The sequence below is a fragment of the Asticcacaulis sp. EMRT-3 genome, assembly GCF_030027245.1.
Taxonomy (GTDB): Bacteria; Pseudomonadota; Alphaproteobacteria; order Caulobacterales; family Caulobacteraceae; genus Asticcacaulis.
In genome coordinates, this window is the sequence record NZ_JASERT010000002.1 from 115,344 (window position 1) to 173,014 (window position 57,671).

The following is a 57,671-nucleotide window of genomic DNA, read 5'->3' on the forward strand; positions in this document are numbered from 1 at the left end:
ACGCGGCCGGGCATAGACCACGGCCTTTGAGGCACCGGTCTGGAAGGCCGACAGATTGCCCGTATAGAGGTCTTTTTCCGCGAAGGTCTCCATATTGATCAGGCTGATGCCGTCGGCGCGGTTCATCACCATCCATTTTTCATCGGGCGTATAGGCCGGGAAGTTAAAATAGAGCGATTCCGAATGGTCCTTGTGCGACAGGCGCACGATGCGGTGGCCGGTGTCAGGATCGATCCAGTCCTTCGGGATAGGCCCCTTTGGCGCGGCGGCAGGCCCGGCGGGCAGGGTTTGGGCGGTCGCGGCTGCCGCCATCGGCGCTGCGGCGGCCAGGGCGACGGCACCGGTGAGAAAATTACGTTTGCTGATGGTCATGGCGGCGGTTCCTCTATGTCATTTTCTGCACCATAGCCGCTTTATCTGCGCTCGAAAATGAAATTATTTGATTGAATATGATCTTATTGCGGGGCAAATTTTGTCGGACAAAAGATAAATGCCGCTCAGGGAAGGCCCGAAACCATGCCAGATACAGCGCAATTCCGCTTCATGCGACCTCTCGGGATCGCCATGCAAACCGCTCTGGTCGATCACGGTTCTGACCCTGCACAGCCAGTAAGGTCAGGCGGATTTGCTGTGGGTCACGGCCTCGAAAACGCTGAAAGCCCCGTCCTGATAGCGCAGCAGATCAATCCGCACCGCCTCAGGGCTGAAGGTCAGCCGGTTGAAGCCATTGGGCTGGCGGCGCAGGCGCGTCGAGGTGGCGGTTGAGGCATTGACGAACAGGGTGGTGTGGCCGCCCATCTCGCGCGTTTCGATATAGGCATGGTGCTGATGGCCGGCCAGCACCAGATCAACCTTCTGTTGGGCCAGCGTGTCGAGTAGCGCCCGGCCATTGAACACCGTCACCGCCAGGGGAAAATCGGGCGAGGCGATCAGCGGATGATGCGCCACCACCATGCGCCACGGCGCGGTCGTGGCGGCGAAGGTGGCTTCGACGGCGCGGCATTGCCGGTCGCTGATGGCGCCATTAGCCCAGTTCCAGTGCGGCAAAATCATGCGCGCGCTGTTGAGGCCCTTGATAGCCACCAGCGGCGACGACCACTGCGGGTTCATCTCTTCAGCGATATAGCGCCGATAGCGCCGCCACGGATGGAGGAAGCGGGTTATATCCATGCCCGGCAGGTCGTGATTGCCGGGAATCGACAGGACGCGGGCTGGCAGTTCGGCCAGAAAGTCGCGGGCGGCCTCAAATTCGCCGTCCGTCGCCGACTGGGTGAGGTCGCCGCTGGCGATGATCAGATCGGGCACATCGTCATGCAGATGGCGCAGCAGGGCGGTCTTGACCTCATCATTGAGACAGCCGAAATGCAGGTCGGAAATCTGGGCGATCTTCATGGCTGGCCCTCATCGGCGGGCAGCAGCACATGCAGGAAACGCGGTTTGAGGCTTATCTCCAAAGGCGTTTTCAGCTTCATGATCTCGCCATCGATCGACACCAGATCGCGGCGGTGATGATTGTCGATGCGTACTGTCTGGCCGGTGTGCTCGATCAGGGCGGGGTCTTGCAGCCAGCGTCCGAACAGAAGCCGCCACATGAAGCGCAAATGGGTGGCGTGCGAGGTGGTGGTGAAGACATAGACGGCCAGCTCGCCGCCACTCAGCGCGTGGCGTTTGAAATTGCTCTCGGTCAGTGTCTGGCTGTCGGCGAAACGGTTGGCCGACACCACGACCGCCGGGGTGCGGAAGGTTTCCGCCTTGCCGTCGATGGCGATGCGGATTCGCTCACGCTTGTGCATGTCGAGATTGCGCAGGATGAACAAAAACAGTTGCGGCATCAGCAAAAACGTATGGGTCAGGCGCTTTCTTTCGCGAAAACGCGAAGCCTGCGGCATGGTGCCGATACTGGCGCAGCACAGGAAGATTTCCCCATTCACAAAGCCCGCGTCGATCCGGCTTTCCTCAGCCCCCGCCGCATAGCCTGCCAGCGCGCCCTCCAGCGTGTCGATACCCAGATCGTGCGCCAGCAGGTTCATCGTGCCGAAGGGCAGTACGCCGAAGGGTTTGTTGCGTTCGGCCAGATATTTGGCCGCCTCGCGGATGCTGCCATCGCCGCCGCCGATCAGCAGGTGATGCGCCTGACCGGCCAGCCGCGCCAGGTTGGCCGACATCTCCTCCGGTTCGGAAAAGCATAGCTCATTCAGCGGCAGACCGCTTTGTGTCACGGCGGTATCGATGGCGGGCTGGCCCATTGACAGCACCGTGCCGGACTTGGCGTTGATGAGGATATTGAAGGTGGTTTTGGCCATGCTCCCCGTATGAAAAACCGTGTGCAAGGATTCAATGTGTTACCGCATGGATCACGGCCCCCAGTTTAATTTCGCAATGCAAGTGATCGATAAGAGGTGGATTTATCGATCACGCTTGCGCCGCCGCCATTACTTGCCGATGACAGGTCATATGCGGCGTTTAGCCCAGTTTCCAGACCTCGAAATCGCTATAGGCAGCGACCAGCGGTGCCATCTGGCGAAAGCCGATACTGCCGCTCGCAGGCCAGCCGACGCCACCACCTTTCCACGCCATGACCAGCAGATCATTGATAAAGAAATCGACGCCATCGCTGCGTTTTTGCAGGCGCATCTTGTACGGCAGGGCGGCGTCGGCGACATCGGGGATCGGATCGGCCCCCTGCGCCAGCATTTCAAACCCCGGCGCACGGCGCAGGTTACACAGATGAAAGGCGCGTTCTGAGGGCCAGCGGCGGCGGAAATAGGCCATTGTCAGGGCCGAAACGTCGGAATTGGTATATTGCGCATAGATACCGGCGCGCGGCTTCAGCCGTTTGTCGAGTACCGGCACAGGATCGCCCCCCGGCAACAGGCCTTGCGCGGCGAACAGGAGAATGGCCAGACCCGGTTCTTCGAGCGGCCAGAAGTTCCAGCGAAATTCAACATTATCGGGAAAGGTTTCCGGGCACCAGTACACGAAGTTCGACGCCTGACCGTCGGCGGCGGAACGGGCGTTTTTCAGCCGCATCCGTCCGGTGTCGAAATCGACCAGCGCCTCGCCCTCCATGACGAAGCCCTTGACATCATCGGCGGTGCGCAAAGGATTGGCATAGATGCGCTCTGTGGCCTTTGCAGCTTGCGCGCCCGCCTTGCCCGCTGCCAGAGGCAGGACGGCCAGCGCGCCCGCCCCGGCCAGCATGTTTCGCCGTGACAGCCTCATACGATGCCCCCGTCGCGGCCTTCGCGGCGCTTGCGCGTTGCGGCCTTGTGCGCCCGGTAACCGGCGGCGCGGTAACAGGCGATGGGATCGAGCGCCCCGCCCGCGCGCCTGCGCGCCTCGGCCAGGGCCGGACGCACATCGGTTTCAAACGGCAGGCGCAGGGCGTTATGCGCCATGATGACATCGTTTTCGGCCTGATAGGCTTTCAACGCCGGACGATCGACGATCAGCGCCTTGGCATAGGCCCCGGCAATGGCGCGCGCCGAATTGAGCAGGCTCTCAATCGGGTCGGTGACGTTGTGCGACTGGTCCATCATATAGGCGGGCCGGAAGCCTTCGGGGTCGCGCCCCTCGGCCAGCACCAGTTCGTTGAAGACCAGAAAGAGCTGGAACGGATTGATCGAACCGGCGTCGAGATCGTCATCGCCATATTTGGAATCGTTGAAATGGAAGCCGCCCAGCTTACCGAAACGCGCCAGCCGCGCCACGATCATTTCAATATTGACGCCCTGCGCGTGGTGGCCAAGATCGACGAGGCATTGCGCCTTGTCGCCCAAGGCTTGCGCGCACAGGATGCTGGTGCCCCAGTCCTGCACCACAGTCGAGTAAAAGGCCGGTTCATAAAGCTTGTGCTCGATGAACATCCGCCAGTCGCCGGGCAGACCGGCATAGACGGCGCGCATCGAAGAGAGATAGCGGTCGAGCGCATCGCTGAAATCGCTCTGGCCGGGAAAGTTGGAACCATCGCCGACCCACACGGTCAGGGCCTTGGATCCGAGCTTTTTACCGGCCTCGATACAGTCGAGATTATGCGCCACCGCCTGTTCGCGCATCGCAAGCTGCACATGGCTGAGCGAACCATATTTATAGGAGCGCTTCTGGCCGGGCTGATCCTGACCAGGCTGATCCTGAAACGTGTTGGAGTTGACGGCGTCGAAGCCCAGTCCGTGCGCCTCGGTGAACTGACGAAGCGCCGCATAGTCGTCGGTCATGTCCCACGGAAAATGCAGCGACACATTGGGTGTCATGCCGGTAAGCTGATGCACGACGGCGCAATCTTCGATCTTTTCATAGATGTCGGTGGGCTCTCCGGGCAGGGGAAAGCGCGCAAAGCGCGTGCCGCCGGTGGCCAGCCCCCAGCTCGGCAGGCCGACGGCCAGCTTCATCAGTTTTGCGACCACGGTTTCTATGTCGATGTCGGTGCGCGCCAGCCGGGCGGCCAGGGCGTCGAAATCGGCCTGATGGTCGGCCATCTGGCGGGCATTCTGGGCGGCGATCACGTCGGGCGAAATACCGCGCATCAGCCTGTCTCTGCTCACATAACCCATCTTCGTCTCCCGGCGTCTTTTTGCTTTTATCCGTTTATTTCACGGACTTTCGGTGCATCCAAGTCAAATCGCCTGTGAATCGCGTTCTTCCCTCTCCCCACATGTGGGGAGAGGGCGAACGCAGCGAAAGTATAGCTTTCGCAAGAGAGGGAGCCAAGCCTTCAGGCGAAGGCGACCGGGTGAGGGGCAGTCTTTGGTGTACCCACCAAGCCCCTCATCCGGCCTTCGTTTCACTCAGGCCACCTTCTCCCCGCTTGGCAGGGAGAAGGGAAGATAAGCGACATCCTGCTCTGTCAGCGCGTAAAGGCCGCCGCGTGACCCGCATCGACATTGAGAATATTGCCGGTTGATTTCGCCGCCGCATCGCTGGCCAGAAACACCACGGCGCGCGCCACATCCTGCGGCAGGACTTCGCGCTTCAGAAGGCTGCGCTGGCGGTAGAAATCCTCCAGCTCATCGGGTTTCAGATCATAGGCCGCCGCGCGCTGGCTGCGCCATTCGCCGTTCCAGATATGCGAACCCTGCAAGACCGCATCGGGATTGACGACATTGACGCGGATACCGTGTGGCGCGCCTTCCAGCGCCAGACAACGCGCCAGATGCAGCTCGGCCGCCTTGGCCGAAGCATAGGCCGACGCCCCGCCAGACGCCGCCACGGCATTTTTCGACACCACAAAGACGATGGAGCCGCCGCCGCCCGCCTTCATGGCGCGGAAAGCCTCACGCGCCGGCAGGAAATAGCCATCGGCCAGGACGCGGAAATTCTGCTGCCACAGGTCGAGCGTGGTGTCTTCGATGGAGGCCGCCGTGGCGATTCCGGCATTGGCGACCAGAATATCAATGGCGCCGAACGCATCAAACGTAGCCTCAAACGCTGACATGACCTGCGCCTCATCGCCAATATCGGCCACGAAGGTGCGGATCAGATCGGGCCGGAAGCGCGTGGCCAGTTCAAGGCGCGCCGCCTCCAGCCGGGGCGCGTCGATGTCGGTCAGCAGCACGCAGCCGCCTTTCGCCAAGATGTCTTCGGCCACGGCGCGGCCAATCCCGCCTGCCGCCCCGGTAATGCAGGCCACACGCCCGGCCAGCTCACCCGGCTTTGGCTGGCGCTTCAGCTTGGCCTCTTCGAGCGCCCAGTATTCAATGGCAAAGGCTTCGCGCTCATCGAGCGGCTTATAATGGCCCAGCGCCCGCGCACCGGTAATGACATTCATGGTATTGAGCGCATATTCACCGGCGATGCGCGCCTGGGTGGCGTCGGGCGCGAAGGCCAGGGCACCGGTATCGCGGATCAGCACGATCACCGGATCAGCGTCGCGCATGGCGGGGCTTCCGGGCGTGCAAAAGCGCTCATAATAGGCCTGGTAACGACGACGAAAACCCGCCACGGCCTCAGCCACATAGGCGGCTGCGTCTTCGGCCAGCAGGCGCTGCGGATCGAGGATCAGCGGCCACGGCTTGGTGCGCAGGAAATGATCGGGACAGGGCGCGCCTAAGCTCACATCCTGTAACAGATGCGGCGACGACACGAAATCGCGCACATCCGGCGTATCGAGGCGGCAGGCGATTTTCGCACCGGTCAGCAAAGGCCGCAGCAGCCGGGTGGCGCGGCGCAACAGGTCATCAGCAGCGGGCACGGCGGGCGCAGGGCGCGGTTTGATCCGGGCGTTTATCGCCGTGGCGGCGCGCGCAATCAGGTCGATGCTCGTCTCATAACAATCCCGCGCCGTTTCGCCCCAGCAGAACAGGCCGTGGCCTTCCAGCACCATGCCGCGCCAGTGCGGGTGAGCGGCCAGCAGTTCTCCCATGCGCAAGCCGAGATCGAAACCGGGCCTCTGCCAGCCGATCCAGCCGACCGCATCGCCATAGACGGCTTCGGTGAGGCTGCGCGATTCGTGGATGGCGGCGATGGCCACCACGGCGTCGGGATGGAGATGATCGACATGGCGGTGCGGAATAAAGGCGTGCAAAGGCGTGTCGATGCTGGCGGCGCGCGGATTGAGGCCGAAGGTGCAATGGGGCAGAAGCCCCACCATCTCATCTTCAAAATCAAGGCCGCGATAGAGGCGCTCAAGCCCCCGCACCCGGTCGAGATAGAGGGTGGCAAAACCATCGCGCTGCATCGAGCCGAGATCGCCGCCCGACCCCTTGACCCATAAAACCTCGACCGCTTCACCGCTCAAAGGATCGCGGTCAGTCAGCTTGGCCGAGGTATTGCCGCCGCCGAAATTGGTGACCGATAGGTCGGAACCAAGCAGGTTGGAGCGATAGAGCAGTCGGTCGATTTCGCTGAATCCGGCGCAGGCCGCTTCATCCCACAGGCTTTGCGGCACGCGCAAAGGGCCTTTGTCCGGCGTCGCAGACGGTTGCGGATATGCGGCCATACGCGCCTCGGTCAAACGCGACCGGCTGGGCTGCGACAAGTTCATTGAACTCTCCAGACTTGTGTATTATAACTTAATAAATATGATAAAAGCGACATGCTGAATGCCGTGATCGAAAACGACGATACAGACGATTTCGATAGACTTCAATCATTATCGCTCAAAAAACGACAGATAATCGCCAGCGATCAGGGATACGCACGGTGAAAAGGGAACGCAAAAGCCAGGAAGGCGCCAACTGCATTGTTTTCGATGCCGGGCGCACCTATGCCAAGATCAGTGTGGTCACGCCCTCAGGCGTCGTGCTGGCGACGCGGCGCATCCTCACCCCCACCTACGCCACGCTGCTTTATACCGCCATCGACACCGACGCCCTGTTCAACTGGCTTTTGTTGCAGCTCAAAGCCTTCAGCGCCTATGCCATTGATCGCATCATCCCGGTGGCGCATGGCGCGGCCTGCGCCTTCCTCGATGAAAACCTGCATCTCGTCCAGCCGGTGCAGGATTACGAAACAGCCATTCCGCCGGTCTTTGCCAGCGCCTATGCGCGCCTGCGCCCGGCCTTTTCTGAAACCCTGTCGCCGCCCCTGCCCAAGGGCCTCAATCTCGGCGCGCAGATCTACTGGCACGCAAAGCGCGACCCCGATATGTTCGCAAAAGTGCGCTGGATTCTGCCCTATCCGCAATACTGGTCATGGCGGTTGAGCGGCGCGCTCCATTCGGAGATCAGCTCTCTGGGCTGCCATACCGACCTGTGGTCGCCGGTCACAGGTGATTTCTCGTCGCTCACCCATGATCAGGGCTGGGCGCATCGCTTCGCGCCCCTGCGCAAGGCCTGGGAAGGGGCCGGGCGGCTGAAGCCTGAGATCGTGCGCGCCACCGGCCTGTCGCCCGCCACCCGCGTTTGCGTCGGCCTGCACGATTCGGGCGCGGCGCTGGCTTCGCTGCTCGGCGGCTGGCAGCAGGATACCGACCTGCCTGCGCTTCTTTCGACCGGCACCTGGTTTATCGCTATGGCCCCCGGCGGTTCGCTCGACGGGCTGCAAGCCGAACGCGACTGCATGGGCGCGGTCGATGTGTTCGGCAAGGCCCTGCCCTGCGCCCGCTTCATGGGCGGGCGGGCGTTTGAAATGATCACCCATGATGGCGTCCGGGGCGGCTGCACCTCCAGCCTCGATGTCGATGCCGACACACTGGCTGAGGTGATGCACGAGGCGGCCCTGGCCCTGCCCAGCTTCCTCGATGCGGGCGGCCCCTATCCCGGTATGCACGGCGAAATCAGAGGCCTGCGCCACGATACGCCGCGCACGCGCGCAGCACTCGGTATGCTCTATCAGGCGCTGTTATCGACCACCTGCCTCGATATGATCCAGTGCGGCCGCACGCTGCTGATCGAAGGCATGGCGGCCGGTAATTCGGTGCTGGCCGGACTGATCGCCGCCCTGCATGACGGGCCGGTTCTGCGCAATGACGGCCCCAGCGGCGTCACGCTCGGCGCCTCGGCCCTGGCCTATCTGGGTGAGCGCCCGATGCCGCGCCTTCAGCATAATCAGGTGACGCCCCTGCTGCCCGATGAGATGCGCGCCTATCAGCGCATCTGGCGTGACGCCATCAATGCCGAGGTGGCGGCGTAAAGCAACCGCCCTGACATAGGCCGTCTCGACAAGGCCATGATTTGCCCCTATAGATTCAATCAGAATCAATCACCGAGTCGCGCCCCGCGCGCATTTCGGTGCAGATTTACAACCTCTTCTTCATATGTTAGCGCTATAATTGGCTTTCCGCGCGCCCCCCGCAACCGAAACAAGGCCCGCCACAGGATTTTACCATGCACCTGCAAGACCGCTGGAAGCGCATTATTGACGAACTGAACACCGACCGCGTCACCTCGGTGGATGAACTGACCGAACGGCTGGGCGTTTCGCCCGCCACCATCCGCCGCGATCTCAATGAGCTGCATGAACTGGGTCATCTGCTGCGCGTGCGCGGCGGGGCGATGCGCGCCGAAGGCACCGTCTATAGCGGGCGCGGCGATGAGCGCCGTTCGGGCCTGACCGGGCAATCGGCCTTTGCCGACAGCGTGATCACCAATGCCGGCGCCAAGCGCGCCATCGCCAAAATGGCCCTCTCCTATATCACGCCCGGCCTGTCGATGATCATCGACGGCGGCACCACCACCTTCATGATGGCCTCGATGATGGCCGATGAAGCCTATCACGTGCTCACCACATCCGTGCCGATCCTGCAATGCCTGTTCGAGCGCCCGCGCATCAAGGTGACCGTGCCCGGCGGCGAGCTGTTCCGCGATCAGGGCATCATCCTCAATCCGTATGAGGACGGCATTTTGCAGCATTTCGCCGCCCAGCGCATGTTCATCGGCTGTCAGGCCCTGACCAAAAACGGCCTGATGCAGACCGATACCCTGCTGGTGCAGTCGGAACGCCGCCTGATGGAACGCGCCGGTGAGGTGATCGTGCTGGCCGATTCGAGCAAGATCGACGCCCAGGCCTCGCTGTCGGTGTGTCCGCTGAAAGACATCGATGTGCTGATCACCGATGAGAATATCGATCCGTCGGCTGTGCGCTGGCTCAATGCCCACGACATCGAAGTGCGCATCGCCCGTATCCATGAGGACGCAGCGGCGGCTTAACAGAATACCCTAATCCATATGAAACACCGGCTTAAGCTGGGTCTGCACCGGCGAATTGTCGGGGTTGGTGTCCATAATGTCGGCCATATAGGCCCACCACTTTTTCATGATCGGGTGATCGGGCAGGCTGTCCATCGTGTGACCGGGCGTGCGCTTTAATACGCCAAACAGCACAAGCGTTTTTTCGTCGAGAAAGATCGAGTAGTCCGACACGCCGCTGGCCTGCAACAGCCCGCCCAGTTCCGGCCAGATCTCATCATGACGGCGCTGATACTCGGCCTCAAAACCGGGCTTTAACTGCATGGTGAAAGCGATTGTTTCCATTTATTTTTCTCCGATTTTCCAACACATTTCCAATGTGTTGGCAAGGGCAAGCGCCCGCCCGAGCTTATGCGAGGAGCCCCCGCGGCGTCTGAGCGGTTACTTTAAAGGCGTGGGTTCGGCGGCCTGATCGACATGCTTGCGCATGATCGGCCAGTCGGCGGGGGTGATAACAAACTGATGTGGATCGCCGGGATGGCCTGGATCGCAGGCAGGCAGGTCGGGCGCAGGCTGGATGTGCAGGTCAGGCATGGCGGCCAGATCATGGGCCACGAAACAGGCGATCATATAGGCGCCGTACGCATCGTGGTGCGTCTTTTCGTGGTGGTTATCAGCAAAGGCCAGAGGCGCAAGCTCAGGGCCCAAGGCCTCATAGAATTGCGTCGTCTGCGCCGTCAGATCAACCAGCGGCACATTAAGCCGTTTGGCCACATCACGCACCGCCTCATCATAACCGGCATGGCTGTCCTCAACCACCTGGCCCTTGAAGGTGCGGCGCGCCACCGGCGTCACCAGCACCGGCAGACCGCCATGCTGACGCACATCGGCCACGAACGCCGCCAGATAGGCCGGATAGGCTTCATCCGGTGCAGCATAGGTGCGCGGCCATTGTTTTTTCTCATCATTATGGGCGAACTGGATCAGCACCACATCATCGGGGCGCACCTCACTCAGCAGCTTGTCCCAGCGCAGCGAGGTCAGGAACGACTTCATGGTTTCGCCGGAACGGGCATGATTGGCCACCGACAGATCGGGGCCCAGCATACGCGGCAGCATCTGGCCCCAACTGGCGTAATCGCCGCTGGCCTGATCGGTGACCGTGGAATCTCCGGCCAGCAGGACGCGGCGCGCCTGAACCGGCGTAACCGACAGCGCATCGAGCGCCGGTGACGGGCCGCTGACGCTGATGGTCAGGCGGCCATCCCATGTCCGGCCCGTGGCGTCGTCACCGCGCAACCGCACCTTTGGCGGGGCCGGATCGGTTTCCTGCTGGACGAGCGCGGTGTCACGCACATTGACGATAAAGCTGACCTGTTTCGTCTCACCAGCCTTCAGATCGACCGGCGCAGCCATCAGACGGCGATCCTCGGCCCAGATCGTGGTGCGACTGGCGGTCTTGTCGCCCAGCGTCACGGTGACGCGATAATCGCCCGGGGCGGCGCGCAGCGAAAAGGCCTGCTCATTGCCGCCGGGCAGGGAGGTAAAGCCGTAGCCCTTCGCCTCATCCCACGGCGCAGCGGGCCGGATGGTGGCCTGAGCGCCCTGAAAAACGAAGGTTTGAGTCGCGTTCTGAGCCGTGGCAGGCAGGACAGTCATGGAGATTCCGATGGCGAGCGCCAGAGCGCTCAGGCCTCGATGATCAATTTTGATCAAAACTTGTCATCCTTTGCGTGTATTTGGCATAAATTTGATTGATTTTGATATTTTCCATTGATATGCCACCCTGTCAATGGCAAATTCGGCTTGGAAAAAGCGGAAAAAACAGGCGAGGATCAAGGTGGCCATCAAGGGCGGACAAAAGAGCGCGCGCATCAGCCTGATGGCCCTTGGCGCCATGCTGGGGACGGCCTGCGCCCTGCCCGCCTCGGCCCAGACCGCGCCCCAAACGGCACCCCAGACCGGTGATGCCTTTATGGACACGATGGGCCTGACCAGCCAGAAGGCCGCCGCCACAACCCACACCGACAGCGCGCCCGTGGTCAGTTTGCGCGGCGACACCACCTGGCTGATGTCAGCCTTCAACGCCACGTCGGAAAACGAACTGAGCCTGTTCAGCTCCTATGATGGCAAGACCTTCACCTCGCTGGCTTCGGAAGCCTACAGGCCCGACAGCGGCCTGCTGCGCGATCCGTCGATCCTGCGCGCCAAGAATGGTGATTACTATGTCGTCTATACCACCGGCTGGAATGGCCAGAGCTTTGGCATCGCCAAAAGCCACGACCTGCGCCACTGGCAGCACGTCACAGATGTAAAGCTTGATCTGCCGGGCCTCACCAACACCTGGGCCCCCGAATGGTTTCAGGATACCGACGGCAGCGTGTCCGTGGTGGTGTCTCTGTCCACCGGCGGCACCAAAGGCCCGTTTGCCGCCTATGTGCTGAAGGCCAATGCCGATCTGAGCGGCTTTTCCGCTCCCGTCGCCATGCAGGGACTGGGGAATAACCATATCGACACCTTCCCGATCAAGATCGGCGAGCGCTATATCGTCATCACCAAGAATGAGACGACCAAGACGCTGGAACGCGCCTGGGCCACCAGCCTGACCGGGCCGTGGACCATCGACCGCACCGGCGACTGGGCGGGCTGGGGCGACTGGATCGAAGGCCCGGCCCTCGTGCCTATCAAAAGCGCCACGGGTCAGGACGGCTGGCGCATCTATTTCGATGATTACCGCGATAAGACCTACTGGTATTCCGACAGTTTTGATGGCCTCGACACCTGGACGAAGAAGCAGGAACTGGGCGGGGTTTCGGGCGCAGTGCGTCATTTCACCGTCATCCGCCAGCCGACCGCCACGGTCGAGGCCGCGTTAAAGCCCGCCAATCCGCCCGCCGTCGAGACGTGGGACAAGCACTCCCTGATGATCGACGGCAAGCGGGTGATGATCTGGTCGGGCGAGTTCCAGCCCTTCCGCCTGCCCTCGCCGTCGATGTGGCGCGATGTGCTGCAAAAGATGAAGGCCACCGGCTATAATGCCGTCACCCTCTATATCGACTGGGGCTATCACACCTCCGAACCGGGCCAGTATGATTTCTCCGGCGTGCGCAATGTCGAACGCGCCATCCAGATGGCCGAGGATGAGGGGCTTTATGTCATCATCCGCCCCGGCCCCTACGTCAATGCCGAGCTGACAATGGGCGGCTTCCCCGGCTGGCTGGTACGGCAAAAGGCGATGGCGCGCACCGATGATCCTGAATATCTGAAGGCGGTTGACGAGTGGCAGACCCAGATCGACGCCATTATCGCCCGCCATCAGATCACGACGGGCGGCGGCAGGATCATCGCCTATCAGATCGAAAACGAGCTGGCCGACACCTCGCCCAACCGCAAGCTCTATATGCAGCATCTGGCCGACAAGGTTCATGCCGACGGCATTACCGTGCCCCTGTTCCACAATTCCGCCAGCCGCCTGCCCAACTGGACGCCGCCCAAATCGACCGCGCCGTGGGCCGTTTCGGGGCCGACCGATCTCTATGCTTTCGATGGTTATCCGGGCGGCGGCTGCAACGGCACGCGCGACATAGGCAAGCCGAACACCGTGCCCAACTGGGGCATGTATGGCGACACCAAACCGGGCAAGGATGGCATTGTCAAGGCGGGTGCCCTGTCCTCGCCCAACACGCCGGGCTTCGCCGCCGAAATCGGTGGCGGCTGGTTCGATTACTGGGGCAGTCAGGGCACTTATGACTGCACGTCAAAGCGCGTGGGGTCGGCCTATGTGCGCACCGATTTTGGCTCCAGCCTGATCAATGGCCTGACGATTCACAGCGTCTATATGGCCTATGGCGGCACCTCATGGGGCTGGCTGCCCGCCAGCGTCGTCTATTCGTCGTATGATTATGGCGCAGGCATTGACGAGGCGCGCAATATCCGCCCCAAACAACTGACCTTCAAGCAACTGGGCCAGTTCGTTGAGGCCGCCACGCCGCTTCTGACCGATCTCGACAAGGGGCCCGTGCTGATCACCGACAATCCGCGTGTGAAGCTTTATCACGACATCGGCGCAAACGGCGAAGGCGACCTGATCTTCGCCATCCATGACCCGTCTAACGCGACGACTGACGATAGGTTCAGCTTCAACCTGACAACCAGAGACGGCACCTTCCCTATCCAGACCCAGTTGAAGGGTCAGGATGGCAAGCTGCTGCTGGCCGATTATCCGCTGGCCCGTCAGCATCTCGTCTATACCACCTCGGACACCCAGACCTTTTTCGCCCAAGGCCCGCGTGACATAGCGCTTTTATATGGCCGCGCCGGAGAGGCGGGCGAGATGATGCTTCACTATAACAAAAAGCCAAAACTTGATATTTTACAAGGCTATATTAAATCTTCTTATGATACCACATCCGGTAATCTGAAGCTCGACTACGTCCATCAGGGCCTCAATATCGCACGCATCGAAATGCTCGGTCAGCCGCCGCTCATCCTCCTGCTGGCCGATGATGCCACGGCGCAAGCCTTCTGGCGGCAGGACACGCCGCAGGGGCCGGTGCTGGAGCGCACGGTGGAAAAGGGCTCTGGTGCCCTGATCCGCGAAGCCAGCCTCAAGGGCGCGACACTGACCCTGACCGGCGACACGGCTGAAGATACGACGCTCGACATCTGGGCACCTGCGGGCGTCACGGCCGTCACCTTCAATGGCCAGCCAGTGGCCGCCAGCCTGCACGCCGATGGCAGCCTCAAGACCGCCGCCATCTCAGGCCCTGCGCCCGTCACCCTGCCCGACCTGATGACGTCGGGCTGGCAGCGCCGGATGGGATCGCCCGAAGCCGATCCGGCCTTTGACGACAGCGCCTGGCGCAAGACCGATGCGAGCTGGTCTTCGGCCACGGAGGCCACCCAGCCGCCCGCCGGTCAGCCTGTGCTGGATATGAGCCAGTATGGTTTCCATCACGGCGATGTCTGGTATCGCGGCCACTTCACGGTCAGCGCCAAATCAACGATTGATCAGGCGAATTTCTTCTATGGCGGCGGCGGGGCCGGCATGATGCAGGTCTGGGTCGATGGGCGCTTTATCGGCCAGAATGAAATCCCGACCGGCAAGGCGCGGCCCGACACGACGGCGCACGCCCATTTCCAACTGCCGCAACTCAGCCCCGGCGATCATGAGATTTCGGTCATGGTGCGCAACCAGTCGCACAATTGGGACTTAGGTGCTAATGACGAGCATAAAGAAGCGCGCGGGCTGATCAGCGCCTCTTTGTCGCGCACCGGCGGGCCGGACTTCGCCGTGCCGATTGCCTGGAAAATTCAGGGCAATAAGGGCGGCGAACATATCGCCGATCTGGTGCGCGGCCCGATGAATAATGGCGGCCTCTATGGCGAGCGCATGGGCTGGTATCTGCCTTTCCAGGCTTCTGGCAAAACCTCCGATAACGGCTGGACGCCTGCGGGCGTGACCGACGCCCCGCCCGCCCCAGGCACCTACTGGCTGCGGGCGCAGGTGCCGCTCGATCTGCCGAAAGACCAAGACGTGCAGTTGGGCTTACAGATCGGCGACCCTGATGTGCCGCAATCAAGCCACGCCAACCGCGCCCTGATCTTCGTCAATGGCTGGCAGATCGGCCATTTCGCCGCTAATATCGGCCCGCAGCATGTCTTCGTCATCCCGATGGGCCTGCTGAAACCCGATGGCGACAACACCATCACCCTTGCCGTCACCTCGGATGGCCAGCCGCAAAACGCGCTCGATCCGGTCAAGCTGGTGATCCTGCGCCATGTGCGCGGCGGTGTACCGCTTGAAACCGTCCCCTCTCCCTCCAGTACGCAACGTTGATGATGACCAACCAGATCCTGACCCCTTCCCATTCCGACCGCCTGCCGCTCTTGCTGCGCCACCAGACAGCGGGCCTTGAGGCCAACCGCGCCGATTATCAGGACGCGATTGCCCGCCTGATCGATAATCTGGTCCATATCAAGGACGAGACGGGCGAATTCCTGCTGCGCCTCGCCGATGGCCGCGTGATCGACACCAAGGGCTGGCACGGCTTTGAATGGACGCAAGGTGTCGGCCTCTATGGCATCTATAAGCATTGGGAACTGACCGGTGATCCCAAGGCGTGGGAGATCATGACCCAGTGGTTCGAGGATCGCTTTGCCGAAGGTATGCCGTCGCGCAATATCAATACAGTGGCCCCTTTTCTGACGCTGGCCTATCTGTTTGAGCGCACGGGCGACCGCCGCTACCTGCCCTATCTCGATGTCTGGGGTGAGTGGGTCTATAATGACCTGCCGCGCACCGAAGAGGGCGGCTTCCAGCACATCGTCTATAATTCGGTCAATAACCAGCAGATGTGGGACGACACGCTGATGATGTCGGTTCTGCCTCTGGCCAAGATCGGCCTGCTGCTGAACCGTCCGCACTATGTCGAGGAGGCCAAGCGGCAATTCCTGATCCATATCAAGTACCTGACCGACCGCAAGACCGGGCTGTGGCATCATGGCTGGACGTTCGACGGGCGGCACAATTTCGCCGGTGCCCTGTGGGGACGCGGCAATTCATGGGTCACCATCGTCATCCCCGAATTTATCGAACTGCTCGATCTGCCGAAGGGCGACGCCGTGCGCACCTTCCTGATCGACGCACTGGAAGCGCAGGTTTCGGCTCTGGCCAAGGTGCAGGCACCGAGCGGCCTGTGGCGCACCATTCTCGACGACGAAACCTCCTACGAAGAAGCCGCCGCCTCGGCGGGTTTTGCCTATGGCATCCTGAAAGCCGTGCGCAAGGGCTATATCTCCAAGGACTATGAGGCCGTCGGCATCAAGGGCGCGAAAGCCGTCCGCCAGCATATCAATGCGGCGGGCGAGCTGACGCAGGTGTCGTTCGGCACGCCGGTGTTCAACTCGATTCAGGAATATAAGGACATTCCGCTGACCTCCATGCCGTTTGGGCAGGCGATGGCGCTGCTGGCGATGGGCGAGTTTATGTATCGGTTTATCTGATTTAACTATATTATTGATTTATAATATAAAGTGTTGGGAGTATGAATGTGGCGGAACGCAAGACGGGATGGATGAACTACTGGGCCTGGGGTTCGGGCGATGTGGTGGGCGCAGGCCTGCCCGCCGTCACCTCCGGCTGGCTGATCTATTTCTACACCACCTTCTGCCATATCGGTGCGGCGGAGGCCGGCGGCCTGCTGGCCATTCCGCGCGTCTTCGACGCCATCACCTGCCCGCTGATCGGCTATATTTCCGATAATCTGCGTCATACCTGGGTGGGCCGCCATATTGGACGGCGCAAGATCTTCCTGCTGATCGCCATTCCGCTTTTGCCGTCCTTTGCCCTGATGTGGGTGCAGGGCCAGACCTTCCTCTATTATCTGTCGGCCTATATTTTCTTCGAGCTGGTCTATAATTGCGTGCTGATCCCGTGGGAAACCCTGCCCGCCGAAATGACCAAGGACTATAAGGAAAAGGCCAAGTTCGCCGGAGCGCGCATATTGCAGGCGCAAGCCTTCGCCGTGGTGGCCTCCTATCTGCCGACCCTGATCATCAATCATCTCGGCAAGGATTCGGCGGTCACCTTCCTGATCAATGGTGCCATTTTTGGCGTCATGGGCAGCGTGCTGATCACGCTGGCGGTCATCTTCACCTGGGAACGGCCCTATACCGAAGCCGAAAAACTGATCCGCCCTGCCCCGCTCAATCTGGCGCGCGGCCTGATGATTCCGTTTCTGATGTTCCGCGACCTGTTTTCGACCTTACGCATCCGTGCTTTCCGCCAGCATTTGAGCATCTATCTCGGCGGCTATATTTCGCAGGATATTTTCAACGCCGCCTTCCCGATCTTCGTCACCACGGTCATGCTGGGGGCCACCCTGATCATCTCGCAGATGATGACGGCCATGTATATCGTGCAGTTCGTTTCGGTGATGATCGCCATTCGCGTGGTGATGAAGGCGGGGCCGACGCGCGCCTATGCCTTTGCTATCGCTTCGGTCATTATCGCCTGCGCGCTCTATTACGCCTATTATCTGATCCGCCCCGCAGGTTTTTCGCCCGCCGTGCATGGCATCGAGCACAATATCTTCGGCGGCGTGCTGACCGGCCATGTCAGCCCGATGATCGCCTTCTGGCTGCTGGTGCCGGTGATGTTCGCAGGCCTTGGCCGCGGCACACTCAACTTCGTGCCGTGGAGCGTCTATAACTACCTGCCCGACATCGACGAGGCTGTCACCGGCCAGCGCCGCGAAGGCATTTTCGCCGGCGTGATGACGCTGGTGCGCAAGTTTACCCAAGCCTTTGCCCTGGCCGGCACCGGCTGGGCGATGGAGGCGGGCGGCTTTGTGTCGGGCGCGAAGGTACAGACGCCGGGCGCGATGCATACCATCACCCTGCTTCTGTGCGTGGGGCCGGTGGTCGTCATGTTGCTCGGCCTGATCGTGGCCATGAAATTCCGCCTCAATGCCAAAACGCATGAAATCCTCACCTACGAGGTCGAGCGCCTGCGTCGGGGGGCCACCTCAGCCGAAACCCCGGAAAACCAGCAGGTGGTCGAAGACCTGACCGGCTGGAAATACGCCACACTGTGGGGCCGGGGGCGGTAAAGGATTTCTCAAAACCGCGCGCTTAGGGTGTACACATCACAACACATTTCAGGAGCCTGTCATGGCCGCCAGCACCACGATGACGATCCGCGTATCCCCCGCGGTAAAGGAAAAGCTTGGCAGGCTGGCCGAAAGTACAAGGCGCACACAGTCCTATCTCGCGGGTGAAGCGGTCAGCGCCTATGTTGACCACGAGCTTGAAATCATCGAAGCCATTCAGCGCGGACGCGCGGACGTGCGCGCCGGATGGCTTGTGCCCCACGATGAGGCGATGGATGAGGTGGAGGCCGTTATAGCGGCGGCTGTGAGCCGCAAGGCGTGAAGCGGCCTGTTCAATGGTCGCGTTCGGCCCTTGATGAACCGAAACACCAGATCGCGGTCATCGCTGAAGATAATCCGTTCGCAGCGGGGCGTGTGCATGATCGCATCCGCAAAACAGCGGCGGCCCTGGGCGACATGGCCACCGGCAGGCCGGGGCGCGTCACAGGCACCTATGAGAAATCCGTCGCGCGCCTGCCCTATATTCTCGCCTATGAAATCACCCGGCTGGCCACTTCGGAAAACGTGGCGATTCTGCATGTGATTCACACGGCCCGCGACTGGCCTGATGAGCAGTGGCCGGAGTAATACCACCATTCTTTATCTATATCAGTCTGATAAACTCAATTGGCGCTCTCATCATCGGCACGAAACGCCTTTTCAACATCTTGTCCGCCGTAAAAGACACCGATGATCACGAGGGTTGCTCCATCCATCTTGGTGACGATGGCAAAGCGACGGCGATAACCGAGAATGCGAACCTCACGGCCAAGGTCTTCGCGCAGAGTGCCTCGCTGCGGAAATGTCATCAGGGAATCGCAAAACGCGGTGATGCTGGAAACAAATTTTTCAGCCGTCTGCGCCGAAGCTTCGCCAGCAATATAATCTTCGATTTCGCTTAACTGGCGCAGGGCGCGCGGCGCATAGACGACCCGATACATCACGCCTGCCGCGCCCGCGCCTCACGACGTTCCGCCAGATGGGCACGCACCTCATCCGGCGTATAAACCTTGTCAGGATTGGCTTCATAGGCATCGAGCGCCGGAATCACCTCGTCCTGTATCCATTTTTCCATCGCCCGGTCGCGCGCCAGCAGACTGCGCAGACCATCGCGGACGACCTCGCTTTCGCTGGCATATTCACCCGAACGCACCTTGGCGCGGATCATGTCGGCCATCTCATTGGGCACGGTGATGCTGAATTGCTGGGTACTGCGCATGGAAAACTCCAAAGGTGTTCAATCCTATTCTACACCTTTTTCCGCCGAAATCTATTCCGCCAGCGTTACATCCTCAAACACGGTTTGCGGGCGGGCATCAGGCGTGACGGCGCTCATTTCCACCGCATCGAGTTTTAAGCCCCTGACATGGCGCGCGCACAGGCCATAGGCTGGCGTGCGGCCAAACATCGAGGGTTCGGGATAGGCGTCCGCCAGTTCAGACGGGGTTCGCGCCGCATCCTCTGTCGTGCCGCCGCCGCGATAGCTGAGCCTCACCCGCTCCAGCGTCACATCTTCAATCGGATGGTCGGGAAGGCCCATGATCAGGGCGCTGTAATCGGGCAAGATGTCGGTGGCCGCCACATCGCGGATCACCACGCGGCGGATCGCCCCAGGTGTCGCGCCTTCCGGGGCGCGCAGGCGAGCGCCCAGCCGCAGGAAGATCGGCGCGGTCGTCACATCATGCAGGGTAAGGTGGCTCGCCTCAACATCCTCGATCACACCGCCATCGACCGTTTCCAGCGCCAGACCGCGTGAGCGCTCAAACGTGCAATGATTGATTTTGATGCGGCGGAAATCGCCGCTCGATTCGGTGCCGATCTTGATGCGGCCCGTCACCCGGTCGCGGTCGGGCGAAAAGGCCTGCGTGCGGCCCTTTGTGCCGTCGAGCAAGGTGCCCGGATCGAAGCCGCTGACGGCGCAATGCGCGATCAGCACGTCCTCGCACGGCAGGCGCTCACCCAGCGCAAAGCTCGATTTCAGCACAATGGCGTCGTCATTGGGCGTATTGACGCGGCAGCCGCGCACGGTCACCCTGCGGCAGCCATCAATGTCGATGCCGTCGCGGTTGGTGTCGATCAGCAGGTTCTCCAGGCGCAGATCGTCGACGCCGGTAGCCAGAAGGGCGAAATGTCCACCATTGACGATGGTGAAGTCACGCAGCGTCACGCAGCGCGACCGGCACAGCGCAATCGCCTTATTGCCAAGGCCCTCCATCGCCGACATATCGGGCGACAGGACAGCCAGTTCCGCCGCCGACATGCCGCGCATACTTTCGGGAAATTCGCCGGCCTGTTTGCGCCAGCGCGATCCCGGCCCTTCGCGGGTCAGGCCGCGCCCGTCGATCATGCCCGCGCCCGAAATGGTGACGTTCTCAACGTCGATGGCGTGGATCAGGCTGTTGCGCCAGTGGCTGTGGCCGAAATCCTGCCAGAGATCGAAGGGATTGGCTTCGGCGGCCTCATAGGTGCCGCCGTGGCGCGCCGGATCGGCGGCTTCCAGCACGCAGCCATCCTGAAGTTCAAGATGAAGATGGCTTTTTAAGCCTATGGTAAAGCTGAGATAATGGCCTTTCGAGAGCGAGACAATATCGCCCGCTTCGGCAACCGCAATTGCGCCGCGGATGGCCTCGGTATCCACCGTCCGGCCATCGCCTTTCGCGCCAAAATCACGCGGATCGATCCGCCGTGTCACGCCAGAATGTCCGGGCCGATGTCTTTGATCGACTTGCAGCCCGTCAATACCATCGCCGTGCGCATATCTTTTTCCAGCAGGGCCAGCAGATGGCGCACCCCCGCCTCACCTGCGGTCGCCAGCGCATAGACAAAGGCCCGCCCGATCAGCACGCCATCGGCACCCAGGGCCAGCATCCGCATCACATCCAGTCCGGTGCGAATGCCGCCATCGGCAAAGATCGTCATCTCGCCCTTCACGGCGTCTGCGATTCCGGCCAGGGCGCGCGCCGACGACAGAGCACCGTCGAGTTGCCGTCCGCCGTGATTGGACACGACCAGACCATCGGCCCCGAAGGTTTTGGCGTCCTTGGCGTCCTGTGGATCGAGAATGCCCTTGATGACCATCGGGCCGTTCCAGGCGTCGCGGATCCATTCCAGATCCTGCCACGAAATGCCGGGGTCGAAATTGGCCCCCAGCCAGCCGATATAGTCTTCCAGACCGGTGGCCTTGCCGAGATAGGCCGACACATTGCCGAGATCATGCGGCGTGCCCATCAACCCGACATCGAACGCCCATGACGGATGGGTCATGGCCTGCCAGATACGGCGCAGAGGCGCGTTCGGGCCGCTCATGCCGGAATGGGCGTCGCGGTAGCGCGAACCGGGCACCGGCATATCGACGGTGAAGACCAGCGTGCTGGCCCCCAGCGCCTTCGCCCTTTGCAGCACATCGCCCATAAAGCCGCGATCCTTCAGCACATAGAGCTGAAACCAGATCGGCTTGGGGCTTTGGCTGGCCACTTCCTTCAGCGAACAGACTGAGACGGTGGACTGGATGAAGGGGATGTTGCGCGAGGCCGCCGCTTTCGCCGCCTGCACCTCGCCGCGCCGCGCATACATGCCGGTCAGCCCCACGGGGGCGAGACAAATGGGCAGGTCGTGTTTCACGCCGAAAAATTCGGTGGACAGATCGAGCGTTTCGGAGCCCTTCAGCACGCGCTGCTTCAGCGCCACCTGATTGAGATCGGACACATTGGCGCGTAAGGTGGTTTCCGCCCCCGAACCGCCATCGAGATAGTCAAACAGAAACGGCGGCAGCTTGGCCTTGGCCGCCTTGCGGTAATCGGTGGGCGAGGAGATAATCATGGTTCTCAATACACGGATTCGGCCGATTCGCGTCAGGACGAGCCGAGAATGGCGCTTTTTGAGATCCGGAGCGGAGCGTACTCAAGTACGTGAGCACCGGAAGCGTAGAAAAGTGCCAATTCGCAGGCCGTCCTCACGCGAATCCTACTGCAAATTCACAAATGCGCCACCATCCGCCAACACCGAAGCGCCGGTGACATAGGAGGCGAGATCCGAAGCCAGGAAAACCACCACCTTGCCGATGTCGGACGGTACGCCCAGACGGCCGAGCGGAATGCGACTTTCCATATATGCGCGCTTTTTCGTATCGGCCAGATCGTCCTTGTTGATGTCGGTGGCGATGGTGCCGGGCATGACCGAATTGCAGCGGATGCCGTGCCTGCCCAGCGCAATGGCGGTCGATTGCATCAGGGAATGGACGCCCGCCTTGGTGGGGGTGTAATGGCTCTGCATCTCGCCACCTACCAGAGCCGAGATCGACGAAATGGCGATCAGCGAACCACCGGTGCCCTGTTTGACCATCTGATTGGCAGCGGCCTGACACATATAATAGGCGCCGAACAGATTGACCTCCATCGTGCGGCGCAGCGTCGCGCGCGGCATGTCCAGGAAGCTATGGAACGGGCAGATGCCGGCGTTCGACACCAGATGATCGACGCCACCCAGACCCGCAACCGCCGCCGTGATAAAGGCTGGCGCACTGTCGGGATCAGCGACATCGCCATTGAATACGACGGCCTTACGGCCCAGGGCGGCGATTTCGTCGGCCAGCGAACGGGCGGCCTCGTCATCATTGAACACATTGAGCGCCACATCGGCACCGTGGCGCGCGCATTCGATAGCGGTGGCCCGCCCGATGCCGCGCGACGCGCCGGTGATCAGAATGCGCTGTCCCTCAAGAAGCTTGGGTCCCTCAAGAAGCATAGGTCTTCCTTCGTCTCAACTCTCTTTACTTTATAGACCGCTGAAACGCCCCCGTGCCCCCGGAAATGAGCGCCATGACGATTGAACCTGATGCAAACTGCGTGCTTGTCGAAGGTTCAAAAATCATATGCGTGGAAATTCAACAGCTAAAGCACCATATGACGCGATTACATCATTGGCAATCACTAATTCGATCATTCACGATCATTTTCAACCACTCCCGCCTGCCCGCCACATCGCGGCGAGTCGCCGAAGTCTCGCGCCGCCTCGCCGCTATATATAATACAAATCTTCTGTAAAGATGGGCATATCGGCTTGCCAGCGCATATGCGCCATTGACAAACGGCTTACCGATCAATATCGATCATCATAAATCATCACCCACGCATAAAGTTGAGACGACCATGCCGACCAAAGCCTTTACGCCCGTCAAAATCAAACAGGTTCGGGCCTTTGTTATCAAGGGTGGCGAAGGCGGCGGCGGCGCCGATTACCACGATCAGGGCGAAGGCCACTGGATCGACAACCATATCGCCACCTCGATGGGCCGTTATCCCGAATACCGCCAGAGCCGCAAAAGCTTCGGCATCAATGTGCTGGGCACGCTGGTGGTCGAGATCGAGGCCGATGACGGCACGGTCGGTTTCGCGGTCACCACGGGCGGCGAACCGGCGGCCTATCTGGTCGAAAAGCACTTCGCGCGCTTCTTAGAGGGTCGCTCGCCGTTCGAATATGAGAAAATCTGGGATCAGATGTATTTCGGCTCGCAATATTATGGCCGCAAGGGTCTGGTGGTCAACGCCATTTCGGGCGTCGATCTGGCCCTGTGGGACCTGATGGGCCGCCTGCGCGGTGAGCCGGTCTATCACATGCTGGGCGGCGCGGTGCGCGACGAATTGCAGTTTTACGCCACCGGCGCGCGGCCTGATCTGGCCAAGAAGATGGGCTTTATCGGCGGCAAGATGCCTTTGCTGCATGGCCCGATCGAGGGCGATGAGGGCCTGCGCAAGAATGTCGAGATGCTGGCCGATATGCGCGCACGTTGCGGCGATGATTTCTGGCTGATGTGGGATTGCTGGATGGCGCTCGATGTCAACTATGCCACCCGCCTGGCCCATGCCTGCGCCGAATATGATCTGAAATGGATCGAAGAAGCGATTTCACCCGATGATTACTGGGGCTATCAGCAACTGAAAATGAATGTGCCCGCCGGGATGCTGGTCACAACCGGCGAACACGAAGCGACGCGCTGGGGTTTCCGCATGTTGATGGAGATGGAGTGCTGCGACCTGATCCAGCCCGATGTCGGCTGGTGCGGCGGCGTGACGGAGTTGCTGAAAATCTCGGCTATGGCCGATGCGCGCGGCATTATGGTCGTGCCGCACGGCTCAAGCGTCTATTCGTATCATTTCGTCATCACGCGCCATAATTCGCCGTTTGCCGAATTCCTGATGATGGCGCCCAAGGCCGATCACGTAGCCCCCATGTTCCACCCGCAATTGCTGGGCGAACCGGTGCCGGAAAATGGCCGCCTGAATGTCAACAAGCTTGATAAGCCGGGCTTCGGCGTCGAGCTGAACCCCGATGTCAAGCTGCACCGCCCCTATACGCATTAAGAGGATTTGAACCACGGAAAGCACGGAAAGCACGGAAAAGTGGCGCTGATCAGCGTCTGAACAGGCATCTTCGGCAGAAAATAACGCGCTTCGCGCAATCTTTGAGTCTTCCGACAAGCATGAGCTTGGGTTCGTATCGCCAGCCTCCTCCGTGCTTTCCGTGTTTTCCGTGGTTCAATCCTTCTCCTGAAAGGAAGACATTATGAAACTCTGCCGCTATGGCCCCAAGGGCGCTGAAAAACCCGGTATCGTCGATTCCGAAGGCCGCATCCGCGACCTGTCCGGCGTCCTGCCCGACCTGACGCCCGACACGGTGCGCCTGTCGCAACTGGCCAAATTGAACGACATCGACCTGATGACCCTGCCCATCGTTGAGGGCCAGCCGCGCTATGGCGTGCCGGTCAAGGGCATCGGCAAGATTATCGCCGTCGGTCTCAACTATGCCGACCATGCCGCCGAATCGAACCTGCCCGTGCCGCCGGAGCCCATCTATTTCACCAAGGCCGTCACCTCGCTGAACGGCCCGAACGACGATGTGATCAAGCCGCGCGACGCCACCAAGATGGACTGGGAGGTCGAACTGGGCCTCGTGATCGGCAAGACCTGCCGCTATGTCGATGAGGCCGAGGCTTTGTCGCATGTCGCCGGTTATGTGCTGGTCAATGATATTTCCGAACGCGCCTTTCAAAAGGAGCGCGGCACGCAATGGGTGAAGGGCAAGGGCTGCGACACCTTCTGCCCCACCGGCCCGTGGCTGGTGACGCCCGATGAGGTGGGCGACGTGCATAATCTCGACATGTTCCTCGACGTCAACGGCCAGCGGATGCAGACCGGCAATACGAAGACGCTGATCTTCAATGTGGCCCAGTGCATCTCGTACATTTCGCGCTTCGTCACCCTGCAACCGGGCGATCTGCTGATCACCGGCACCCCGCCCGGCGTCGGCGAAGGCAAGAAACCCAATCCCATCTATTTGAATGCCGGTGACGAGATGCACCTTGGCATCGCCAAGCTGGGCGAGCAAAAGCACAAGGTTGTGCCGTTCTCGCTGGAAAATCTGGAGATTTTTGAATGATTTATACCGATCGATTTAAGGGCCGCCGCGCCATCGTCACCGGTGCCGCTTCGGGGCTTGGTAAGGCCACGGCGGCGCGCATCGTCGCCGAAGGCGGCACAGTCGTCTTGTGGGATCTCAATGCCGAGGCGCTGGACGCCGCGAAGTCAGAGGTCGGGGCGGCGGGCGTTGTGGCGCTCGATGTCTCCGATCATGCGCAGGTGGCCCAGGCAGCGAAGCAGTCAGCGGACATTCTTGGCGGCATCGACATCCTCGTCAATTCGGCGGGCATTACCGGCGCCACCGTGCCGGTGTGGGAATTCCCGGTCGAATCATGGCTGAAGGTGATGGACATCAATCTGAACGGCCTGTTCTATTGCTGCCGCGAAGTCATCCCCTTCATGCTCGAAGGCGGCTATGGCCGCATCGTCAATGTGGCCAGCGTCGCGGGCAAGGAAGGCAATCCCAATGCCTCGGCCTATTCGGCGTCAAAAGCGGGCGTGATCGGCCTGACCAAATCCTTAGGCAAGGAACTGGCCACGAAGGGCGTGATCGTCAACGCCCTGACGCCCGCCACGTTTGAATCGCCGATTCTGGCCCAGCTTCCGCCCAGCCAGGTCGAATATATGCGCTCGAAGATTCCAATGGGCCGTCTGGGCGTTGTCGATGAATCGGCGGCTACGGTCTGTTTCATGGCTTCGGAAGAATGCTCGTTCACCACGGCCTCGACCTTCGATACGTCGGGCGGACGGACCACGTTCTAAGAGGTTTAACCACGGAAAACACGGAAAACACGGAAAATAATTCTCCTCTTCCCTCCGTGTTTTCCGTGGTTTGAATCCCTTCTCCCCTCGCGAGGGGAGAAGGTGGCCTGAACGAAGTGAAGGCCGGATGAGGGGCCTTTCTGCATACCCCGCCCCTCACCCGGTCGCCCTCGCTTCGCTTGGGCTCCCGTCCTCTCCCCGCAAGCAGGGAGAGGGATAAGAAAAGGGAGAAAAACTTATGGCGATCAAGCGCTTTGTCGATGCCCACGTCCATCTGTGGAAGCTCAATAATATCCGCTATCCGTGGCTGACCCCGCCGTTTTCGCCCGATGGCCCCAATGGCAGCGTGGCGGCGATTGCCCATGATTACGGTCTGGCGCAGTATTTCGTCGATGCGCAGGGCTTCAATGTCGAGAAAATCGTCCATATCGATGCGGGCGCGTATCCTGAGGATGCGCTGAAGGAAACCCACTGGCTGCAAAACATGGCCTATGCGCAGGGTTTTCCCCATGCCATCGTCGCCTTCGCCGCGCTCAATGATCCCGATGTCGAGGCGAAACTGGCCGCCCAGACGCAGAACCGCAATGTGCGCGGCATCCGTCACATCCTCAACTGGCACCCTGATCCGGCGCGCACCTATACGCCGCAAAACCTGTTCGACGACGAGGCCCTGGCGCACGGCTACGGCCTGCTCGGCACATATAATCTGTCATTCGATCTGCAAATCTACCCGAACCAGATGATCGACGCCTATCGGCTGGCCAGCCGCTTTCCCGGCGTGCCGGTGATCATCAACCATATGGGTATGCCGATTCTGGCTGAGGGTGCCGAAGGGCTGGCGCGCTGGAAAAGCGGGATGCAGCTTCTGGCTTCGCTGCCGCATGTCTCGGTGAAAATCTCCGGCATGGGCTTTTATGACCGCAACTGGACGACCGACACAATCCGTCCGCTGGTGCTGGAAACCATCGACCAGTTCGGCCCGGAACGCTGCGCCTTCGCCAGCGATTTTCCCACCGACAAGCTGTTTAACTCCTACCCGCAAGCCCTTGAGGCTTATGATGAAATCACCGCCAGCTTCAGCGAGGACGAGCGCGACGCGATGTTCGCCGCCAATGCCAGCCGCATCTACCGTATCTGACGATCTGCCGACCATAAGACTTAACAAAAAATAATCATAAACAGGCGAAACGACCATGAATCCCAACCCACTCTTAGGCGTGCTGTTTCACTGGCTGGGCGGGCTGTCATCCGCCAGCTTCTATGTGCCCTATAAGCGTATCCGCCACTGGTCATGGGAAATTTTCTGGCTGACCGGCGGCGTCTTTTCGTGGCTGGTCATGCCGTGGCTTTTCGCTTCTATCCAGACGCATGATCTGCTGAATGTGCTGGCCGCCACGCCCGGCCATGTGCTGATGTGGTGCGTGATCTGGGGCATTTTATGGGGCACGGGCGGCTTAACCTTCGGCCTGACCATGCGTTACCTGGGCCTGTCGCTCGGCATGGCGGTGGCGCTGGGCCTGACCACGGCCATCGGCACGGTGGGGCCGCCGCTTTTCCACGGCACGCTGGGCGCGCTGATCGCCACGCCTTCGGGCAAGGTGACCATGCTCGGCATCCTGATCGTGCTGGTGGCCATTGTGGTGGTGGCGATGGCCGGTCATGCCAAGGAAAAGGAAGCGCCGGAAAAGAGCGAGGGCCTGAAAGAATTTCACCTGACGCGCGGCATCCTGATCGCGCTGTTCTGCGGTGTCATGTCGTCGTGCTTCGCTTTTGGCCTTGATGCGGGGGCGCCGATCAAGGTTTTGAGCGCCGAGGCGGGCACCGGCCCGCTGTGGACAGGCCTGCCCGTGCTGTGCGTGGTGCTGATCGGCGGCTTTCTGACCAATTTCGTGTGGAGCGGCTATCTGATCGTCAAAAACCGTTCGGCCGGTGAGTGGGTGGGTAAGACGCAGGACGGTTCAAAGCCGCCCATGCTGACCAATTACCTGCTGGCGGCTTTCGGCGGCACGCTATGGTATTTCCAGTTTTTCTTCTACACGATGGGCGAAAGCCAGATGGGCAAGTACGGCTTTTCAAGCTGGACCCTGCACATGGGCTCGATCATCCTGTTCTCGACCCTGTGGGGTTTCGCGCTGAAGGAATGGCAGGGCACGTCGCTGAAAACCCGCGCTATGGTCTGGACGGGCATCGGCCTGCTGATCGCCGCCACCGTCATTATCGGTATCGGCAATATGCTGTCGCAATAAGAGGAAAGTGCTTTAGCCATGTTCAACCGTCGTCATCTGCTGCTGAGCGGCGGGGCGGGCCTTCTGGCCGTGCCGTCATTCATGAACCGCCGTGCCTTCGCCGCCCCTTTAAGCGCAGGCATGTTCAATATCCGCGATTTCGGTGCGAAGGGCGATGGCGTCAATATGGATTCCGGCGCGATCAATACCGCCATCGACGAGGCGGCCAGACGCGGCGGCGGCACGGTCTTCTTTCCGGCGGGCACCTATGCCAGCTATTCGATCCGCCTGAAAAGCCACGTCACCCTCTATCTTGATCAGGGCGCGGTGCTGCTGGCGGCCTCGGTGCCGCTGGAAGGCACGACGACAGGCGGTTACGACGCCGCCGAGCCACAAGACCCGGCCTATGAGGCCTTTCAGGATTACGGCCATAATCACTGGCATAATTCGCTGATCTGGGCCGAAAACCAGCACGACATGGCCATTCTGGGTGATGGCATGATCTGGGGCAAGGGCTTGAGCCGCGGCCACCCTGACCCAGACCTGCCGCGCGCCGATCTGCCCGGCGTCGGCAATAAATCCATCGCCTTCAAGAACTGTTTCAATGTCGAACTGCGCGATTTCAAGATCCTGCAAGGCGGCTGGTTCGGCCTTTTGGCCACCGGCGTCGATAATCTGGTCATCGACAATCTGATCGTCGATACCAACCGCGACGGCTTCGACATCGACTGTTGCAAGAATGTGCGCGTATCGAACTGCACCGTCAATTCACCCTATGATGACGCCATCGTGCCCAAATCCTCGTTTGCGCTCGGCTATGCGCGTGTCACTGAAAATGTCACCATTTCCGACTGCGCCGTCAGCGGCAGCTATGTCGTCGGCTCGGTGCTGGACGGCACCTTCCGTCCCACCGGCCCCGGCCAGGGATACACGACCGGCCGCATCAAGTGCGGCACGGAATCGAATGGCGGCTTCAAAAATATCACCATCTCGAACTGCGTCTTCGATCAGTGTCAGGGGCTGGCGCTCGAAAGCGAGGATGGTGCGATCCTAGAAGACATCACCATCACCAACATCACCATGCGCGGCATTACCTCGGCACCGCTGTTCCTGCGGCTGGGCCGCCGGATGCGCGGGCCGAAAGGTGCGGCCATCGGCTCGATCAAGCGTGTGCTGATCAATAATATCACCAGTTCGGGCGCATCCCCCCTGCCGTCCATTCTGGCGGGCATTGACGGCCATCCGGTCAGTGATATTCAGATCAGCCATGTCTATTTCGAGCAGGCGGGCGGCGGTGACGCGGCCATGAAGGCGCTTAATCCGCCGGAAAAGGCCGACCAGTACCCCGAACCCGGCATGTTCGGCCCGCTGCCCGCCACGGGCTTCTTCATCCGCCACGCCGCCAATATTGATCTCAGCCACGTCGAGATCGCGGTCAAGGCCGCCGATGCGCGCCCCGCCTTCTGGCTACAGGATGTCGAAGGTTTTGACGGCTCTTTTCTGAAAGTGCCGACGGGTGCGCCCGCCTTCCATCTCGACCGGGTAACGGGCTTTCGCACCTTCGGCAGCCGCGCCATCACCGACCGGCAGATGGACGTGACAACACCTGTGGATATCTAGCCCCAATCTACCTTCCCCTCTCCCCACATGTGGGGAGAGGACGGGAGCCGAGCCTTGAGGCGAAGGCGACCGGGTGAGGGGCATTCTTGATATACCCCTCAGGCCCCTCATCCGGCCTTCACTGCGTTCAGGCCACCTTCTCCCCATTGTCATGGGGAGAAGAGAAGTTAAGCGACTTCAATTAAGGTCATCTCGCCTGGCGCATCACCACGCGGAAGGCCCACGCCGTCTCATCGGGCCTTTGCGCAGGCAAGGTCAGGTGCAGGCCATCGGCGTTTTGCGTGAAAGCGACAGGGCCGCCGCCGATCAGCGCAACCGAAGCCACCTGCCCGACCTGCGTGCCCAGCGCCTTGATCACCGGATCAGCGTCTGGCCATGTCAGGGCAATGGCGTAGATCGTGCTGTCTTTGCGAGTAAAGCGCCAGTCCCCCTCACCGAATTGCGTCCACGGGCGGGTGGCGTAGATGGCCTCGCCATTGCGCGACAGCCATTTGCCGATACCGAGCAGGGTTTGCTGCTGATCATCGGGGATGACGCCATCGGCGCGCGGCGAAATATTGAGCACATAATTGCCGCCCTTGGCCACTGTGTCGATCAGCAGCGGGATAATCGTGGCGGCGGAACGGATTTTTAAGCCCTCGACATAGCCCCATGAGGTGTCGCCAATCGTGTCATCGACCTGCCATTCCGGGCGGCGGATGCCCGTGGGCGAACGCTTGCCGACCTTCTCGAAATCGAGCAGGCTGCCGATCTGCTGCGTGTCGTCATTCGACGGGGCCATCGCGATATATTTGGTGGACAGGCTGACCGGCTGGCCCCATGCGACGCCACGATTATAATAATAGGCGGCGACATATTTCTTCAGCGGATCGAGAACGCGCAAGTTAACGCCATTGTCCCACCACAGAATATCGGGGTGGTAGTCGTCGATCAGTTCGAGATTGCGGTTGACCCAGTCGGCCAGAAAGGCCGCCATGGCCGCATTGGAGCGGTCGGCGACATGATAAAAATCCGCCCATTTCGGATCATAGAGATCAGCCTTTTCGCTTTTAAGCTTCGCATCGAGAGCAGGGTCGGGATTGACGAAGGTGAAATTCTCCATGCCATGATTGGACACGCCGAACTTTAAGCCCTGCGCGTGGACGGCCTTTTCGAGATCGCCGATCAGGTCGCGGTGCGGCCCCATCTTAACGGCGTTGAACGGCGTCACTTTTGAGTCCCACAGGGCGAAATTATCGTGATGTTCGGCGGTCGGGATAACGTATTTCGCGCCCGCCGCCCTGAACAGCTTCGCCCACTGATCGGGATGCCAGTTTTTGGCGGTAAACAAAGGGATCAGGTCTTTGTAGCCGACCTTATCCTGCGGGCCGAAATGCTGTTCGTGCCAGCGCGCGCCCTCACCGGCATACATGTGCTTTTCGTACCATTCATTGCCGTGCGCCGCCGCCGAATAGACACCCCAGTGGATGAAGATGCCGAACTTGGCGTCGGAAAACCAGGGGGCTTGCGTATAATGATCGGCAATCGAGGCCCATGTCGGCTGATAAGGCCCGGCGGGCAGCGGCTTATCGACGCCTTTAAGCGCGCGCTCGACGATTTCCGGCGAGGCGGGTGGCCCCATGACGCCATAATCATAAAGGTTTGAGGCGGGCACGCCCATCGGATCGGGCTTGGGCAGAACGGTGGCGGCATGAGCGGCTGAGGTCAGCAGCAGCACGGCGGCCACAGTGCTATAATATTGCATTTTCCGCATGTCCGGCTCCCTTTATCTCTTGCCAAATTGTATTATCAATCATAAACAATCACGTAAACACATAATCAATCACAGGTCGGATACCCTCATGTTTAGATCCCTTCTGTTGCTGTCCGCCTCGGCCCTGCTCATCGCCACCCCTGCCTCGGCGCAAAGCTCATGGCACCGCCATTTCGTCTTCGGCAGCGCCGCCAGGCCCTCTCAGGACGACACGGCGGTCAACGCCCCTGCCCCCTATGGCATCGGCACGGGCTTTGGTTTTGAAGGCGATGCGCCCGTCCTGTCGGCCAGCAGCGCGGGCGGTAAACCCTTCTTCTTCAGCTTTGATGCGCCCGAAGGCAATTACAAGGTCACCGTCACCCTGGGCGGCGATCAGGCCACCACCACCACGGTCAAGGCCGAACTGCGCCGCCTGATGCTGGAAACCGTCGCCACGCCCGCCGGTGGCGATGTGACGAAAACCTTCATTGTCAATGTGCGCACGCCCAATCTCGTCACCGGCGGTCAGGTGCGGCTGAAAGCGCCGCGGGAATCGGTGGATGAGGCGCGCGACTGGGACAGCCGCATCACGCTCGAATTCGACGGCGATAATCCTGAAATCCGTTCCATCGACGTGGTGCCCGCCGATGTGCCGACCATCTATCTGCTTGGCGATTCGACCGTGTGCGACCAGATGGGCGAGCCGTGGGCGGCGTGGGGGCAGATGCTGCCGCGCTTCTTCAAACCCACCATTGCCATCGCCAACCACGCCGAGTCGGGCGAGACGGTCAGCGATTCCAACAACCGCTACCGCTTCGCCAAGATCCTGTCGGAGATCAAGCCGGGCGATGTGTTCATCACCCAGTTCGGCCACAATGACATGAAGGAAAAAAAGCGCGATCCCGACGCCCCTGCCAAATATAAGGCCGGTCTGATCGCCTGGGTCAGGGCCGTGCAGGCCAAGGGCGCGACGGCGGTGATCGTCACCTCCATGAACCGACACACTTTCAAGGATGGTAAGGTTTACAACAGCTTAGAGGAATATCCTCAGCTAGCGCGTGAAGCCGCTGCGGAAACCGGCGCGGCCCTGATCGACCTCAATGCGCAAAGCAAGACGCTTTATGAGACGCTGGGCGAGCAGGGCTCGCTGGCGCTGTTCGAGCACAATGCCGACGGCACGCAGCGCGACGCCACCCACCAGAGCCCCTATGGCGCTTACGAACTGGCCAAGATCATCGTGCAGGGCTTGCGCGACGATCATCTGGCCATCGCGCAGCAAGTTAAGGACAATGTGCCCGCTTTTGATCCGGCCCATCCTGACGCCGAAGCCGATTTTCATGTGCCGCCCAGCGCGGTCTTCACCGCCGTCAAGCCGTTCGGCAGTTAAATTTCTACCCCCTCTCCCCTCATGGAGGGGAGAGGACGAGAGCCTAAGCGCAGCGAAGGCGATCGGGTGAGGGGCTGACCGCCGACTGCGCTCACCCGTTGCCTTCCCCTCACCCGAGGATCAGCGGCTTCGCCTTGCTCCTCGTCCTCTCCCCATTGTCATGGGGAGAGGGGAAAAAAATAAAGGAGACTTATCAATGGTTGATCGCCGCACGTTTCTGACCTTAAGCGCCGCCTTAAGCGCGTCCGCCCTGTTGCCTCTGGCCGCGCGTGCCGCTGAACATGGCGATGGCTCCGACCTGTCGATACAGGACATCTGGCCGAACGATCCGCCGGGTGGCGAGAAGGTCACCACGCCGGAGCAGGTCATCCTGCGCCATCCGGGCGGTGATCCGAATGACACGGCCTATCTGCATGTGCGCAAACCGTGGCTTTTGCTGCGCAAGCCGAAAAAACCGAACGGCGGCGCGGTGCTGCTGATGCCGGGTGGCGGCTATGTGCGTGTGGCGGTGTCCAAGGCGGGCGGCGACATCGATGCCTGGCTGGCCGATCTCGGCTATCATGTCTTCACGATGGACTACCGCCTGCCCGGCGATCCGTGGGCGGCGGGGGCCGAAGTGGCGCTTCAGGACGCGCAGCGCGCCATCCGCATCGTCAAATCGCGCAGTTCAGAGCTGGGTTTCGATCCGAATCGCGTGGCGATTATGGGCTTTTCAGCCGGTGGCCATGTGGCGGGCCTGCTGGTGACGCGCTGGAACAAGCCCGTCTATCAGCCGATTGACGCCATCGACCAGATCGATGCCAAGCCGATGACCGCCTCGATGTGCTATCCGGTCGTCACCATGATGCAGCCCTATGCCCACCAGCAATCGATGCACGCAGCCCTTGGCCCCAACCCGACCGAAGCGGCGCGTGAGGCCGCCTCGATTGAGCTGCATGTCCCCGCCGATGCGCCGCCCACCTTTGTCTGCGCCACCACCAATGATCCGGTTGTGCCGCACCAGAACGCCATGCTGATGTTCGATGCGCTCAATGCGCAGAAGGTGCCGTCAGAGCTGCATCTCTATGAGGGCCACACCCACGGCTTCCCCTTGCGCGGCAAGGATGGTCAGCTCCTGCCCTGGGGCCCGCAGGCGCTGGCCTTCATGCAGCGCCACGGCCTCGATCCGGTCAAGGCTTAAACCATGAAACATCTGCTGATCGCTGCCGCCCTGCTGGTCGCCACACCCGCCCTCGCCCAAACCCCGCCGCCGATCCGCGTCATTCTGGTCGGCGATTCGACCATGACCAATATGAGCGGCTATGGCGGTGAATTGTGCAAGGATCTCACCGAACAGGTCACCTGCATCAATGCCGCACGCGGCGGGCGCTCATCAAAGAGCTACCGCGTCGAGGGCCTGTGGGACAAGATCATGGCGCAACTGGCCGACACGAAGGCCCCGGATGGCCAGACCTTCGCCAAAACCTATGTGCTGATCCAGTTCGGCCATAATGACGGCTCACCCAAGCCCGAACGTCACACCAATATCGAGACGGAATTTCCGGTCAATATGCGCAATTATGAGCGCGACGTGAAAAAGGCCGGAGCGATTCCGGTGCTGATCACCCCGATCACCCAGCGCAAATTCATCAAGGGCCAGTTGCAGCCCGATCTGGTGCCCTGGGCCAATGCCACGCGCACCGTGGCCAAAACCGATCATGTCATGCTGCTCGATCTCAATGCCGAGAGCATGAAGGCGGTGCAGGCGATGGGCCTCACCGAGGCCAATACCCTGGCCGGTCAGCCGATCCCGCAAAATGTGCTCGATACCGAAGGCTCAGGCACCTCGGTGCCCGCCATCTTCACCGACGCCTCACAGGGTCAGGGCCATGTGCAGGGCTTCGACTACACCCATATGGGCCCGAAGGGTCAGCCCTATTTCGCCCGCATGGTGGCCAGTCTGTGGATCAAGGCCGATCCGTCGATCGTGGCCTATATCCGGCCGGAGGCGCGATAGAAACGGCTTGCAGGTGGCTGTAAATTTGTGTACACACTTTTCGGCTATTATGGAGGCCACCATGCCGAACGCGATTGAAAAGCAACCCTCCACTCCACGGCAGGTCGGTGTGCGTGAGTTCAGAGGCAATCTCAATGCCTTTCTGAAAGAGGTGCAGGCGGGGCAATCCTTCGTCCTGACCTCACACCATAAGGCGGTAGCGGAAATTCGCCCGCCTTCCGCCGCTGTGATTGCGCGTGTACCCGGCGTCCTGTGCGGCAAGATCAGACTGGCCGATGACTTCGACGCCGAACTGCCCACCGACATCATGAAGGCGATGGAATCGGGCGTGTGAGGCTGCTGCTCGACACCCACGTTCTGCTCTGGTGGCTCGCTGACGCGCCGGAACTTGGTGAAGCGGCGCGCGGCCTGATCGCCGATTCTGATAATGCGATCCTGGTCAGCGTCGTCTCGCTATGGGAAATTACCATCAAGGCGCGCCTGGGCAAGCTGGAGGCCAGTCTGGAGGAGATTGTCGCCGTACTGCCCGATCAAGGTTTTCAGCGCCTCGGTGTCGAAGACGTGCATCTCGCGGTTTTAAGCCGGTTACCGCACCATCACCGTGATCCGTTCGACCATTTGCTGATCGCACAGGCTATGGCAGAAAATGCCGTCATCATGTCACAGGACGCCAACGTTCCGCTTTACGATGTCATCTGCATCGCCTGTACTTAGAGCGCTTTTCATTACCTCAAAGCGAGAGGACTCCCTTCAGCGTAATTCCGCCAGCGGTATGGCAGCGGCCATCGCCGCCTCGCCCGCCGCACCGGGATGCAGGTGATCGCCGGAATCGAATACGGGCAACATCTGGCCGGGATGGGCCGGGTCTTCGACCGCCTTGTCGAAATCGGTGACGCCGTCAAAAACCTTTTGCGTGCGAATCCAGTTATTGACCGCCACGCGGATGGCTTCCTTGTCGTCGGTATAATAGTTCTTGATCGTCGTATTCTTAAACGGCGTCAGGGTGGCGGCGTAGATCTTCAGCCCGCGCTCATGGGCGCGCAGGGCCAGTTGCGTCAGGCCCGCCTCGATAGCGTCCGCCGATTCGTATTCGGGATCAGAAACCCCTTGCATCACCTGGCCAATATCATTGATGCCGATCAGCACGATCACGCTCGAAATATTGGGCTGGGCCAGCACATCGCGGTCGAAGCGCGCCAGGCCCGCCGCGCCAAAGGGCGGCCACTGGCCATCGTGCAGCAGCCGGTTGCCAGCTATCCCGGCATTGATAACACCCATCGGCGTACCCGCTGCCGCCAGCCTTTGCGCCAGCACGTCGGGCCAGGCCGTATTGGCGTCCGGCTTCTGGTGGTAGCCATCGGTGATCGAATCGCCAAAGGCGACGATTGCGCTTTTGGCGGCGCTTTTGGCGGGACTGCCCGACACCTCGACCTCGGTCAGCCACAGCCACAGGCCATTGGCGGGCGCCGCCACCGTGGTCAGGGTTTCAGCCCCCACCACATTGCCCCTGGCCGCGTAAACCGCATCGCGCTGGATGACGTGAACCGTGTCAGGTTCGGCCTCGGCCACATGCACGTCAACCGCCAGATCGCTGCCTTGCGCCACATGAAGCGCCACCGGATCGGACAGCACCCAGGCCCCGACGGGAATGGTGATGGCAGGCTTGCCGCCAAAGGTCAGGCGGCGCGAACTGCCCGCCACAATCGCGCTGCCGGAAGCCCGCCGTGCAAGGGCGGCGGCGTCGATAGTGAGCGGTGCCTTGCCATAGGCATTGCTGAGGCGGATGCGCACATGGTCGCCGCCCGCGCTGATATGAACGATGTCGCGTAAGGTCATATCGGCAATTGCAGGCGTATCGGCCTTGCCGCCCGACGGGGCGGGGGCGGCATACCAGCTCGGCACCCAGATCGCAGACTGCGCCGCTAAGGCGGCTGCGGGCAGGCCCAGCATCATGAGGCTCAGGGCCAGACCCTGGATAACCAGACCTTGAAAAACATGCGTTTTTTTGAGCTTCGTGGTCGGTTTCATGCCTGTGGCCTCCGGCTGTTTTTATACGAAAACCTATAGGGGGTTCCCCTCTTCGCAGCAAGACGGCAGAGCGGAAGGATGTAAAAATCCAGCCGCTCGCCTTGTCAATGACACCGGTTTCTTTTACATAGCCCCATATAAAGCCCTCCCTGAAAGCGGCAAAGCTCACAAGGATCATCATGACCGATTCCATCGCCGACCGCTTCATCGAAGCCCGCCGCGCCGCCCGCGCCCTGCCCGCCTATCCCGGTGATGTGCCGGCGAATTTAAGCGAGTCCTACGCCCTTCAGGAACGCGCCATCGGCCTGTGGAACCGCCCGGTGATCGGCTGGAAGATCGGCCGTCTGGCACCCGAAAAACAGGCCGAACACGCCACCGAACGTCTGGCCGGGCCGGTTTTTGATACGCTTTTCAAGCCTTACACGGGTGAAACGGTCGAGATTTCGGTGTTTTCCGGCGGTTTTGCGGCGGTCGAGGCCGAGTTCGTTTTTCGTATCGGCAAGAATGCCGATCCGGCCAAAACCGATTATAGCGAAGCCGAAGCTCTGGCGCTGGTCGATGGCATGTTCGCCGGGATCGAGATGGCCGGATCGCCGCTGGCCACCATCAATGCGCTAGGCCCGACGGTCGTGGCCTCGGATTTCGGCAATAATTTCGGCCTGATTCTGGGGCCGCAGCTCATAACCCTCACCCCTGACATGCCGGTAGCGGATTTTCAGCCCGAAGCCCTGACCGCGTGGCGCGCCGTCACCGAAATGGACGGCCAGGTGGTCGGCGAAGGCGGGCTTTTCACCATGCCGGGCGGGCCGCTGAAAGCCATAGGCTGGCTGGCCGGACATCTGGCGCAGCGTGGCCGCCCGCTGACAAAGGGGCAACTGATCACTTCGGGCGCCACGACCGGTATTCACGACATCGTGGCCGGACAGGCCTCAAGCGTTCGTTTCCATGTCCCCGGCCAGAGCGATATTGTCCTGTCCCTGCATACCACGGCGCTTACTGCCGGTCATGCCGTGCTGGCGTAAAGCGCGGCTCTAAAATAATCTCGCCCGGTGGCAGGCGCTGTCTGACCGACAGCGCCTCTTTTTTTGTCCTGACATTGGATAGACGATAAAAAAACACATTCAGCACTTGCAAATGCGAATGATTATCAATTACAAGGAGCCCATCGCCGACCACAAGACGGAAAGTACCTCCTCCCATGACCTCCTCCATCCGTAGCCGCAAGCACAAGGCCCACGCCTATGCCGCCGCCTTTGCCGCCCTGGCCTTCGCGCCCGCACTGGCCCATGCCGACAGCGCCGACAGCCGCGACCGCCCCACCGAGGTGACGGTCAAGGGCGAGCGCGTCCTGCCCACCAAGCGCGTGGCCCCGCTGGTCGATACGCCGCAGACCATCGAGGTCATCAAAAGCGATGTCATCGAACAGCAGGGCGCCACCACCCTGACCGAAGCCCTGCGCAATTCTCCCGGTGTCGGCACCTTTTATCTTGGCGAAAACGGCAGCACCTCGACGGGCGACGCCATCTATATGCGCGGCTCCGATGTGTCGGGCAGCATTTTTGTCGATGGCGTGCGCGACGTGGCCACCGTCTCGCGCGACATGTTCAATATCGAACAGGTCGAGGTGCTGAAAGGCGGGGCGGGCACCGATGTCGGGCGCGGCGCGGCCACCGGCGCGATTGATCTTTCGACCAAACGTCCCCTGCTTGGCAATTTTTACAACGGATCGGTCGCAGCAGGCGGCGGCGATTTTGGCCGCGCCACCGCCGACCTCAACTGGCAGATCGGCGACACGCGCGCTTTCCGCCTCAATCTGATGGATCAGGACGCCGGTGTGGCGGGCCGCGACATCATCAAAAACAAGCGCTGGGGCATAGCGCCATCGCTCGGCTTTGGCCTCAATACCCCCACCCGGCTTTATCTCGACTATCTGCATGTCGAGCAGAACAATATCCCCGACGGCGGCGTTTCTACCATCGGCCTACCCGGCTACAGCGCGCCCGACGACATCACACGCGCCGGCTACCGCGACTTTCTCAATGACGCCGCCCGCGCCGATCCGCGCAATTTCTACGGCACGAAGGACGATCACGACAACGACACGACCGACGCCTTCACCGCCATTTTCGAACATGATCTCGGCCACGGCCTGCGCCTCAGCAATATCACGCGCTGGAGCCAGACCGACCAGAATTACCAGCTCACCTCGATCATGGGACAGGGCACGAACCTGGCCAAGGACAGCACGCGGCCTCTTTTGACCCCCGATCCGTCCGATCCGTCCACCTGGACCCTGACCCGTCTGGTCAATAACAAGAACATCACCAATAAGGCCCTGACCAACCAGACCCACCTGCAAGGCCATTTCAAACTGGGCGGTCTGCAAAACAGCTTCGATACCGGGCTTGAGCTGGAGCGCGAAGAGCAGACCAATCGCCTTTATGACAATACTGCCGCATCGGGTGCCTATCCGGCGGTCAGCATCTATGCGCCCGATCCGAATGTCAGCGGGTACAGCCGTTTCCTGACCGGGGCCTATACCTATGGCCGCACCGATACGGTGGGGCTGTACGCCAATGACGCGGTGAAATTCAGCGACGCCTGGCAACTGAATGGCGGCCTGCGCTATGATCACTATAAGACGCGCTTTGATTCCTATGACGCCAATGGCGTCAATACGCCGCTGTCCGTTGACGGCGACCTGTGGAGCGGGCGTCTGGGCCTCGTCTATAAACCCGCCCGCAATGGCAGCATCTATGCCTCCTACGCCGTCACCGCCCAGCCTCCGGGTGGGGCCAACTTCACCCTGACCAGCACGGCCAAGGATACCAATCCCGATGTCAAGCCACAGCTTGCCAAGACCTGGGAGGCGGGCAGCAAGTGGAACTTCGCCCACGGCCAGTTGGCCCTGACCGGTGCGGTCTATCGCACCCAGTATTCCGACCAGATCACGCAGGATCCCGATGGCACGCTGTATCGCACCGGCGAAAAGAGCGTGCAGGGCATCGAACTGGGGCTGAACGGCCAGATCACGCCCGACTGGACCATCACTGCCGGTTACACCACCATGCACACCGAGGTGAAAAAGCAGGTGGCCGTCACCGCCGATGGCTCCGATCAACTGGCCTATAATCCGACCGATTCCCTGACGCTATGGACCACCTACCGGCTGGCCGATAACCTGCCGCTGGGCGGGCTGACGCTGGGCGGCGGCGTCAACTATAACGGCCAGATGAAGCGCGGCTCGGACGGCGCCATCGGCACGCCCAGCTTCACCAAGGCCTATGCGGTGGTCAATGGTCTGGCCACCTATCCGCTGACCCCGCATGTCGAGCTGCAACTGAATGTCTATAATCTGTTCGACACCGACTATGTGGCGGCCATCAATAAGAGCGGCTATCGCTATACGCCGGGCACGCCGCGCACCGTGCGCCTGACCGTTAATTTCAAATATTAGAGAGCCTTCCCTTCTCCCCTTGTCTTAAAAGGGGAGAAGGTGGCCTGAACAAAGTGAAGGCCGGATGAGGGGCTTGGCAGCTACACAAAGAACGCCCCTCACCCGGTCGCCTTCGCCTTGCTCAGGCTCCCGTCCTCTCCCCTTATTAAGGGGAGAGGGGAAGGAAAGCGATTTCACATAAATCCTGCCAGCGGAAAAACCATCATGATGCTCCACGTCCCCCACGTGCTGAACGCCGAACAGGTAAGCAAGATGCGGCAGGCCCTGACGGCCGCCGACTGGGTCGATGGCCGCGCCACGGTTGGCGATCAGGGGGCGCGCGTCAAGCATAACCGGCAACTCGGCGAGCATTCCGAAACCGGGCGTGAACTGGGCGAAAAGGTTCTGGCGGCGCTGAAGCACAGCCCCTTGTTTTTCGCCGCCGCCCTGCCGAAACGCATCGTGCCGCCCCTGTTCAATATCTATGAGGCGGGCGAAACCTATGGCCTGCATATTGACGGGGCGATGCGCCCCCTGCCCGATGGTCAGGGTCATCTGCGCACCGATCTGTCGTGCACGCTGTTCTTAAGCGAGCCCGATGATTATGACGGCGGCGAGCTGGAGGTGTTCGATACCTATGGCGCGCATGAGGTCAAGCTGCCCGCCGGTGACCTGATCCTCTATCCGTCTTCCAGCCTGCACCGCGTCCAGCCGGTGACGCGGGGTGCGCGCATCTGCTCTTTTTTCTGGCTGCAAAGTCTGGTGCGCAGCGATGAACAGAGGCGGATGCTGTTCGAACTCGACGCCACCCTCACACGCCTGCGCAGCCAGCAGGGCGACAGCGTAGAGGTTGTCGCCCTGACCGGCCATTACCATAATCTGCTCAGGCTATGGGCGGAAAGCTGAACCTGTTCAGTTACTCGCCCTGCCCCGGCGCATTGGGGAATTGCAGCGATTCATAATAGCTGAGGCTCTTTTCCGGGGCGGCGACGCCCGCCGGCAAGGGCAGGTGATTGACGCTCTGGAAATAGGCAATCGAAGCGTCGCGCCACCATTTGGCCTCGCGCGCCTGAATGCGCAGATTGTCGCTGACGGCCTGGAAACGCTGCGGATCGACATAAGACTTAAGCCCCGCCCAGGTCGCCTGCATCGCGTGGACATAGTCAACGCCCGCATCATAATGGGCGATCATGTCAGGCCACAAAGGCTTGCCGTCGGCTGACACGAAAGTCCACGGCACATGATGGAACCACAGCAGATAGCGCGGATCTGTCGTCTTCGGATCATTCCATTGCGCGGCCACTTCAGGGGCATATTGCGACAGGGCGTCTGAGCCGGTTTTCGTGCGGTCAAAGCCAATGCCATTCACGTCCGCCTTGCTGTAATAGCAGGGATTCCATTCCGGGCGCGCCAGATTACAGACCCACGGCCCCGGCCCGTAATGGTGGCCGGTCGCCATCTGGTGATGCAGGCCCAGCGGCGTCATATAATCGACCATCGCTTCGCGCGAACCCATCATCATCTTAACCACCGGCGCAACGAAGGCCGGATCATTGGAGAAGGTCATCTTCACCCAGTCGGTGGCGATAGCCTGCGCATCGGCTTGCGGGTTCCAGGCGAGGCGGCCATAGGCGTACCAGTTGGCCTGATCGAAGTCCGATCCCGTCCAGTTGCGGTCGGCGCCGATATTGGACACGCCGGCCATCGCCGTCAGATCGTCATGATAGACCTGACCATCGACCACCTTCGCCACGGTCGTGCCCTTGCCCTGTTGCCAGGTATCGGCTTGCAGGGCTTCCTGCCACATGGTGCCGAGATAGACGAGGTGCGTGGCCTGGCCGACATATTCCTTGGTGATCTCGACCTCCATCATCTCGTGCGTCTTTTTCAGCGCACCAAACAAGGGCGAAAACGGCTCACGCGGCTGGAAATCAATCGGGCCGTTCTTGATCTGGATGATGACATTATCATCGAACTTGCCATCAAGCGGCTTGAACTCGTCATAGGCCTGTTTGAAGCGGTCTTCCGGGTTCTGGCTGGCATAGACGAAGGCGCGCCACATCACCACGCCGCCATGCGGCTTGAGCAGTCTGGCCAGCATATTGGCCCCATCGGCATGGCTGCGGCCGAAATCGCCCGGCCCAGGCTGACCTTCGCTCGACGCCTTGACCAGATAGCCGCCGAAATCGGGTATGGCCTTGTAAACCGCCTCGGTACGCTCTTTCCACCAGGCGATGACCTGCGGGTTGAGCGGATCGGCGGTTTTTAAGCCCCCCAGCGCTTCGGGCGAAGCGAAATTGACCGACAGATAGACCTTCATACCATAGGGACGAAGCGCATCGGCAATGGCCGCTGCCTTGGCGATATGGCGGTCATCGAGCACCAGAGGCGTGGCGTTGACATTGTTGATCACCGTGCCGTTGATGCCGATCGAGGCATTGGCGCGGGCGTAGTCGGTCAGGCGCGGATCGTGCAGATCGGGCAGCCGCCACCAGTCGAAAATCGAGTTACCGGCATAGCCGCGCTCGACATGGCCATCGAGATTATCCCAGTGATTGAGCAGGCGAAGCTTGATTTTCGGCGCATCGGACAGATCGAGATGATCGAGCGAGCTTTCCGTCTGGATCAGTTTCAGATAGCGGAAAGCGCCGTACAAAACGCCGGTGTCGCTATTGGCGGCAATCACCGTGACATCGTGGCCGTCAAGCTTGAGGTCACGGATTAAAAAGCCTTCATCACCAAGAGCTTGCAGCGGAAGGTTCAGGCTTTTGATGAGGCTGGACTCAGCCGGTGTGCCGAGTACGAGAGCGCCATCCGTGACAGCGGTGCTCATGGCAATATCCTGCCCCAACAGGCCCTTGATGCCGCGCTCAAGCTCGCTTTCCGCAGCCTGCAAGGTCGGCGTATCCCCGCCGATGATCGCCGTGGCGTGGGGCGCGGTGGCGGCGTAGGACGCGGCCACGGGCTGATAACGCAGCCACAGGGCGTAGCCGTCTTCGGGGGGCAAGGTGGCGGCCTGCGCTGCCGCCGAGGCGGAAAACAGCATGAGCGCGAGACTTACAAAAATTCTGAACTTCATGGCGGTTCTCCTAATGTAGATTTCCCTCTCCCCTTATTTAAGGGGAGAGGACGGGAGCTTAAGCGTAGCGAAAGCGACCGGGTGAGGGGCAATTTTGCGAACCCACCAAGCCCCTCATCCGGCCTTCGTTACACTCAGGCCACCTTCTCCCCTTTTGAAGGGGAGAAGGGTAAGGCATCATCATAACCTGTAGGCCGCCTTGGCCAGATCATAGGCCAGCGCCCGGGCCAGTTCGTGCGCCTCGTCTTCGACAATCCGGTGTTCGCCGACAAGCTGGGCCAGCCAGACACAATCCATGCGCCGCGCCACATCATGACGGGCCGGAATCGACAGGAAGGCGCGCGTGTCGTCATTGAAACCGACCGTATTATAAAAGCCCGCCGTCTCGGTCACCTGCTCGCGGAAGCGGCGCATCCCTTCGGGTGAGTCGTTAAACCACCAGGCCGGGCCGATCTTCAAAGCCGGATAGTGACCGGCCAGCGGGGCCAGTTCGCGGGCATAGGTGGTTTCATCGAGGGTAAACAGGATCAGCGACAGGCGCAGATCATGGCCGAAGCGGTCGAGCAGCGGTTTCAGCCCGTGGACAAATTCGCCGGGCAGCGGAATATCGGCCCCCATATTCATGCCGAAGCGCGCCAGCAGATGCGGATTATGGCTGCGGTAAACGCCGGGGTGAAGCTGCATCACCATACCGTCTTCAACCGACATGCGCGCCATTTCGGTCAGCATCTGGGCGCGGAACAGATCGGCCTCGGCGGGGGTGGCCGCACCGGTTCGCACCCGTGCATAGAGCGCCTCGCAATCAACTATTGACAGGTCGGCCGTGGTGGCGCGCAAATGGCCATGATCGGTTGAGGTGGCGCCCAGTGCGCGAAAGTCGGCGCGGCGCTTTTCATGGGCGCGCAGATAGCCCTGCCAGCTCGAAATATCCTCATTGGCCATCTGGCCGAAAAGGATGAGATTACGGGCAAAACCGGCGGTTTCGGGGTCGGTGACGGCATCCGGGCGATAGGCGGTGATCACCCGGCCCGCCCAGCCCGATGTTTGCAGCTTTTTGTGGTGGCCGAGATCATCGAGCGGCCCTTCGGTCGTGGCGATCACCTCGATATTGAAGCGCTCAAAAAGCGCGCGCGGCAAAAAGGCCGGTTCACGCAGACTGGCGTCGATCCGGTCATAATAGAGATCAGCCGTTTCCGCGTCCAAGCGCACGTCGAGCCCAAAGACCTCGGCGAACACCCAGTCGAGCCACATGCGCGATGGCGTGCCGCGAAACAGGTGATAGTGGCGGGCAAAGATGCGCCAGACCTTGCGCGGATCGCGCTCGACCGGTATGCCGTCCAGTGTCGGTATCCCCAGCGCCTCCAGCGGCACGCCTTGAGAATAGAGCATCCGAAAGACATAGTGGTCGGGCTGGATCAGCAGGCTGGCCGGGTCGGCAAAGGGCGCATTATCGGCAAACCACTGCGGATCGGTGTGGCCGTGCGGTGAGATGATCGGCAGGGCCTTCACGCCGTCATAGAGACGGCGCGCCACGGCGCGCTGGCCGGGTTCAGCAGGCAACAGCCGATCAGGGTGCAGGACGAGGGGTTTCACGCGGCGACACTTTCTACATCATCAATTTTGGCCTTGCCCCAGCGCGGGCAGATCAGATGCACCACCAGCAGGGCCACAAAATAGGCGCAGGCCGACACCATGAAGATCGGCGCGTAATCGCCATGCGTGGTTTGCAGGATGATACCGGCGAACTTGGCCATCAACATGCCGCCCGCCGCGCCGGCCAGTCCGCCCAGACCCGCCACCGTGCCCGAAGCGCGGTGTGGAAACAGATCGCCCGGCACAGTAAACAGGTTGGTCGAAAAGCCCTGATGCCCGGCGCAGGCCAGGCCAATCAGCACCACGGCCATCCATTCCTGCGGCACGAAACCGGCGAAGGCCACGGGCAGGACGACGGCGGCCATGATCGCCATGCCGGTCTTGCGGGCGCGGTTGGTCGACCAGCCCGCCTTGAGGAAGCGTCCCGAAATCCAGCCGCCGAAGATCGAGCCTAAATCGGCCAGCACATAGATGGCCACCAGAGGCGCGCCGAAGCCCATATCCTTGACGCCGAACTGTTTGGCGAAAAAGGCGGGCAGCCAGAACAGAAACGTCCACCACACCGGATCGATCAAAAAGCGTCCGGCCATATAGGCCCAGGCCTGCGGCGTGGCCAGGATGCGGCGATAGGGCACGGGGCGCTTATCGACAACCTGCGGCTCGGATTCGATCCAGGCGATTTCGGCAGGCGTGGTCAGCTTATGCTGGCGCGGTTTTTGATAAAACAGCAGCCAGATGGCCAGCCACAGGAACGACAGGAGGCCGGTGACGATAAAGGCCGAGCGCCAGCCGAAGGCCAGCATCAGGAAGGGCACCAGAAGCGGCGTCACCACGGCCCCGACATTGGCCCCGGCATTGAGGATGCCGATGGCCAGGCCGCGCTCGCTTTGCGGGAACCAGTTATTGACCGCCACCAGCGCCGCCGGATAGGTGGCCGCTTCGCCGAGTGCCAGCGGCAGGCGCGCCCAGATCATGCCGGTCGTGGTGGTGACCGCCGCCTGCAACATATGGCCGATGGTCCACATCGTAATGGCCAGGGCATAGCCGAACTTCGCGCCGATCCTGTCGATCACCCGTCCGGCGATCAGAAAGCCGATGCCGTAAACGAGCTGAAAATAGAGCGCCATATCGGCATAGCCGGTTTCCGACCAGTGATATTCCGCCGCCAGATGGGGCTTCAGCACCGAGATGACCAGCCGGTCGATATAGGACAGCACGACGGCGAGGAACAGGATGAAGCAGATGATCCAGCGGATATGGCCGGAGGGCTTTATGGGGGGTGGCGCAATACCGGCCGCCGCATTGGAGACTTCCATGACGTTTCCTTATAACCCGGTGTGACGAGGCCCGTTGACCGGGCTCTGCGAGGGAAAAAGACTTTGCGGCCTTTTATATGCGGGACGATTTGCGTTGGCTCTGCATCATCTTCCCTTCTCCCCATGACAATGGGGAGAAGGTGGCCTGAGAGCAATGAAGGCCGGATGAGGGGCTCTTTATCCACTCAGAAGCCCCTCACCCGGTCGCCTTCGCTTTGCTTGGCTCCCGTCCTCTCCCCTCATGAGGGGAGAGGGGAAAATTTTGCACTACCTCAATCGTCCTTCATGATTGCCTTTATACACAGATTGGAGCGCGCTACCAGTTGAACAATGTCCCGTCCTTCAGGCGGTTCACCGGCAGATAGGCGCGGCTATACGGATATTTCGCCGCCTTGGCCTCATCAATGTCCACCCCAAGCCCCGGCGTTTCGGGCGCATAGAGCAGGCCATTGTCGAAACGGTAGCCGTGCGGGAAGACCTCGTCGGTCGCCTCGGTGTGGCGCATATATTCCTGAATGCCGAAATTGGGGATCGAGCGGCCAAAATGCAGGGCCGCCGCCATCGTGACCGGCGACAGGTCGGTGGCGCCATGACAGCCGGTGCGCACACCAAACACCTCGGCAAAGGCGGCGATGCGCTTCAGATGCGTCAGGCCACCGGCATGGACGACCGTGGCGCGGATATAGTCGATCAACTGGTTCTGGATCAGATCCTTGCAGTCCCACAGGCTGGAGAAGATTTCGCCGACGGCCAGAGGCGTGGTGGTGTGCTGGCGGATCAGGCGGAAATTTTCCTGATTTTCGGCCACGACCGCATCCTCCAGCCAGAACGGACGATAGGGCTCCAGATCGCGGCCCAGCCGTCCTGCCTCGATGGGTGTCAGGCGGTGATGGACATCGTGCAGCAGGTGCGGCTCATCGCCCAAGGCCTCGCGCGCGGCGCTAAACAGCTTGGGCACGACGCGCATATAGGCCTCGGTGTCCCACAGGTTTTCGGTGGGCAGGTCGGCATCGGCGGGCTCGTAGAACATCTTGTCCTTCGACACGCCATAGGTTGAGCTGAGGCCCGGCACGCCGCATTGCAGACGGATCGCCTTATAACCCTGCTCTTTATAGGATTGCGCCACCTCGACCGTTTCCTCGATCGACACACCATTGGCATGACCATAGACCATCATGGCTTCGCGGCAGGCCCCGCCCATGAGCTGATAGACGGGCAGACCGGCGATCTTGCCCTTGATGTCCCAAAGCGCCATGTCAACGGCGGCGATGGCCGTCATGGTGACCGGGCCGCGCCGCCAGTAGGCGCCACGATAGAGAAACTGCCAGACATCCTCGATCTGATGGGCGTCGCGGCCGATCAGGCAGGGAATGACGTGCTCTTCGAGATAGGCGGCCACGGCCAGTTCGCGGCCATTCAGCGTAGCGTCGCCGATACCATAGACGCCCTGATCGGTTTCGATCTTCAGCGTGACGAAATTACGCCCCGGACAGGTGATGATGACGCGCGCCGAGATGATTTTGGCGCGCGCCTGGCCAGACATATCCGGCGTAGTGGAGGCAGCGGGAATCTGATGCAACATGGGAGAGAAATCCTGAAACCGGCATAATAGCGATTATGGGCCGGCATTTATTATAGGCATATTGGTAAGACCATTGCCCCAAATCTTGCCAATCCGCAAGCCCTGACATGACATGACATGACATGACATGACATGACAGAAAATAGACGCCTTGCCTCAAATCAAGCCAGTATCGTTCGCTCCACAGCCTGAAATCAGGGCAGGCTTCATCTATAAATAAGCCATTTTAGCGAATTCGTCCGCCAGTCCCGGCCTGACCCTTATGACGGCCGAAATTTGATCTCAAGGCTGAAACCGTGACATATTTGCTGTGTTTCGTCACAGATGTGAAATTTATAGGTAAGACCAAATTGACAAGCATTATTCTTGTGGTTAGACCGTGACGCACTGTGAGCGGTAACACGCCACGAAGGCACGACGCCTCTACAATCAACAAGCCTGCCCGTTCAAAGGGCGCGCCGGTCTTCAGGCCGGGTACAGGAGAAGCACTATGAAAAACAGGGAAGAGCGCTCGCGCGCCATCAGTTCACGGACTTTAAAATCGGCTCTGCTGGGCGCCACCATGCTGGCCGCCGGTTTCGCCGTGCAGGCCTATGCCCAGGACGCCGCCGCCCCGGCAACGACTCCTGCTCCCGCCCCGGCAGCCACGCCCGCCGCCGCCTCCGACGATGCCACCGTCGTGGTCGTCACCGGCTATCGCGGCTCGCTGCAAAGCGCCACGCTTGCCAAGAAGCGCGCCGTCGGCTTTCAGGATTCGATCTTCGCCGAAGACATCGGCAAGTTCCCCGACACCAATATTGCTGAATCGTTCAACCGCATCCCCGGCGTGATCATCTCGCGCGACATCAATGGCGACGGCGTCAATGTGTCGATCCGCGGTCTGGGCACCAGCTTCACCCGCGTCCTGCTCAATGGCGCACCCGTCGCCGTGGCCTCGACCGGCTCGACCGATTCCCAAAGCACCAACCGCGAAGTCGATCTCGACCTGTTCCCGACCGAGCTGTTCACCCAGTTGACGGTGGACAAGAGCCCGCAGGCCAGCGAAGTCGAAGGCGGGGCGGCCGGTGTGGTCAATATGCGCCAGGCGCGTCCGTTCGACCACAAGGGCCCGCAACTGAGCTGGTCGGTGGCCGGCACCGACAGCTCCAATGCCGACAAGTGGGGCAACAAGGCCTCGCTGCTGGCCAGCGATACCTTCGGCAACTGGGGTATTCTGGGCGGCATCGCCATCACCAATCAGGAAGTGGCCAATAAGGGCTTTGAAACCATCGGCTGGACCAATGCCAATCTGAGCGCGGCCCAGGACAGTGAAGCCAACCGCAATTCAACCGGCGGCGGCAACTGGACCATCCCCGCCACGGTGCCGGCCAATGCCGGTAATGGCCTGACCACCGGTGCGCCGCTCAATGAAGCCGCCCTGCTGGCACTCAATCCCGGCCTGACCATCACCCAGATCGACAATGCCATCATCCCGCGCCTCGGCCGTCCGATGACCGAAACCGGCACACGCGACCGGATCAGCGGCATTTTCGGCCTCGAATGGCGTCCGAGCGACGACTTCCACGCCTATCTCGACACCATGTACGCGCACAAAGAAAACAAGATGCAGCGCCAGGACATGAACTGGGTGGGCCGCAACGGCGCGATGATCCCGATCAATATGAAGGTGGACGGCGACTGCTCCGACGGCTGCACGGTGACCAGCGGCACCTTCGCCAATTCGCAGTTCTTCCTCGAATACCGCCCCTATACCGAGACGACCAACTTCTACAGCGTCAATCCGGGCTTTGACTGGAAGATCAACGACACGCTCGATTTCTCGGCCAGCGCCAACTATACGCGCTCGACCTTCCATCGTGAATCGCCGTCCTTCGTGGTCATCACCCCGGCCTCTTCGGGCCTGACGGTCAGCTACACCAATAATGGCGACGTGCCGACCATCGATTCGAATGTCGATCTCAATGATCCGTCGAGCTTTGGCTGGAACGGCGGCCGCGTCAATATTCAGGACGAAAAGCGCGTCACCATGACGAAAGGCGTGCGCGGCGACCTGAAATGGGGCACCTCGGCCTTCAACCTGCAATTCGGTGCCGCCTATGACGACACCTCGCGCTCGATCACGGCCTTTGACAACAGCCAGGCCTGGCAAAACGCGGTGTGCGGCGACAATCCCAATGTCACCCTGCCCAGCCCGAACAGCCAGCCGCCCTGTCAGGGTCTCGACACGGCCACGCCGGGCGCCGGTTACCCGACCTATCCCGGCCTCGGCACCGGCTATTCGACCGGCAATACAACGCCGCTGGCCTATCAGGGCTCGCTGATCCCGCAATCGTCCCTGGCCAATTACCTGTCGCCCGGCGCGGCTGGCTTTGTGACGGTTGACTGGAATAAGTTCGCCACCGATTCGCAATATGCGCAGTTCCATAACTCCGCGCCCCTGGCGACCTCGTCCAATACCGGCGCATCGGGCGGCTTCGTCGAAGAAAAGGTTTCGGCTGTCTATATCCAGTTCAATGGCGACCGCGACATCTTCGGCGGCCATCGCCTGCGCTATAATGGCGGCGTGCGCCTGCTCTCCACCGACCAGACGATCGGCGGCTATGTCTCCCTGCCCGATCCGCGCAATACGGCCACGCCGGTGCCGGCCGATGGCGCCAAATATCCGAATATCGTCAACTTCGTCGAGACGAAATCGACCTACAAGGATTACCTGCCGTCGTTCAGCGCCGTGTTTAACGCCACTGAAAACCTGTTGATCCGCGCCTCGACCTCGGTCAGCATGACGCGCGCCAACCCCAACACCATGCTGCCGGGCCTCAACTTCTCGACCCCGTCGGCGGACGTCGGTTCGGTCGGCAATCCGAACCTGAAGCCCTACATCTCCAAGAATATCGATCTGGGCGTCGAATACTATACCGGCAAGGAAGGCTATCTGTCGGCCACCTATTTCACCAAGTCGATCAATGGCTTCACCGCCAATGGCAATACGACCGTGCCGTTTGGGGCGCTGGCCCAGTACGGCGTCACCTATGCCGGCCTGACGCCCACCCAGCAGGCAGCCATCGATTCGCGCGGCGGCCCCGACAATGCCACGGTCGTCCTGACCCAGCAGGTCAATGCCTCCGGCCTGCTGCACATTCGCGGCCTCGAACTGAACTGGGTGCAGCCGCTCGGCCGCTTCTGGTCGCCGCTGGAAGGCTTCGGCTACAGCCTGAACGCCACCTATATCCACCAGCGCGGTTCGGGTGCAGCGCCCGCCATCGCCATCGGTGTGCCGAAAATGACCTATAACGGCACCCTGTATTATGAGCGTTATGGTTTCAGCTTCCACCTGTCCGACAACTATAATGGCAAGTCGGTCGCTTCGGGCACCAACCAGAACGGCATCACCGAAGGCGCCAACTATAATGACAGCCGCAGCCAGATCGACCTGTCGTCGAGCTATGATCTGAGCCACCTCGTTTCCTGGGGCAAGGATCTGGAGGTCACGTTCGACGTCACCAACCTGACCGACACCAAGCTGCGCAGCTACTTCCAGTTCGAGAACGCCACCTTCACCGAATATGATCCGGGTTCCACGGTCATGATCGGTCTGCGCGGCAAGTTCTAGAGCGCGTCCCCTCGCCCGGCCGGGGCACGTCATGGCCGGGCATCTGTACTTTCCTCCCGACTTCAACTTGGCGGCTGCCTCTCCGGCAGCCGCTTTTTTACGCCTGTGCTGCGCCAGGATGACAGGCGGCACACCCTGCTCCCTGTCGAGCGAAGTGAAGATGCGCAAGTTGGTATTAAGGATAAGCCCTCACAATTTGAAAAGTATTATAATCTATACTTACCCTATGAACTTGCACCACTGTTCGCGGTTAAGCGTATGAATATCCTTTTTCTATGCACCTATAATGCGGGCCGCTCCCTCATCGCCGAAGCCATTCTGAACAGATTTGACGGCGAACAGGTTCGCGGCTTTTCCGCCGGTGAGGTGCCAAAGGCGGCGATCCCGCCGATGGTGCAGACCTTTCTGACCGAGCAGGGTTATAGTCTCGATGGCTTGCGTCCGAAGCACTGGCGGGAGTTCCTTGCCGCCGATGCGCCGCGCATCGATCTGGCGATTACCCTGTGTAATAATGCCGAAGGTGAGATGTGCATGTCCGCGCTTGGCCATGCGCCGGTGGCACACTGGGACACGCCCGACCCCAATCTGGCCCAGACGCCCCTTCAGTGGAGGGCCGCCCTTGACGGTGTTCACGCCACACTTACCCGCAATATCACCGAACTTCTGACCCTGCCTGAAGATTATAAGGGTACGAGGCTGACTCAGGCCGTGAACCGCATCGGCTGGAGCAGCGGATGGACCGGCGATGAGCTTGTCGATGGCCACCCTTTACGCTCCGTATCCTGAACGGTTAACAGACAGGTTGAAAAGTTTGCTGATAAAGGTCATACCCTTGGGCGAACAACCTTTATGACCGAAGATGTCAGACCCAAAAAAGCTCTACCGGCGCATCGCCGATTCCATCGCCGCCGAAATCGAATCCGGCCATTACAAGCCCGGTGATCGTCTGCCCACCGAGCGCGATCTGGCCGTACAGTTTGGTGTCAGCCGCCCATCCCTGCGCGAAGCCATGATCGCGCTGGAAATCATGGGGCTGATCGAAGCCAAGCAGGGGCTGGGCATTACGGTCGCCCGCAAGAAGCATAAATTACCGCCGATCACCGATTCGGAAATCGGCGCGTTCGAGCTGATCGAGGCGCGCCGCCTGTTTGAAGGCGAGGTGGCAGCTCTGGCCGCCACCCTGATCAATGACGAACAGCTCGCCGAGCTGGAAGACCTGATGGCCAGTATGAACGACGCCGATCCGGCGCGCGCCGAAAAGGCCGACCGCGAATTTCACATGACGATTGCCCGCACGACCGGCAATGGCGCGATGGTCACCTCGGTCGAGAACCTGTGGGACTGGCGCTATCATTCGCCGCTGGCGCGCAATATTCTGGCGCGCGCCGCCGATCTGGGCATGAAGGATCGCATCAATGAGCACACCGATATTCTCAATGCGCTGAAAAACCGTTCGTCAGGCGCGGCGCGTCAGGCCATGCACGACCATATGGACCGGGTCATCGATCACCTGCTGCGCGCCACCGAACTGGTGGCCGTCGAAAACGCCCGCAAGGCGTCGTCGGAGCGCCGTCAGGCGATGGCGTCGCGTTTCAAGGCCCTGACCGGCGATCCGTAAAGCGGGGTGGCGGGCCTTATCAGGGCCGCCAGATCGCCGGGGTGCATTCGCCATACATGTTCAAGAACCCAGCCGCTGGAGTTCATCAACTACCATTTCGCGGATGGAATGCAGTCCCTCAGTTGCCGTTTGCCAGATGATGGATGGGCTGACATTATCATAGCCGTGAACCACGATATTCCTCAGGCCGGTCATTTCTCGCCACGGAATATCAGGATGGCGATGCCTGATCTCGTCGGGCAAGCGTTTACAATGCTCGCCAATCATGCTCAGGCGATAGGTGGTTGCATCTATCGCCTCATCAGACAAAGCGAAGCTTTCGACGGTTTCGCGATGAACTGTGGTCTGAACACGATCAATAAGCTGAAGAATGATCGCCAGTTCGTTGCCAGTATCCTGCATCAGAAGACTTTGACCATATCTCGTTCTATCTGCGCCCGAAAATGTGGGCGCAGACCGTCACGCGCGATGAGATCGACCTTTGCGCCTAGCTGCTCGGACAGATCCTGCATAATACCCGCCTGACTGAACAGGGTAAAATGCGCCTTTGGATCATGCTCAAAGAGAAGATCGAGATCGGAATCAACTTGCGCCTCATTGCGCGCCGTTGAACCAAACAGGTAAAGCGCGCTCACACCTCGCTCCCGTAAGCGAGCCTCAAAAGGCTTTAATCTGGCGATGGCGACGCTACGTTCCATAAACGCATTATGGAACACGCGCCCTCTCTATGCAATCCTGTGATTGCCATGACAGCGCTTTCCTTCTAACCTCCGCCGCAATGATAAAGCGGAGGATACCCCATGAAAACGTCCCTGATGATGACGGCGGCCAGCGCCGTTATGCTGGTTTGTGTGGCTGGCAGCGCTCTGGCGCAGACCCCTCAGCCGTGGATGGACAAGACCAAGACCGCCGATGAGCGCGCTGCCACCGCCGTGGCCGCCATGACCGAGGATGAAAAGCTCACCCTCGTCATGGGCTATACCAATCCTGACGACCTCGACAAACAGCCCGATTCCGTGGTGCCCGCCGCCATCAAGGCCGATGTCGATGCCAACGATATTCGCGGCTCGGCGGGCTATGTGCCCGGTATTGCGCGCCTTGGCATTCCCGGCCAGTGGCAGACCGACGCCTCGATGGGCGTGCGCACCCACGGGCTGCATGGTTTTACCGCCCTGCCCTCGTCGCTAGCCACCGCCGCCTCCTTTGACCCCACGGTCACCTATGCCGGTGGGGTGATGATCGCCCACGAAGCGCGGGATTCGGGCTTTAATACCTTCCTGGCCGGGGGCGCCAATCTCGACCGCGAACCGCGCAATGGCCGCAATTTTGAATATGCCGGCGAAGACCCGTGGCTGGCCGGGCAGATGGCCGGTAATCTGATCGCAGGCATTCAATCGACCCACATGGTTTCGACCATGAAGCACTATGCGGTCAATGATCAGGAAAGCCAGCGCACCACGGTGGATGTGACCATCTCGCCCGAAGCCATGCACCAGTCCGACCTGCTGGCGTTCGAGTTCGTCAATGAGGTGGGCCATCCCGGCTCGGTCATGTGTTCGTATAATCTGGTGAACGGCCGCTGGGCCTGCGAAAACGAATATCTGCTGCAAAAGGTCTTAAAGCACGACTGGGGCTTCAAGGGCTATGTCATGTCGGACTGGGGGGCGGTGCATTCAACGGTCGATGCCGCTAATTACGGCCTCGACCAGATGACCGGCTTCCCGTGCTGCGGCGATGGCAAGGCCTATTTTGGCGCACCTTTGAAAGCCGCGCTTGCCGATGGCGATGTGTCGCAAAAACGCTTAGACGATATGGCGACGCGCATCCTGTGGCCTTTGTTTGCTGAGGGGGTGATCGACGATCCGGTCAAGGTCGCGCCGATTGATTTCAAGGCCGACGCCGATGTGGCGCAACACGCCGCCGAACAGTCCCTGACCCTGCTCAAGAATGATGGCAACCTGTTGCCCCTGAGCGGCGTGAAATCCATCGCCATGATCGGCGGCCATGCCGATAAGGGCGTTTTGTCGGGCGGCGGTTCCTCGGCGGTGACGCCGGTGGGCGGCAATGCCGTGCCCGATCTCGACCCCAAGGGCTGGCCGGGGCCGGTGGTCTATATGCCGTCCTCGCCGGTCACCGAACTGCGCGCCGACCTGCCAAAGGCGCGGATCAGCTATGACAGCGGCACCGACATCGCCGCCGCCGCCGCTGCCGCCGCCAAGGCCGAGGTCGCCATCGTCTTCGTCACCGACTGGAAGGGCGAGGGTTTTGACACCACGCTCGACCTGAAAGACAATCAGGATGCGCTGGTCGCTGCCGTGGTCAAGGCCAATCCGAAGACCATCGTGGTGCTGGAAACCGGCGGGGCCGTCTTCATGCCGTGGCTGAAAGATGTGCCCGCCGTGCTGGAAGCCTGGTATCCCGGCATTCGCGGCGGGGCGGCCATCGCCCGCGTGCTGACCGGCGCGGTCGATCCGTCGGGCCATTCGCCGATCAGCTTCCCGGCCGATACCTCGCAGTTCGCCCACGCCGATATTCAGGGCTTTGGCCACGCGGACGGGGTGCCTGTGCATGTCACCTATGACGAAGGCGCGGCGATTGGCTATAAATGGTATGATGTCAAAGGCTTCACGCCGATGTTCGCCTTCGGCCACGGCCTGAGCTACACCCGCTTTGCTGTATCAGACGCCAAGGCCTCGGTGGCCGACGACCTGATCACGGTCAGCGGCACGCTGGCCAATACCGGCAAGGTGGCGGGCAAGGGTCTGGTCATGGCCTTCGTGGCGCCTGACAACTGGCAAGCGGCGGGCTGGGAAGCGCCGAAACGTCTGGGCGGTTTCAGCAAACTCGATCTGGCACCCGGCGCGCAAAAAAGCTTCAGCCTGACGGTCGATCCGCGCCTGCTGGCCACCTGGGAAGCCAGCGATAATAGCTGGCATATCAAGGCGGGCACCTATCATGTCCGACTGGGTCAGGCGTCTGATGCTCTGCCGGTCACGGTCGATGTCACGCTCACCGACAAGGTGTGGAGCGCCGTGCATTCGCAATAGGCGAAGGATTTTCGGCCACGAAAAGCACGAAACCGTTCGTGTCTTTCGTGGCCGAAATCATGTGAGTCTGCCTCAGCCCCTATGTGTCTCAGGCCCTATGTGTCTCAGGCCGGGCCCGCATTCGGATTGTCGAAATAGCGATTGGGTCGGAAATAGAGCCGCCCTGCCTTGTCGCAGCCGATGGTGAAGCGATGCAGGAATCCCATGCCAATCACCGCCTCGACCTCGCTTTTCATCTTTTGTGAGGGATCGACCACAAAGGCGGCGGCGGGCGGTATGGCAAAGGGGCCGATCTGGTAGCCAGCCAGTTTGGGAAAGCGCGCCCGGTACGTCCGGCCATCATCATTGATGATGCGTTTATCCGCCTTGGGGTAACGATCCCACAGGTTGAAACGTGTCACGGTTTTCGGCATCAGCACCAGAGCCATCGTCGTGGCGGTGTCAACCAGGCAGCTTATGTCCTGCCCCTCGAAGCGCAGATTGAGAAAGAGCTGCGACGCTCCAGCATGATCGGGCGAAGCGGCGAGCCCACCAACTTCATGAAAGCCAGAAAAATCCGGCGTGTCGCTCACATGGAAGCTCAGTGTATGGCTCTCAAAATCGAGCGTCATCGGCAAGGCGGTGAGGAAATCGAGGCCTAAGGCTGCCATTGGCCCCGAAAGGGGCGGTTTTTCCTGCATGACCAGATGCGGCAGCCGCACCTCGCCGATCATCAGGCCGGAGGCGTCATAGCCGCCATCGGCCCGGCGCGGCAGGCCCTGCAAGGCGGCGGCTTCCGCCGTAATCTTGCTTTTGACCTCTGCCGTGCTCAGCAAAACCGGCATGGCGTCATGACCATCCGTGTGGGCCGAGAGCAGAATCTGGCGGTTCTGGCCGTAGAGAAACGGCACCGTCCCCGGCGGCGCGGCGGCGGGCACGGCCAGTTCGGGCATGATGCCGGAGGCTTGCGCGAAAGCGGCATTGGGTTTGAGATACAGTTCCTTATGGCCGGTAAAGGCGAGCGTAAAGCGG

At 60.8% G+C, this 57,671-nt stretch carries 48 protein-coding genes (2 of these 48 cut by a window edge); 25 read left to right on the forward strand and 23 right to left on the reverse strand.

Annotation, left to right across the window (positions count from 1 at the left end; all coding sequences use genetic code 11):
- From QB905_RS13840 to QB905_RS13865, 6 genes are all read right to left on the reverse strand, one after another.
- A protein-coding gene (locus QB905_RS13840) for an oligogalacturonate lyase family protein (RefSeq protein ID WP_282975719.1) crosses the window boundary here: on the reverse strand, positions 1–372 show its 5' portion. 975 nt of this gene lie to the left of the window's left edge; the window shows 372 of its 1,347 coding nt (coding positions 1–372); its start codon is at positions 370–372; the stop codon falls past the left edge of the window.
- A gap of 243 nt (positions 373–615) precedes the next feature.
- On the reverse strand, positions 616–1,392 hold the full coding sequence (locus tag QB905_RS13845; RefSeq protein ID WP_282975720.1) for a metallophosphoesterase family protein: 777 nt from the start codon (positions 1,390–1,392) through the stop codon (positions 616–618).
- Complete coding sequence (locus QB905_RS13850) at positions 1,389–2,303, reverse strand: diacylglycerol/lipid kinase family protein (protein ID WP_282975721.1); 915 nt, start codon at positions 2,301–2,303, stop codon at positions 1,389–1,391. Before QB905_RS13850 ends, QB905_RS13845 begins: the two co-directional genes overlap by 4 nt.
- Before the next feature lie 160 nt (positions 2,304–2,463).
- Positions 2,464–3,222 carry a DUF1961 family protein gene (locus QB905_RS13855; RefSeq protein ID WP_282975722.1) on the reverse strand — a complete coding sequence of 253 codons (759 nt, stop codon included), beginning with the start codon at positions 3,220–3,222 and terminating at the stop codon, positions 2,464–2,466.
- Positions 3,219–4,550: an L-rhamnose catabolism isomerase gene (rhaI, locus tag QB905_RS13860; protein WP_282975723.1), complete on the reverse strand. Its 1,332-nt coding sequence runs from the start codon at positions 4,548–4,550 to the stop codon at positions 3,219–3,221. Before rhaI ends, QB905_RS13855 begins: the two co-directional genes overlap by 4 nt.
- A 293-nt stretch (positions 4,551–4,843) precedes the next feature.
- On the reverse strand, positions 4,844–6,979 hold the full coding sequence (locus QB905_RS13865) for a bifunctional rhamnulose-1-phosphate aldolase/short-chain dehydrogenase (RefSeq protein ID WP_282975724.1): 2,136 nt from the start codon (positions 6,977–6,979) through the stop codon (positions 4,844–4,846).
- A 158-nt stretch (positions 6,980–7,137) separates the two neighbouring features.
- On the opposite strand from QB905_RS13865, the gene QB905_RS13870 reads away from it, so the two are divergent.
- Positions 7,138–8,568: an FGGY-family carbohydrate kinase gene (locus tag QB905_RS13870; RefSeq protein WP_282975726.1), complete on the forward strand. Its 1,431-nt coding sequence runs from the start codon at positions 7,138–7,140 to the stop codon at positions 8,566–8,568.
- A 194-nt stretch (positions 8,569–8,762) separates the two neighbouring features.
- Complete coding sequence (locus QB905_RS13875) at positions 8,763–9,584, forward strand: DeoR/GlpR family DNA-binding transcription regulator (RefSeq protein WP_282975727.1); 822 nt, start codon at positions 8,763–8,765, stop codon at positions 9,582–9,584.
- 9 nt (positions 9,585–9,593) lie between these two features.
- Here QB905_RS13875 and rhaM read toward each other — a convergent pair whose 3' ends face one another.
- Entirely contained in the window at positions 9,594–9,908 is a 315-nt protein-coding gene (rhaM, locus tag QB905_RS13880) for an L-rhamnose mutarotase (RefSeq protein WP_282975728.1), read from the reverse strand.
- A 96-nt stretch (positions 9,909–10,004) separates the two neighbouring features.
- Entirely contained in the window at positions 10,005–11,222 is a 1,218-nt protein-coding gene (locus tag QB905_RS13885) for a rhamnogalacturonan acetylesterase (RefSeq protein ID WP_282975729.1), read from the reverse strand.
- Positions 11,223–11,403: 181 nt separating this feature from the next.
- On the opposite strand from QB905_RS13885, the gene QB905_RS13890 reads away from it, so the two are divergent.
- The 5 genes from QB905_RS13890 (at position 11,404) to QB905_RS13910 (ending at position 18,802) form a co-directional block, all read left to right on the forward strand.
- Positions 11,404–15,402 (forward strand): beta-galactosidase, encoded by a 3,999-nt coding sequence (locus QB905_RS13890; RefSeq protein ID WP_282975730.1) that lies wholly within the window; start codon positions 11,404–11,406, stop codon positions 15,400–15,402.
- Positions 15,403–15,404: 2 nt separating this feature from the next.
- Positions 15,405–16,568, forward strand: coding sequence for a beta-galactosidase BglB (bglB, locus tag QB905_RS13895; protein ID WP_282975731.1), 1,164 nt, complete (start codon positions 15,405–15,407; stop codon positions 16,566–16,568).
- Between the two features lie 47 nt (positions 16,569–16,615).
- Positions 16,616–18,175 carry an MFS transporter gene (locus tag QB905_RS13900; protein ID WP_461781804.1) on the forward strand — a complete coding sequence of 520 codons (1,560 nt, stop codon included), beginning with the start codon at positions 16,616–16,618 and terminating at the stop codon, positions 18,173–18,175.
- Positions 18,176–18,236: 61 nt separating this feature from the next.
- Entirely contained in the window at positions 18,237–18,497 is a 261-nt protein-coding gene (locus QB905_RS13905) for a CopG family ribbon-helix-helix protein (RefSeq protein ID WP_282975733.1), read from the forward strand.
- The gene (locus tag QB905_RS13910) at positions 18,494–18,802 is read left to right on the forward strand and encodes a type II toxin-antitoxin system RelE/ParE family toxin (RefSeq protein WP_282975734.1); all 309 of its coding nucleotides are present in this window, start codon (positions 18,494–18,496) and stop codon (positions 18,800–18,802) included. The genes QB905_RS13905 and QB905_RS13910 overlap by 4 nt, the downstream gene beginning before the upstream one ends.
- 35 nt (positions 18,803–18,837) lie before the next feature.
- Here QB905_RS13910 and QB905_RS13915 read toward each other — a convergent pair whose 3' ends face one another.
- The 5 genes from QB905_RS13915 to QB905_RS13935 form a co-directional block, all read right to left on the reverse strand.
- Entirely contained in the window at positions 18,838–19,155 is a 318-nt protein-coding gene (locus tag QB905_RS13915; RefSeq protein ID WP_282975840.1) for a type II toxin-antitoxin system RelE/ParE family toxin, read from the reverse strand.
- Entirely contained in the window at positions 19,155–19,433 is a 279-nt protein-coding gene (locus QB905_RS13920; RefSeq protein ID WP_282975735.1) for a ribbon-helix-helix domain-containing protein, read from the reverse strand. The genes QB905_RS13915 and QB905_RS13920 overlap by 1 nt, the downstream gene beginning before the upstream one ends.
- A gap of 51 nt (positions 19,434–19,484) precedes the next feature.
- Positions 19,485–20,906 carry a rhamnogalacturonidase gene (locus QB905_RS13925; protein WP_282975736.1) on the reverse strand — a complete coding sequence of 474 codons (1,422 nt, stop codon included), beginning with the start codon at positions 20,904–20,906 and terminating at the stop codon, positions 19,485–19,487.
- A complete protein-coding gene (gene lldD, locus QB905_RS13930; RefSeq protein ID WP_282975737.1) occupies positions 20,903–22,033 on the reverse strand; it encodes an FMN-dependent L-lactate dehydrogenase LldD in 1,131 nt (376 codons plus the stop codon). The genes QB905_RS13925 and lldD overlap by 4 nt, the downstream gene beginning before the upstream one ends.
- A 144-nt stretch (positions 22,034–22,177) precedes the next feature.
- Positions 22,178–22,957 (reverse strand): SDR family NAD(P)-dependent oxidoreductase, encoded by a 780-nt coding sequence (locus tag QB905_RS13935; protein ID WP_282975738.1) that lies wholly within the window; start codon positions 22,955–22,957, stop codon positions 22,178–22,180.
- Positions 22,958–23,361: 404 nt separating this feature from the next.
- On the opposite strand from QB905_RS13935, the gene rhmD reads away from it, so the two are divergent.
- The 6 genes from rhmD to QB905_RS13965 all read left to right on the forward strand — a co-directional run bounded on the left by rhmD (position 23,362) and on the right by QB905_RS13965 (position 30,236).
- On the forward strand, positions 23,362–24,573 hold the full coding sequence (gene rhmD / locus QB905_RS13940; protein ID WP_282975739.1) for an L-rhamnonate dehydratase: 1,212 nt from the start codon (positions 23,362–23,364) through the stop codon (positions 24,571–24,573).
- Positions 24,574–24,775: 202 nt separating this feature from the next.
- The gene (locus QB905_RS13945) at positions 24,776–25,648 is read left to right on the forward strand and encodes a 2,4-didehydro-3-deoxy-L-rhamnonate hydrolase (RefSeq protein ID WP_282975740.1); all 873 of its coding nucleotides are present in this window, start codon (positions 24,776–24,778) and stop codon (positions 25,646–25,648) included.
- Positions 25,645–26,391, forward strand: a complete 747-nt coding sequence (locus QB905_RS13950) for an SDR family NAD(P)-dependent oxidoreductase (RefSeq protein WP_282975741.1) — start codon at positions 25,645–25,647, stop codon at positions 26,389–26,391. The genes QB905_RS13945 and QB905_RS13950 overlap by 4 nt, the downstream gene beginning before the upstream one ends.
- 238 nt (positions 26,392–26,629) lie before the next feature.
- A complete protein-coding gene (locus tag QB905_RS13955; protein WP_282975742.1) occupies positions 26,630–27,529 on the forward strand; it encodes an amidohydrolase family protein in 900 nt (299 codons plus the stop codon).
- Between the two features lie 55 nt (positions 27,530–27,584).
- Positions 27,585–28,637 (forward strand): L-rhamnose/proton symporter RhaT, encoded by a 1,053-nt coding sequence (gene rhaT, locus QB905_RS13960; protein ID WP_282975743.1) that lies wholly within the window; start codon positions 27,585–27,587, stop codon positions 28,635–28,637.
- An 18-nt stretch (positions 28,638–28,655) separates the two neighbouring features.
- Positions 28,656–30,236, forward strand: coding sequence for a rhamnogalacturonidase (locus QB905_RS13965; RefSeq protein WP_282975744.1), 1,581 nt, complete (start codon positions 28,656–28,658; stop codon positions 30,234–30,236).
- A gap of 187 nt (positions 30,237–30,423) precedes the next feature.
- Here QB905_RS13965 and QB905_RS13970 read toward each other — a convergent pair whose 3' ends face one another.
- Positions 30,424–31,989, reverse strand: coding sequence for an alpha-L-fucosidase (locus tag QB905_RS13970; RefSeq protein ID WP_282975745.1), 1,566 nt, complete (start codon positions 31,987–31,989; stop codon positions 30,424–30,426).
- Positions 31,990–32,077: 88 nt separating this feature from the next.
- On the opposite strand from QB905_RS13970, the gene QB905_RS13975 reads away from it, so the two are divergent.
- The 5 genes from QB905_RS13975 (at position 32,078) to QB905_RS13995 (ending at position 36,065) form a co-directional block, all read left to right on the forward strand.
- Entirely contained in the window at positions 32,078–33,355 is a 1,278-nt protein-coding gene (locus tag QB905_RS13975) for a rhamnogalacturonan acetylesterase (RefSeq protein ID WP_282975746.1), read from the forward strand.
- A 196-nt stretch (positions 33,356–33,551) separates the two neighbouring features.
- Positions 33,552–34,535 carry an alpha/beta hydrolase gene (locus QB905_RS13980; protein ID WP_282975747.1) on the forward strand — a complete coding sequence of 328 codons (984 nt, stop codon included), beginning with the start codon at positions 33,552–33,554 and terminating at the stop codon, positions 34,533–34,535.
- 3 nt (positions 34,536–34,538) lie between these two features.
- Positions 34,539–35,351, forward strand: a complete 813-nt coding sequence (locus QB905_RS13985) for an SGNH/GDSL hydrolase family protein (RefSeq protein ID WP_282975748.1) — start codon at positions 34,539–34,541, stop codon at positions 35,349–35,351.
- Positions 35,352–35,412: 61 nt separating this feature from the next.
- The gene (locus tag QB905_RS13990) at positions 35,413–35,685 is read left to right on the forward strand and encodes a type II toxin-antitoxin system Phd/YefM family antitoxin (RefSeq protein WP_282975749.1); all 273 of its coding nucleotides are present in this window, start codon (positions 35,413–35,415) and stop codon (positions 35,683–35,685) included.
- Positions 35,682–36,065 (forward strand): type II toxin-antitoxin system VapC family toxin, encoded by a 384-nt coding sequence (locus QB905_RS13995; protein ID WP_282975750.1) that lies wholly within the window; start codon positions 35,682–35,684, stop codon positions 36,063–36,065. Before QB905_RS13990 ends, QB905_RS13995 begins: the two co-directional genes overlap by 4 nt.
- A 36-nt stretch (positions 36,066–36,101) precedes the next feature.
- On the opposite strand, the gene QB905_RS14000 is transcribed toward QB905_RS13995, so the two are convergent.
- Positions 36,102–37,379 (reverse strand): SGNH/GDSL hydrolase family protein, encoded by a 1,278-nt coding sequence (locus QB905_RS14000; protein WP_282975751.1) that lies wholly within the window; start codon positions 37,377–37,379, stop codon positions 36,102–36,104.
- 179 nt (positions 37,380–37,558) lie between these two features.
- On the opposite strand from QB905_RS14000, the gene QB905_RS14005 reads away from it, so the two are divergent.
- Entirely contained in the window at positions 37,559–38,401 is an 843-nt protein-coding gene (locus tag QB905_RS14005; RefSeq protein ID WP_282975752.1) for a 2-keto-4-pentenoate hydratase, read from the forward strand.
- On the opposite strand, the gene QB905_RS14010 is transcribed toward QB905_RS14005, so the two are convergent.
- Entirely contained in the window at positions 38,373–38,579 is a 207-nt protein-coding gene (locus QB905_RS14010) for a hypothetical protein (protein WP_282975753.1), read from the reverse strand. The two genes, QB905_RS14005 and QB905_RS14010, sit on opposite strands and share 29 nt — an antisense overlap.
- Between QB905_RS14010 and QB905_RS14015 the strand changes: the two genes are divergently transcribed.
- Both QB905_RS14015 and QB905_RS14020 read left to right on the forward strand, forming a co-directional pair.
- On the forward strand, positions 38,578–40,836 hold the full coding sequence (locus QB905_RS14015; RefSeq protein ID WP_282975754.1) for a catecholate siderophore receptor Fiu: 2,259 nt from the start codon (positions 38,578–38,580) through the stop codon (positions 40,834–40,836). The genes QB905_RS14010 and QB905_RS14015 overlap by 2 nt on opposite strands.
- 204 nt (positions 40,837–41,040) lie before the next feature.
- A complete protein-coding gene (locus QB905_RS14020) occupies positions 41,041–41,721 on the forward strand; it encodes a Fe2+-dependent dioxygenase (protein WP_282975755.1) in 681 nt (226 codons plus the stop codon).
- A 10-nt stretch (positions 41,722–41,731) separates the two neighbouring features.
- On the opposite strand, the gene QB905_RS14025 is transcribed toward QB905_RS14020, so the two are convergent.
- The 4 genes from QB905_RS14025 to manD form a co-directional block, all read right to left on the reverse strand.
- The gene (locus QB905_RS14025) at positions 41,732–43,894 is read right to left on the reverse strand and encodes an alpha-glucuronidase family glycosyl hydrolase (RefSeq protein ID WP_282975756.1); all 2,163 of its coding nucleotides are present in this window, start codon (positions 43,892–43,894) and stop codon (positions 41,732–41,734) included.
- A gap of 180 nt (positions 43,895–44,074) precedes the next feature.
- Positions 44,075–45,487: a glucuronate isomerase gene (uxaC, locus tag QB905_RS14030; RefSeq protein WP_282975757.1), complete on the reverse strand. Its 1,413-nt coding sequence runs from the start codon at positions 45,485–45,487 to the stop codon at positions 44,075–44,077.
- The gene (locus QB905_RS14035) at positions 45,484–46,803 is read right to left on the reverse strand and encodes an MFS transporter (protein WP_282975758.1); all 1,320 of its coding nucleotides are present in this window, start codon (positions 46,801–46,803) and stop codon (positions 45,484–45,486) included. Before QB905_RS14035 ends, uxaC begins: the two co-directional genes overlap by 4 nt.
- Before the next feature lie 316 nt (positions 46,804–47,119).
- Complete coding sequence (gene manD / locus QB905_RS14040; RefSeq protein WP_282975841.1) at positions 47,120–48,346, reverse strand: D-mannonate dehydratase ManD; 1,227 nt, start codon at positions 48,344–48,346, stop codon at positions 47,120–47,122.
- Between the two features lie 529 nt (positions 48,347–48,875).
- On the opposite strand from manD, the gene QB905_RS14045 reads away from it, so the two are divergent.
- From QB905_RS14045 to QB905_RS14055, 3 genes are all read left to right on the forward strand, one after another.
- Positions 48,876–51,995, forward strand: a complete 3,120-nt coding sequence (locus QB905_RS14045) for a TonB-dependent receptor (RefSeq protein ID WP_282975759.1) — start codon at positions 48,876–48,878, stop codon at positions 51,993–51,995.
- A 258-nt stretch (positions 51,996–52,253) separates the two neighbouring features.
- A complete protein-coding gene (locus QB905_RS14050; RefSeq protein ID WP_282975760.1) occupies positions 52,254–52,781 on the forward strand; it encodes an arsenate-mycothiol transferase ArsC in 528 nt (175 codons plus the stop codon).
- A gap of 73 nt (positions 52,782–52,854) precedes the next feature.
- Positions 52,855–53,613, forward strand: a complete 759-nt coding sequence (locus tag QB905_RS14055) for a FadR/GntR family transcriptional regulator (RefSeq protein WP_282975761.1) — start codon at positions 52,855–52,857, stop codon at positions 53,611–53,613.
- A 60-nt stretch (positions 53,614–53,673) separates the two neighbouring features.
- Here QB905_RS14055 and QB905_RS14060 read toward each other — a convergent pair whose 3' ends face one another.
- Positions 53,674–54,015 carry a HepT-like ribonuclease domain-containing protein gene (locus QB905_RS14060; RefSeq protein ID WP_282975762.1) on the reverse strand — a complete coding sequence of 114 codons (342 nt, stop codon included), beginning with the start codon at positions 54,013–54,015 and terminating at the stop codon, positions 53,674–53,676.
- Entirely contained in the window at positions 54,015–54,329 is a 315-nt protein-coding gene (locus QB905_RS14065) for a nucleotidyltransferase family protein (protein WP_282975763.1), read from the reverse strand. Before QB905_RS14065 ends, QB905_RS14060 begins: the two co-directional genes overlap by 1 nt.
- Before the next feature lie 84 nt (positions 54,330–54,413).
- On the opposite strand from QB905_RS14065, the gene QB905_RS14070 reads away from it, so the two are divergent.
- Entirely contained in the window at positions 54,414–56,660 is a 2,247-nt protein-coding gene (locus tag QB905_RS14070) for a glycoside hydrolase family 3 C-terminal domain-containing protein (RefSeq protein ID WP_282975764.1), read from the forward strand.
- Between the two features lie 104 nt (positions 56,661–56,764).
- On the opposite strand, the gene QB905_RS14075 is transcribed toward QB905_RS14070, so the two are convergent.
- On the reverse strand, positions 56,765–57,671 hold the 3' portion of the coding sequence (locus QB905_RS14075) for a retroviral-like aspartic protease family protein (RefSeq protein WP_282975765.1). 848 nt of this gene lie beyond the right edge of the window; 907 of the gene's 1,755 nt are visible here — the last part of the coding sequence; its start codon lies off the right edge, out of view; the stop codon is at positions 56,765–56,767.

What these genes read in the sequence shown, in the direction of transcription:
- QB905_RS13985 (WP_282975748.1), top strand. Translation starts at nt 34,539, where the DNA reads ATGAAACATCTGCTGATCGCTGCCGCCCTGCTGGTCGCCACACCCGCC.
- QB905_RS13885 (WP_282975729.1), bottom strand. Translation starts at nt 11,222, where the DNA reads ATGACTGTCCTGCCTGCCACGGCTCAGAACGCGACTCAAACCTTCGTT.
- QB905_RS13970 (WP_282975745.1), bottom strand. Translation starts at nt 31,989, where the DNA reads ATGCGGAAAATGCAATATTATAGCACTGTGGCCGCCGTGCTGCTGCTG.
- QB905_RS13965 (WP_282975744.1), top strand. Translation starts at nt 28,656, where the DNA reads ATGTTCAACCGTCGTCATCTGCTGCTGAGCGGCGGGGCGGGCCTTCTG.
- QB905_RS13865 (WP_282975724.1), bottom strand. Translation starts at nt 6,979, where the DNA reads ATGAACTTGTCGCAGCCCAGCCGGTCGCGTTTGACCGAGGCGCGTATG.
- QB905_RS13920 (WP_282975735.1), bottom strand. Translation starts at nt 19,433, where the DNA reads ATGCGCAGTACCCAGCAATTCAGCATCACCGTGCCCAATGAGATGGCC.
- QB905_RS14000 (WP_282975751.1), bottom strand. Translation starts at nt 37,379, where the DNA reads ATGAAACCGACCACGAAGCTCAAAAAAACGCATGTTTTTCAAGGTCTG.
- QB905_RS13975 (WP_282975746.1), top strand. Translation starts at nt 32,078, where the DNA reads ATGTTTAGATCCCTTCTGTTGCTGTCCGCCTCGGCCCTGCTCATCGCC.
- QB905_RS13935 (WP_282975738.1), bottom strand. Translation starts at nt 22,957, where the DNA reads ATGCTTCTTGAGGGACCCAAGCTTCTTGAGGGACAGCGCATTCTGATC.
- manD (WP_282975841.1), bottom strand. Translation starts at nt 48,346, where the DNA reads ATGTCTGGCCAGGCGCGCGCCAAAATCATCTCGGCGCGCGTCATCATC.
- rhmD (WP_282975739.1), top strand. Translation starts at nt 23,362, where the DNA reads ATGCCGACCAAAGCCTTTACGCCCGTCAAAATCAAACAGGTTCGGGCC.
- bglB (WP_282975731.1), top strand. Translation starts at nt 15,405, where the DNA reads ATGACCAACCAGATCCTGACCCCTTCCCATTCCGACCGCCTGCCGCTC.
- lldD (WP_282975737.1), bottom strand. Translation starts at nt 22,033, where the DNA reads ATGATTATCTCCTCGCCCACCGATTACCGCAAGGCGGCCAAGGCCAAG.
- rhaM (WP_282975728.1), bottom strand. Translation starts at nt 9,908, where the DNA reads ATGGAAACAATCGCTTTCACCATGCAGTTAAAGCCCGGTTTTGAGGCC.
- QB905_RS14045 (WP_282975759.1), top strand. Translation starts at nt 48,876, where the DNA reads ATGAAAAACAGGGAAGAGCGCTCGCGCGCCATCAGTTCACGGACTTTA.
- QB905_RS14050 (WP_282975760.1), top strand. Translation starts at nt 52,254, where the DNA reads ATGAATATCCTTTTTCTATGCACCTATAATGCGGGCCGCTCCCTCATC.
- rhaT (WP_282975743.1), top strand. Translation starts at nt 27,585, where the DNA reads ATGAATCCCAACCCACTCTTAGGCGTGCTGTTTCACTGGCTGGGCGGG.
- QB905_RS13850 (WP_282975721.1), bottom strand. Translation starts at nt 2,303, where the DNA reads ATGGCCAAAACCACCTTCAATATCCTCATCAACGCCAAGTCCGGCACG.
- QB905_RS14005 (WP_282975752.1), top strand. Translation starts at nt 37,559, where the DNA reads ATGACCGATTCCATCGCCGACCGCTTCATCGAAGCCCGCCGCGCCGCC.
- QB905_RS13845 (WP_282975720.1), bottom strand. Translation starts at nt 1,392, where the DNA reads ATGAAGATCGCCCAGATTTCCGACCTGCATTTCGGCTGTCTCAATGAT.
- QB905_RS14060 (WP_282975762.1), bottom strand. Translation starts at nt 54,015, where the DNA reads ATGCAGGATACTGGCAACGAACTGGCGATCATTCTTCAGCTTATTGAT.
- QB905_RS14055 (WP_282975761.1), top strand. Translation starts at nt 52,855, where the DNA reads ATGTCAGACCCAAAAAAGCTCTACCGGCGCATCGCCGATTCCATCGCC.
- QB905_RS14015 (WP_282975754.1), top strand. Translation starts at nt 38,578, where the DNA reads ATGACCTCCTCCATCCGTAGCCGCAAGCACAAGGCCCACGCCTATGCC.
- QB905_RS13945 (WP_282975740.1), top strand. Translation starts at nt 24,776, where the DNA reads ATGAAACTCTGCCGCTATGGCCCCAAGGGCGCTGAAAAACCCGGTATC.
- QB905_RS14010 (WP_282975753.1), bottom strand. Translation starts at nt 38,579, where the DNA reads ATGGGAGGAGGTACTTTCCGTCTTGTGGTCGGCGATGGGCTCCTTGTA.
- QB905_RS14020 (WP_282975755.1), top strand. Translation starts at nt 41,041, where the DNA reads ATGATGCTCCACGTCCCCCACGTGCTGAACGCCGAACAGGTAAGCAAG.
- QB905_RS13855 (WP_282975722.1), bottom strand. Translation starts at nt 3,222, where the DNA reads ATGAGGCTGTCACGGCGAAACATGCTGGCCGGGGCGGGCGCGCTGGCC.
- QB905_RS14070 (WP_282975764.1), top strand. Translation starts at nt 54,414, where the DNA reads ATGAAAACGTCCCTGATGATGACGGCGGCCAGCGCCGTTATGCTGGTT.
- QB905_RS13875 (WP_282975727.1), top strand. Translation starts at nt 8,763, where the DNA reads ATGCACCTGCAAGACCGCTGGAAGCGCATTATTGACGAACTGAACACC.
- QB905_RS13915 (WP_282975840.1), bottom strand. Translation starts at nt 19,155, where the DNA reads ATGTATCGGGTCGTCTATGCGCCGCGCGCCCTGCGCCAGTTAAGCGAA.
- QB905_RS13980 (WP_282975747.1), top strand. Translation starts at nt 33,552, where the DNA reads ATGGTTGATCGCCGCACGTTTCTGACCTTAAGCGCCGCCTTAAGCGCG.
- QB905_RS13990 (WP_282975749.1), top strand. Translation starts at nt 35,413, where the DNA reads ATGCCGAACGCGATTGAAAAGCAACCCTCCACTCCACGGCAGGTCGGT.
- QB905_RS13950 (WP_282975741.1), top strand. Translation starts at nt 25,645, where the DNA reads ATGATTTATACCGATCGATTTAAGGGCCGCCGCGCCATCGTCACCGGT.
- QB905_RS14035 (WP_282975758.1), bottom strand. Translation starts at nt 46,803, where the DNA reads ATGGAAGTCTCCAATGCGGCGGCCGGTATTGCGCCACCCCCCATAAAG.
- QB905_RS14025 (WP_282975756.1), bottom strand. Translation starts at nt 43,894, where the DNA reads ATGAAGTTCAGAATTTTTGTAAGTCTCGCGCTCATGCTGTTTTCCGCC.
- QB905_RS13905 (WP_282975733.1), top strand. Translation starts at nt 18,237, where the DNA reads ATGGCCGCCAGCACCACGATGACGATCCGCGTATCCCCCGCGGTAAAG.
- rhaI (WP_282975723.1), bottom strand. Translation starts at nt 4,550, where the DNA reads ATGGGTTATGTGAGCAGAGACAGGCTGATGCGCGGTATTTCGCCCGAC.
- QB905_RS13955 (WP_282975742.1), top strand. Translation starts at nt 26,630, where the DNA reads ATGGCGATCAAGCGCTTTGTCGATGCCCACGTCCATCTGTGGAAGCTC.